Origin of the sequence: Veillonella sp. CHU594 (assembly GCF_003992265.1) — a bacterium.
In the GTDB taxonomy this organism is placed as follows: domain Bacteria; phylum Bacillota; class Negativicutes; order Veillonellales; family Veillonellaceae; genus F0422.
The window spans coordinates 1-57,671 of record NZ_RQVB01000009.1 but is presented as its reverse complement, the minus strand read 5'-3'; the positions used below and the strand labels follow the sequence as shown (position 1 = coordinate 57,671).

Genomic DNA, 57,671 nt, shown 5'->3' with positions numbered 1-57,671 from the left:
GACCGTGGTTACTTATCCCCTTACATGGTGACTGACCCAGATAAAATGGAAGCAGTTGTGAACGAACCATTAATCTTGATCACTGACCGCAAAATCTCTGTGATTGCTGACTTATTGCCAGCTCTTGAAAAAGTTGTAAAACTTGGTAAAGAACTTGTGATCATTGCTGAAGACGTAGACGGCGAAGCATTGGCTACATTAGTAGTGAACCGCCTTCGTGGTACATTAAAAGCAGTAGCTGTGAAAGCTCCTGGATTCGGCGATCGTCGTAAAGCTATGTTAGAAGATATTGCTATCTTAACTGGTGGTATCGTCATCAGCGAAGAAGTGGGCTTGAAACTAGAGAATGTAGATTTAGAACACTTGGGTACAGCTCGTCAAGTTCGCATCACAAAAGACGAAACTATCATCGTTGATGGTAATGGTAATAAAGACGTGATTGCTCGTCGTGTAGCACAAGTTCGCGCACAAGCAGAAGAAGCTACTTCTGAATTCGATAAAGAAAAATTACAAGAGCGTTTGGCTAAATTGTCTGGTGGTGTCGCTGTGATCGAAGTAGGTGCAGCAACAGAAGTGGAATTAAAAGATAAAAAACTTCGCATCGAAGACGCATTGAACGCTACTCGTGCAGCTGTAGAAGAAGGTATCGTTGCAGGTGGTGGTACTACATTAATCGATATCATCCCAGCATTAGACGGTATCGAAGCAACTGGCGATGTATTGACAGGTGTAAATCTTGTTCGCCGTGCTGTGGAAGAACCACTACGCCAAATCGCTTACAATGCAGGTTTAGAAGGTTCCGTTGTAGTAGAACGCGTAAAATCTACTGAAAGCGGCATCGGTTTCAATGCATTAACAGAAGAATATGTAGACATGGTAAAAGCTGGTATCGTGGACCCTGCTAAAGTAACACGCTCTGCTTTACAAAATGCAGCATCCATCGCAGCATTAGTATTAACTACTGAATCCATTGTAGCTGACAAAGTAGATGAAAATGCTCCAATGATGCCTCCAATGCCTCCAATGGGTGGTATGGGCGGTATGATGTAATTTCAGATTGCATCAGTGGATCGCAGTATTGACTAAGTAAATACTATGGGGACTGTGAAAGAATAGAGGACTATTCTTTCATAGTCCCTTTTTGTTATATGGGATATATAGAAATGCCCTTGAATGCCTTGGGTATCCTTCTGGGGTATAGTTTCATATATATATGGATGATATATAATTAATAACTTGATAATGTTATAGTTAATAACATGAAGAATAATGAAAATTAATGGAAAATCATTATTGACAATACATAGAAAAAGTTTTATAATTACATCATAAAGTAACGGATAATTATTATCCGTTGTAAAAGATATAGGTTTTAATTTTATTATAATATGTATAAGTTTACAAAGGAGAAAGTTATGAAAGAAGAAAAATTGACAACAGCCTTTGGTGCTCCAGTGCCGGATAACAACAACAGTGCCACAGCTGGAAAACGTGGCCCTGTATTAATGCAAGACGTGTGGTTGATGGAAAAATTAGGCCACTTTGCTCGTGAAGTGATTCCTGAACGCCGTATGCATGCGAAAGGATCCGGTGCATTCGGTACTTTCACAGTGACAAACGACATCACTAAATATACAAAAGCAAAAGTATTCTCTGAAGTAGGTAAACAAACTGATTTGTTTGTACGTTTCTCCACAGTAGCTGGTGAACGTGGTGCCGCTGATGCGGAACGTGATATCCGTGGTTTCGCTGTGAAAATGTACACAGAAGAAGGTAACTGGGATTTAGTAGGTAACAACACACCAGTATTCTTCATCCGCGATCCATTGCAATTCCCAGACTTGAACCGTGCGGTAAAACGTAATCCTGAAACTAACTTGCGTGATGCTACTGCAAACTGGGACTTCTGGACTAGCTTGCCAGAAGCAATGCACCAAATCACAATCGTAATGAGTGATCGTGGTATTCCTGATGGCTACCGTCATATGCATGGTTTCGGTTCTCATACATATAGCTTAATCAATGAGAACGACGAACGTGTATGGGTGAAATTCCACTGGGTATGCCAACAACCAATTAAAAACTTAACAGAAGATGAAGCAGCTGCTATCATTGCGAATGATCGTGAAAGTGCACAACGTGACTTATTTGATGCGATCGCTAAAGGTGATTTCCCTCGTTGGAAATTATACATTCAAGTGATGACAGAAGAACAAGCAGAAGCTCTTCCATACAATCCATTTGACCTTACAAAAGTATGGTATAAAAAAGACTTCCCATTAATCGAAGTAGGGGTGATGGAATTGAACCGTAACCCAGAAAACTACTTCCAAGATGTAGAACAAGCAGCATTTGCTCCATCCACAATTATCCCTGGTATTGGATTCAGCCCTGACCGTATGTTACAAGGTCGTTTGTTCTCCTATGCAGATGCGCAACGCTACCGCTTAGGCACAAACTATCCATCCATTCCTGTGAATGCGCCTAAATGCCCATTCAATTCTTACCATCGTGATGGACAAGGCCGTGTAGATGGCAACCATGGCGCTACTATTGGATATGCTCCAAATAGCTTTGGCCAATGGGCTAACCAACCACAATACAAAGATCCAGGATATGACGTGTCTGGTAAAGCATACCAATACGACTTCCGTGAAGATGATTCCGATTACTACACACAACCTGGTAAATTGTTCCGTCTCATGACTCCAGAACAACAACAAGTATTGTTTAGTAATACAGCTCGCAATATGGCAGGAGTTCCATTGTTTATCCAAGAACGCCATGCAAAACATTGCTATGCATGTGACCCTGCATATGGTGAAGGCGTAGCGAAAGCATTGGGTATTACAGTAGATTTCTCTACACCTGCTGACATCGGGTAACACTTGCAGCGCTATTCAGTCTATGGCGTTCCTTTGAAAATAGCATAATAGTAGGAGTGCGACACATTCCCTCACAAACGGTATTTCATAATGTTTGTTCGGGAACATGTCGCACTCCTTTTGTGTTGTCATTATTTTGGCAAAGGAAACGCCATAGACTTTTGTGCACAACTGCGTTCAAAGGGATAGGGGAACATGGGACAATAGTATTAAGCAATTCTTGTTAGGATATAAGGTAAGGGGTATGTATAGAATTGTATTTAGGAGAGTGGTAAGGTGTTATGGTATACTTATGTATATTAGTTAATTAATTAATTGTAAGAAAATTTGTTGAGGGAAGGATACACATATGGTTCATTTTTTATTGCGTGGTAAACCTACGTATGTTAACTTTGGAATATTGGTGTTGCGATTAGCTCTTGGTATCTCTATGGTCTATCATGGATATGTGAAGTTCTTAAGTGGCGCATCGGGGTTATATAAAGTAGGTGCTATGTTAGGATCATTAGGATTGCCTGGGTACTTTGAAGTGTTTGGAGCTTTTGCAGCAATTTGTGAATTTATTGGTGGTATGTTGGTTGTTTTTGGATTGTTTACACGCTTTGGAGCGTTGTTATTAGCTGGAGTTTTGTTTACAGCTACCATTCTTCATATAGATGCAGGTTTCTTTGCATGGGATTATCCATCACAAATGGGATTTGCTGCATTGGCTATATTCTTTATGGGTGGTGGACGATATAGTGTAGATGCGTCTTTATTTGGGAAGTAACTTGTTGTGCTATGTAGTCTGTGGCATTCTAAAATGAATAGAAGTAAAGGGAAGAGCACGGTATACTCCTCACAAACGGCACTACGTAATGTTTGTTCGGAGCACACCGTGCTCTTCTTGAGGCTATCTAATGTATGCAGTAAGGAACGCCACAAGTCTACTACGCTCAATTGCGTTTCTTAAGGAGGAGCACGCCATCGGCTTTTGTGCTTGTGTAAACTAAGTAGTAAGAAACGTTACAAGGCTACTATTTGCAACGGCATTCTATAGGTGAGATTATGTTTTTATAAGTCATATATATCATTTAATATATACATTCTATAGAATCTTTACAATTCTATAGAATGTATGTTACAATACGTTACGGTATTCATGGATTACCTTTGGATTGATGGCATAGTATTATGTATTTCTTTCACAGGTAATGGTATAACTCTTAAGGTCTAGGCGGAAATGTGTCGCTCCTTATTGAGATAATACATGAAGAGTGCCTATTGTTTAATATATTGCTATGTTACAGAAAGAGGCTGTCACATAGTACATTACAAATAGATTGAGGAGTTAAGATGAACGCAAAGACAACACCATTTACAAAGGAACAATTAGAAACGATTATCGCGCAATATCCAACGCCGTTCCATATTTATGATGCGAAAGGTATTATGGATAATATGCGCGCATTTTTAGATGCTTTCAGTTGGGCACCAGGGTTCAAACAATATTTTGCTGTGAAAGCAACACCAAATCCATATATTATGAAAATGATGAAAGAAATCGGTATTGGTGCAGACTGCTCCTCTATGGCAGAACTAATTTTGAGCGAAAAGGTGGGGATCACAGGAGATGACATCATGTTCTCCTCCAATGATACGCCGTACGAAGAATACAAAAAAGCGATGGATTTAGGTGCGATTATTAACCTAGATGATATTACGCACATTGCCTATTTGGAACAACATGGTGAGTTACCAGATCGTTTTTGTTTCCGCTACAACCCAGGTCCTTTAAAAGAAGGTGGTAATACAATTATCGGCCTTCCGGAAGAAGCGAAATATGGCATGACGGAAGCACAAATCATGGAAGCTATCAACTACTTAAAAGGAAAAGGTATTACTAACTTCGGTTTACATACGATGGTGGTATCCAATGAACTAGATGTTGATGGCTTAGTAGGTACGGCTGAATTGATGTTTAATCTAGCATTGCGTGTGAAAGAACAAACTGGTGTAGAAGTATCTTTTATTGACCTTGGTGGTGGTATTGGTGTTGCTTATAAACCAGAGCAGACTCCGGTAGATTATAAGGTGTTAAGTGCAGGTGTGAAAGCAGCCTATGACCGTTTGATTACAGGAACTGGTCATAGCCCTATTCAATTGGCATACGAGTGTGGTCGTATGGTGACAGGTCCTTATGGGTATTTGGTGGCTACCGCGATCCACAAAAAAGATATTTATAAACATTATATTGGCTTAGATGCATGTATGTCTAACTTGATGCGTCCAGCTTTATATGGCTCGTATCATCATATTACTGTGATGGGAAAAGAAAATGAGCCAGCTAACATGACCTATGATGTGACTGGATCTTTATGTGAAAATAATGATAAATTTGCTATCGATCGTCAATTACCAAAAATTGACATGGGCGACCGCATTGTGATTCATGATGCTGGTGCTCATGGTCATGCTATGGGCTTCAATTACAATGGTAAATTACGCTCCGCAGAGCTATTACTACATGAAGATGGCAGTGTCACACAAATTCGCCGAGCAGAAACACTAGATGATTATTTTGCTACATTAGATTTTTCTAATTTATAAGTAGAAATGTAAAGGGCTGTTCTTTACGATAGTTATTTAGGCTAATATAGACATATGCTTTAGTTACTTCTGAGACATTGTTATACATCTCAGGGAAATAGAGTATATGTCTATTTATATATAATTAGCATCTAATCGTGAGGGGCAATCTATTAGAGTTGGTATATAATTGTGTAGGATAAATTGCAAGTCTATATTTATAGAAATTGAGTGTAGTTATATGAAGAGAGTAAAATGCTTTATATCCCTAAAAAAATATGGGAATAGCATTTACAATATTGAGAAAATTCGGTATAATAAACATTGTTGAGTCTCTTGGTGGAGAATTTAAATTTCAATATGCTATAAATGAATAGATGGTATGTTAATATATCATCAAAATCATAGTAAAATAGTAGAAATTAGCTTGCGGTTCGAGTCTATACACAGTATAATATACATAGTATATTTACTAAATTAGATTTAAGCCAAAGTGGCGTTCTCATGCTATGAATATGACAGCGGATTACACTTTGGTGGAATCCGTTTTTTTACGGTATTCAACATATGCTAAGACCTAACTAGTCTTCGTTTGTATATAGTAGCTTATTTGATAAGGAGTGACATACGTGGCAGAATTACTTCGCGTAGACAATGTACGTGCCTCTATTGAAGAGAAAGAAATCTTAAAGGGCATCAATTTAACAATTAATAAAGGTGAAATCCATGTAGTAATGGGCACTAATGGTGCTGGTAAATCTACATTGGCAAATGTTATCATGGGCAACCCTGCTTATGAAGTGACTCAAGGTTCTATCGTATTTAACGGCGAAAATATCACAGAAGAAGCTGTTAACGAACGTGCGAAAAAAGGCATTTTCATGTCTTTCCAACATCCAATTTCTGTACCTGGTATTACAGTAGAAAACTTCATCCGTACCGCTAAAAATACAATTACTGGTGAAAATGTACGGGCCTTGGCTTTCAAAAAAGAATTGAAAGCGAAAATGGAAGAATTATCTTTCGATACTTCTTACGCTAACCGTTATGTGAACGAAGGTTTCTCTGGTGGTGAAAGAAAGAAAAATGAAATCCTTCAAATGTCCATTTTAAATCCTAAATTGGCTATTCTTGATGAAACTGATTCTGGTCTTGACGTAGATGCTGTTCGTATCGTATCGGAAGGTGTGAACCGTTTCCATAATGAAGACAATGCGGTGCTAATTATTACTCACCACAACCAAATTCTTCAAAAGTTACAACCAAATTACGTGCATATCTTAATCGATGGTCGTATTGTAAAAACTGGTGGCCCTGAATTAGTTCGTGAAATCGAAGAAAAAGGCTACGACGCATACAAAAATTTAGTATAGGAGGATCTCATGGAAGCGAGAAAGAAAACTCAAATTGAGGAGATGGATCGCGGCGTCTATGACATTCGTAATGAATTTGATTTCTCCTATAAATCAGAAGCTGGTTTAACAGAAGATATCATTCGTGAAATATGGGCTAACAAAAATGAGCCACAATGGATGTTAGAGTTCCGTTTAAAATCTCTTGAAATTTACAATCAATTAGATGTTCCTAATTGGGTGCCAGATATTAGCGCCTTAAATGTGGAAGATATCGTGACGTATGTAAAACCTAAAATTGATATGAAAGAAGACTGGAGCGAAGTTCCAGATGATATTAAAGAGACATTTGACCGTCTTGGTATCCAAGAAGCTGAAAAAACTTCCTTGGCTGGTGTAGGCGCTCAATATGACTCTGAAGTTGTATATCATAGTATTCAAGAAGACTTGATTCGTCAAGGCGTTGTATATACAGATATGCAAACAGCATTACATGAACATGAAGACATTGTAAAACAATACTTTATGACATTGGTGCCACCAACAGATCATAAATTTGCAGCCTTACATGGCGCAGTATGGTCTGGCGGTTCCTTCGTGTATGTACCAAAAGGAGTGACTGTAGATATTCCATTGCAGTCCTACTTCCGTTTGAATGCACCAGGTGCAGGTCAGTTTGAACATACTTTGATTATCGTAGAAGAAGGGGCGAAAGCTCACTTCATCGAAGGTTGTTCTGCTCCTAAATACAATGTAGCTAACTTACATGCTGGTTGCGTTGAGTTATTCGTGAAAGATAATGCGACTTTGCGGTATTCTACTATTGAAAACTGGTCTAAAAATATGTATAACTTGAATACAAAACGTAGTCGAGTTGGTAAAAATGCTACAATTGAGTGGGTATCTGGTTCCTTTGGATCTGCTGTATCCTGCTTGTATCCAATGAGTATCTTGGCTGGCGAAGGGGCACACTGTGAATTTACTGGTGTTACATTTGCTGGGGAAGGTCAATATTTAGATACGGGAGCAAAAGTTATCCATGCTGCACCAAATACAACAAGTAATGTAAACTCTAAGTCTATTTCTAAGAGTGGTGGTACAGCCATTTATCGTGGTGTCTTGAACATCGGTAAAAATGCAGACCATTCCAAAGCGACAGTATCTTGTGAGTCTTTGATGTTAGATCAAGAATCTCAATCTGATACGATTCCATCGATTACTATTGAAAATGATAATGTCGATTTAGGACACGAAGCAAAAATCGGTCGTATTTCCGATGAAGCGATTTTCTACTTAATGACTCGTGGTATTAGTGAAGAAGAAGCAAGAGCAATGCTTGTACGTGGTTTCGTAGAACCGATTTCTAAAGAATTACCATTAGAATACGCCGTAGAAATGAATAATTTAATTACCTTAGAACTTGAAGGTTCTATCGGTTAGGAGGTTAGGATGAGCAACACATTACATTTTAATGAATTGCCTAGACCGACTTTCCGTTGGTTAAAGGTAAATCATACAGAAGGCAATGTATGGGCTGGTACAGAACGTGCTACAGTGACAGTTGAAGGGTCCAAGCACATTGTAACAGACATTACAAATAAAGAACTATTAGAACCTTCTTATGAAGGTGTCCATGCTGGTGCGTTGCGCGATGCATCTCATCACTTTACACATGGCTATCATATTCAAGTACCAGCTGGTGCAAAGGAAGCATTGACCATAGTTCTTGATGTACAAGGTGCTGTCAGTGAAAGAACACGCTTACAAATCGAAGCGGAAAAAGACTCTACCTTAGAGTTAACACTTTGCTTGAAAGGCGAAGCTACTGATGGTCATGTGGGATTACTTTCAGAAATCGTGTCCCACACAGGAGCATCTGTGGTGTTCAAAAAAGTGCAATTGCTAACTGGTAAGGTACAACAATTTGAACATCGTTATACACGAGTAGAAGAGTCTGGTCATGTAGAGTTCATCAACATCGAGTTGGGTGGTTCTGAAAACTTCTTGAATTATCAAGAAGATTTAGTAGGAGACTACGCAGAAGTAGAACATGATTTAGGCTATTGCGGTACTGGTACGCAAGTATTTGATATTGCCATGTTAATGAAACATATCGGTAGAAAAACAATCAGTAATATTAATAACTTAGGTGCATTGAATGGTTCTTCTAAAAAATCATTCCGTGGTACCTTAGATTTCTTGCGTGGTAGCTTGGCATCTGAAGGTGCAGAAGAAGATACATGTTTACTATTAACGCCACAAGTAAAGTCCATTTCTTTACCATTGTTATTGTGTAAAGAAGATAATGTATCTGGTAATCACGCATCCAGTGCTGGTCAATTAGACCCAGCTAAATTATTCTATTTAATGAGCCGTGGTTTCAACGAAGAAGAAGCAAAACATATCATCGTAGAATCCATGTTACGACCATTGATTGATCGTATTGGCAATGAAGAAATGGAAGAAACTGCCTTAGCAGTACTACGACAAAAAATATAATTGAGAGGGATAGTATGAAACCAATAGCAGAGGCATATAAAGATTTTCCAATTTTAACAAGAACTCATCGTGGTAAACGTATTGCTTACTTGGATAGCGGTGCTACTACACAAATTCCAGTGCCAGTGATGAAAGCATTAGAAACGCATATGGCGAATCATAATGGAAATCCCCATCGTGGAGCCCATGTGCTTGCTATGGAAGCATCCGAGGCCTATGAAGGTGCTCGTGATGTGGTGCAACGATTCATTAATGCTCGTAAACGCGAAGAAATTATCTTCACTCGAAACACTACAGAAAGCTTGAACTTAATTGCTCATTCCTATGGCTTGAAGCATGTAAAAGAGGGAGATAAAATCGTCATCACTATAGCAGAGCATCATGCAAATCTTGTGACTTGGCAATATGTATGCCGAGTGACAGGGGCCACTTTGGAATATATGTACCTAGATGAAAATGGTCACATCAAAGATGGTGAAATGGATAAAATTGATGAATCTACAAAAATTGTATCCTTTGCCCATGTAAGTAATGTGTTAGGTATGGAATTTCCAGTAAAAGAGCTGGTGGAACGCGCTCATGCTGTTGGTGCCATTGCTATTCTAGACGGAGCGCAATCGGCTCCTCATCAAGCTATTGATGTGCAAGCCTTAGATTGTGATTTCTTTGTATTCTCAGGCCATAAAATGTGTGCCTCTCAAGGTATTGGTGTGGTATATGGTAAATATCACTTATTAGAAGACATGGATCCATTTTTATTTGGTGGGGACATGATTGAATACGTGAAAGAACAAACCACAACATTCAATGAAGTACCTTATAAATTTGAGGCTGGCACACCCAATGCACATGGTGCTGTCACATTAAAAGCTGCCATTGAGTATTTGGAACAGTTTGGTATGGATGCTATTCATGAATATGAACAAGAATTAGTGCGCTATGTATTACCTAAACTAGCGGCTATGCCACATATTCATTTATTAGGTAGTGCCAATCCAGAAGAAAAGCATGGAGTTATTGCTTTCACTGTGGATGATGTACATCCTCACGATGTAGCAACCATCATGGATAGCCATGGGGTATGCTTACGTTCTGGTCATCATTGTGCGCAACCACTAGGTGCTTACTATGGAGTACCGGCATCCAACCGTATTAGTATGTATATCTATACTAAAAAAGAAGATTTAGATCAATTTTTGGAAGCCCTGAAAACAGTTCGACCAACCATGGGCTTGTCAGAGTAAGGAGAACAATACCATGGAAATGGATCAAGTGTATACGGAACTGATTTTGGAGCATAACCAAGACAAGCGTAATAAGCGTTTGTTAGAGGTGTTTACTGCTAGTGAACATGGTCATAATCCAAGTTGCGGTGATGATTTAACATTGCAAGTGAATGTGGTAGACGGCATTGTAAAAGACGCTGCTTATACAGGTTCCGGCTGTGCTATCAGCCAAGCATCGGCATCTATGATGATTGATGTCATTACTGGTAAATCCTTAGAAGAAGCTTTCCAACTAGTGGACCTTTTCTTAGGAATGATCAAAAAAGAAGTGACTGATGAAGACGAATTAGAAGCCTTAGAGGATGCGATTGCTTTGCAAAATATTTCTAACATGCCTGCCCGTGTTAAATGTGCAGTGCTTGCTTGGCATACATTGCGTGAAGCATTAAAGAAATAAAAAGAAGGCTGCTACAGAATGATGTACATTCTTGAGCAGCCTTTTTTGTGTATATAAAAAAGATAGGTGATATGTATCACCTATCTTATGATTCTTATGTTGGTCGCGCTTACCATTGTCCTTCTTGGTGTTCCTTTAAAAGTTTCACCACTCGTGGGCCACAGCCTTTGCCACCGCATGCACCGGTACCAGCACTAGTGCGCTCTCTAATTTTAGGAAATGTATCGCAACCATCTAAGATTGCTTCTTTAATTGCTTTTCTTGTAATACTACGGCAAGTACAAACTTTTGTTAATTTATCTAAAATGGCCGTAGGAATTTGATTATCTTCCATACTGTCCTCCTACTATATAGAAACTTTTCTATATACAGTATACTCTTTACTGTATGACTTGTAAAGGTATTTTTCACAGCTAAGAAATGTATCCTGTACCTAAGAAGATATAGAACTAGTATACTTTTGAAAGTAGAACTGACACATGGAAACAACTAACGATTACTTATTATCTGTATTAACCTATATATTACCCCGCATTTATTTTGATAGGAGTCATTATGATTTGTGTTATTTTTGATTTAGATGGAACATTAACAGATTCTCATGAGGGAATTTTAAAATCTATACGTCATGCCTTAACGAGTATGAATCATCCTATTCCTGATGAGGACACATTACAATTATTCATTGGTCCACCGTTGGCAGATTCTTTTAAAGAACATTGTCATATGACAGATGAAGAGGTGGAGCAGGCCTACAACTTTTTCAAAGAACGGTATGATTCCGTAGGAAAATATGAAAATGCAGTGTATCCCCAAATTGAAGAAGCCTTAAAAGCGCTTCGTAAAACAGGTGCTTATGTTGGGATTGCTACAGCAAAACCAGAAGAACAAGCAAAGGATATTATTAAGCATTTTAAACTAGATCCATACTTTGAAGTCATCCGTGGGGCCAATCGAGAAATTGGTTTAGTCCATAAGCTAGATATTTTGAAAGAGGCGCTGCAAGATATGGAGACAATTACAGCACAAAAATATAAAATCTCCCGTTGGTACATGGTGGGAGATCGTAAATACGATATGGAAGCTGCCAAAGCATTAAATTGTGTGGCTATGGGTGTATCTTACGGATATGGTTCAGTGGAAGAATTAGAATCTGCTGGTGCTGATTATATCTGTGAAAGCCCATCCGATGTACTAGTAAATATCGCTGTAGATACATTGCTATAAGGCACTATTTACAGTACAATTAGGTTATATATCTAGAAGACCATAGGGTTGTCATAGAATAGACTACTGGTATATGGCAGAAAACAAATTGACACAATAAAAAGAGGCACCTTGCGGTCATGCGAGGTACCTCTTTTTTGCATTACCATATGTTAGTTCTTGCAATATCCCATAAAAGGGGGATTCTGATGATTTCATGGAGAAGCTAGAAGTATATTAGATAAAATTTCCCTACACTTGTAATCGTCCTTCAATCATAATAGGAACTTCTTTGCCATCTTTTGTAGTGCCCATGATATTCATTTTTTCATGACCAATCATAAAGTCTGTATGTGCTAAGGATGTATTCAGTCCACGAGCGTGTAGTTCTTCTTGAGATAATCCATCGCTATGGGCTAAGCAAGTTGGATATGCAGCACCTAAAGCCAAGTGACACGATGCATTTTCATCGTACAAGGTTTCAAAGAAAATCATATTGGATTGGCTAATAGGGGAGTAATGGTCTACAAGGGCTACTTCTCCAAGGTAGCAAGAGTTTTCATCCGTCTCAATGAGGTTTGTTAAATACTCACGACCTTGTTTGGCATCGTAGTCAACGACCTTACCATCTTTGAATGTCATATGAAAGTCTTCGATACGGTTTCCATCATAGATCAATGGTTTCGTAGAATACACGATACCGTTGGCGCCTTCATAGTGCGGTGCAGAAAATACTTCTTCTGTTGGAATATTGGCATCAAAGATAATCCCTTTTTTAGATGATTCTTTACCACCTAACCATAAGTGCCCTTTTGGCATTTGTAAAGTTAAGTCTGTACCGTTTGGACAGGTATAATGTAAGGATACCAATTGTAAATCATTCAGTGTTTTGGTGCGCTTAGCAAGGCGATCTAAATGGTTGGCAAAGGATTCTTCTTCTGGTACGTGTTTCATACGACATAAGGTAAAGATAGTATTCCATAAGCGGTTGATTTTTTCTTCTTCTGTGCCCTCATAACCAAGCAAATCAGCCCATGTGAGAGTAGCTACTGAGGCTACACACCAAGTAAGGGTGGAATCCATAATGGCCTCGTGGTAAAATTTAGTTAACTTGCCCATGCTACGAGAGGCGAGGGCGATTTTTTCAGAAGGCACGCCTTCATAGGCAAATGGATTCGCACTGATTAAGGATAAAATACATGCGTTGGAATCAAGGATATGGTGATACATATCTTTAATCCAAGGTGCGGGATTAGATAAGACCTCATCTTTTACATTGGATAGACGAGACTTAGCTGTGATAGTGCTACGCCAATTAATGTGCACATCTTTGGCACCCAGTGCATAGGCCTCGTCCACAACGATGTATACAAAATCTTTATTTTCTACATCTCCATTGATGACTAACAGTTGGTTTTGTTGTAAATTGACTCCTTCTTGTAGTAAAAGACGGGCATATTGTTGTAAATCTTCTTTCATAATACCTCCCAATATATACTGGTAGTGAATTTTAAAGGATACTACTCATCTATGACGAACCTTTTGTTTGAAAGGATGTGATAGAATGAAAGTAACAAATCGAAAACGAATTGGCATCATCGTATGCCTATTCCTACTGTGTGTATGTGGATACTATCTTATTATAGCAGATACACCAATGAAAGGCGATGGATCACCATCTGATACCCCAAAGATTGTGAAGCAGTTAGACAAAGGAAATCGTGGTGGTCCAGTGGAGAAGGAAACGAAAGCAGATACAATTTTGGTGTATGTCACAGGAGCGGTAGAAGAACCAGGCTTGTATGAGCTACAAAGCCCTGCGACAGTGAAGTCAGCTATTGAGGCCAGCAAAGGACTATTACCCTATGCAGATGTGAATCATCTACATTTAGAAGATACCTTAGAGGAAAGCACACATATTCATGTAGATTTCAACTTTCACGGAAGTCCTGAGGAGTTACTGCGAAAACAAAATATCTCTATTAATGATGGAACCGAAGCAGATTTACAAAAAATATCGGGCATAGGCCCTAAGATGGCGAAAAAGATTGTGGACTATCGTCAAGAACATGGTCCTTTCAAAAGTTTAGAAGAATTACGACAGGTGAAGGGGATAGGACCTGCATTGTATAAAAAAATTGTGGAGAAAGTACGATTATGAAAAGGTTACCCAAGCCAATAGATCTAGGTATCACCAGTGTGCTAGGAATGCTATTGGGAATTTGTATGAGTCTATACGAAAACGAAATACACACCTATCTTATGTATTGGTTAAGTATCATCACTATATTTGGCATCCTTGGGATAATAGGATTACGTGGATACGAACAACGTAATGAACATATGTATAAAATGATGCGATATGTGATGGGCTTAGTGGGTATTATTTCTGTATTTATTGCTATAGGATATGTACATACAGATCGAGTCATCACACACTATTTTGAAGATAGACCGTTTTATTATGGTGCCGATGGTGCCTATTATGTGCAATTAACTAGTAACCCACAGTCTACGGTGACGCTAGATGGCATTATGACCATGGTAGATGCTGATGTAGAAGGAATGGATATAGATAAGAATGGCGCTACTGAGCATGTGCCCGCTAAGGGAAGTATTCGTATTTATGTGCCAGGAGAGCCACCTATTCATATGGGAGATCGCTACGTCATTCGTGGTACTGTGAAAGGCTTTACCTATTACGAGCAAAGTGGTTCTCTATCTATGAAAACGAGACATATCAATGATGGACTACAAGGAAATTTGTACCAAGGTACCATAGAAGGCCCCTACACAGTAGAGAAGACCCTAGGCACATGGATAGCTGATACGGGGTATGCGCTGGGTGCTTATCTAGATAGAGTCCATCATTGGGTGGCACAACAATTTGAAGAGAATCTAGAACCATCCATTGCTAGCTTAGGATCCTCCTTGGTACTAGGCGGTCAATATGCTATGCTACCAGAAACAATGGTAAAGTTATTCAGTGAAACAGGTCTTATCCACATTTTGTCGGTGTCAGGGTCTCATATTGCCTTGTTATTTCTCATTATTTCTATCGTATTGCAGCGGTTGCATTTACGTAAAGGTGTAGAATTTTCCATCACTTGTGCTTTGATTTTACTGTACTGTACAATTGTGGGTTGGAGTCCGCCAGTATTACGATCTGCCATGATGGGACTATTAAGCGGATACGTGGTGATGCATGGCGGTACGTATCGGGCGTTACATGCGCTCCTATTATCTGCCTTATGTTTGCTTTTGTGGAAACCATTGTTCGCGGTAGATATTAGTTTTGTCTTATCCTTTGGGTCTACCTTGGGGATCATCGGATTGTATCCCTATGTGTATCGACTGTTTCCACCGAATCCTATCTCTAAAGGTGTGGCTTTATGTATCTCTGCACAAGTTCTCATATTTCCTATAGAGCTGTATTATTTTCATATACTCAGTTTCCTTAGTATCATCTCTAACCTTATAGTAGGGCCCTTGCTAGATATGGCGATTATAGCAGGTCTTTTCTTGGCTATCCTTAATTTAGTATTTACTTTTACATTAGGTTGGTCCCTCTTAGGTTTCATTCTGAAAGCCAGTATGTCTCTTTTATTTGCTATTCGTAATCTAGGTCTATTGTGGTCACCGCCGATGCCTTTGTGGTTAGTGGCAGTGTGGTATCTAGGCGTGGCGTATATATATTGGTTATTAGCACTGAAAGAGCCTATTTGTGTGGCATGGAATAGGATGGCAAGTATTGCACTCTTGGTAGTAGGGATGTTGCCTTTACTACTATCGTATGTAAAACCAACGGTGCAAGTGGTCCCTATTGCTATCTCCTCAGGACCAGCTTTCATGGTCTGTAAGACAGGCTTTCATAAGGAGGCGTATCTTTATATAGATGCTAAGAATGGCGATATTTCACCGCGAGCGATGAAACAATGTGTAGATGCCTTGCATCATCGTGGGTTTAGTCGTTGGAATGGTGTGTTTGTAGAAGGATATCAGAAGGGGTACACTCATGTGGATACCTTAGAACATCTTTATAGTAAAGGGCAAGCTGGTAAAGAGCTAACACTAGATTGGTTATCTGTACAACTTCATACCAAAGCAGGCTATGAAATTATAGTAAAAGGACACAGAAAGTTTCACTTTCATCCTAGAAAAGAAGGAGAAAAAGTTCAAGAAATAGTGTATAATACTAAGAGAGAAACGAATACAATATATGGCTTGACCGCTAGCAATCAATTATTGCATTATCAAGAACGAGGGGCAATGCATTTTATCGTGTGGAATACCTTGCACAGTCAATTTGATGTGGAGGAAGGAGTGTATATTGTAGGTAGTGATGAAAACAATGTAGTAACATTATAAGAGGTGCCAGATGGTTACATTGCTCTATGGAGATGAACCACAATTATTAGAAGAAAAAAAACAGAATCTCTTACATCAATATACAGATCGGACCTTGCTTACCTTGCGTGAAGAGCAAGGTCCCGGTTCTATTTTAGGACAATTACAAGAAGTATCTCTCTTTGGTGAACCACGAGTATTTCTGCTTGTCCATTTGCCTATCTTTGATAAACCGAAGAAAAAGCTGGCTCCAGAGTGGCAAGGATTGCGAGACTATTTGCAAAGCTATACTGGAGAAGATCCTATTATTGTAGTGTATCCAGAAACCATTGATGGACGGTTGCAAGGAAATAAAGCATTTTTGGGAGCTGTAGAATCCTTTAAGTTTGAAAAAGTAGAGGGAGAAGCTCTCTTTCAGTGGATACAACAACATTGCAAGGCTCATAAGCAAAAGATAGATCTCGATGGCATGGCATATCTACGTGACTTGGTAGATTTGTGGAAAGATGTGCCTTTAGCATTTTTGCGCACAGAATTTGATCGATTGTTCCTACTACTAAAAAATGGGGAATCGATGACAGCGCCATTTTTAAAAGAGCATATGACAGACTTTGGAGAGAAAAATATTTTTCGCTTTAAAGATGCTTTATTAGCGAAAGATGCACGAACATTACTAGATTTATTCCCCTCTATGCTAAAGAATAGAAGTGTAGATATGGCGATGGCTTATGTGCATAATCAAATGCATTTACAACTCATGGTCAGTGAATGTGCGTTTTATGGGATGACATTACCTGAGATTCAAAGCTTATTTAAGGAAAAAGGGATGAAAGCCAATCCCTATACAATTAAATTAGCCTTTGAAGCGCGCCGAAAAATTCAAATCCCAGCGGTAGCAACATTAATTAGCCAGCTGTATCATTTAATTTTGCAAAGCCGTCAAGGTATAGCAGATATGAGCCAATTTCAAGATATTTGTTTAGCCTATTGCGCAAATTAGGAGAAGTATGAAACGAAAGTATATTGCCACTGTGTCAGCTCTTATAGTTGTCGTTGGGGGAGCTGTAACAGGGCTTGTATGGCCTACGGGAAACACTATTTATGGATTAACTATAGATGGTCATAGTATATCTCATCAAAGTATGGATGAAGTAGACACCTATTTACAAGAGCGGAACACACAGTCACAAAGGATTCGCATAGTGGATGCTAAGGGAAAAGAAACGACCGTGAATTTAACAGATTTAGGGGTTACCATAGATAGGGTGGGAACCTTAACTGATGTAATGGATTATGGCTATGAAAGTGATGTCATGACCTATGTCATGCACCGAGTAGATGCGTTACTTCATGGAAAAGCGATGAACATTCGATATAAAGTAGATGGACCTATGGCTGAGTCCTACTTTATGAATTACGCTAAGGCCATGGGACAAGTAGGGGCCAATGCCACTGTTACTTTAGAAGGTAACACAGTGGTACATCAGCCTGCTAAGGTAGGACGTAAATTGGATGTGACAGCTACCATGAAACGTTTGCAAGAACAATTGCAAGAAGGAAAGGTAGAGACCCTAGAACTTGTTATCAATGAGTCTGCACAGCCTACGATAACAGATAAAGATTTAGTGTCTATCACTTCCATATTGGGGTCCTTTACGACTTATTTTGATGGCTCTAATACAAGCCGAGCCCATAATATTCATTTAGCCTCGCAAAAAATTCATCAAACTTTTATTCCGGCAGGGGGTATTTTCTCCTTTAATCAAGTTGTTGGAGAACGTACTCCTGAAGCGGGATACGATGATGCGCCTGTATTTATGGGAGGACGTTTGGTGCCAGGTATTGGTGGCGGCATATGCCAAGTAAGTTCTACCTTGTTTAATACAGCATTATTATCTGGTATGGATATTGTAGAACGTGATACGCATTTTGCTCCTGTTTCCTATATACCAGTAGGCTTAGATGCTACTGTAGCGTGGGGATATATTGACTTTCAGTTTAAAAACCCATATTCTCATCCCATCTATGTGATTGCCGAAGAAGGTGCTGGCTACGTGACCATTACTATATTAGGAGCTAAGGAAGATGTACCACAGTCTGTAACGATTACAAAAGGTAAAGAACAAAGAATTCCTAATAAAAAGATAGAAAAAATCGATGAGGCTGTGAAAGAGGAAACTGTAGAGGAAGCAGGTCATGAGGGAGTTTCTGTAGATACGACGAGAACCATAGTATATGGAGATGGGAGATCTTCTACGTATACCTTTAACTCTTATTATGAACCTGTAGATACGGTTATTGTCACAGGTCCTAATGTGGTAAAAAAGCATAAAGAGGATTCTAGTAAAAAGAATGGATAGTTGAATCAATAAGGGAGTAGTACGATGAAATACTATCATTTAGTACGAAGAGGAGAATCTAAAACAGATTTTTACTTTTACTTAAAAGATGGAAAATTGCATATATTTGGCTCTCCCGCTAAGGGCACATTAGATCCCGTGGTGCAACAACGCATAGAAGAGATTTGTTATGCTATTGGTTGTACCTACGAAGTGATAGATACTGGGGATTTCATGAACCAAATCATTCTCACTCGAATACCTAATGTAAACGTAGAGCAATTCCTTGGAGATGATTTAGGGAATAGTCCTCTGGAAGATGCAGAGTATCTTTTTTTACAACAGGCCAATGAAGTAGCAGATTACGATATCTATTGGGATATGGATGAAGAGAATCGATTCGATGAAATGGAACTCTATGTGAGTCGTGATGGTACTATAAAAACTTCGTCGGATTATGATGATTTATATGATGCGCCAGTGGTCATAGATCGTCCTAATACTCCGACTTCAACTGTGACTAGTAATTCTTCATATCCTATGCGTAGACGGAAGCTAACCACTGAAGATGGGATGTTATTAGGCCCTGTTTTTGATGAAGCTGACACGCATCGGACAGATGATTTCTTTGTAAGAACTGGAGAACAGGTTGTCATATCGGGACACTTTCACAGTTTAGATATACGAGAAATTCGACCTAAGGAAGATAGTAAGGCTGTACAAAAAGCGCGGGAAAAAGGTGAGGAGCCTAAAAAACGGTATATTATTACTGGTCATCTAGTGGACGAGCACAATAGCTTGGCTATTAAACGATTTACCAGCCCTTCTGAAGATGGACCAAAGCTATTAAAAATTTTAAAATCTGTTGGGAAGGTGCAAATCAAAGGGGAAGTCATCTATGATGAGCAATTTGTACGAGATTATGTGTTAAATATGGATTCTGTGCGCCCTGTGGAGGATACGGAGAATGCGAAGCGCACAGATACTCACGAGGAAGCCAGAGTAGAACTTCACTTACATACAAAAATGTCCGAGAAAAATGCGCTAGTAGTAGTGAAAGATATTGTGAATCGTGTGAAAGATTGGGGACATCCAGCGGTAGCCATTACTGATCATGGGGTGGTACAAGCATTTCCAGAGGCACAGGCCTATTCCTTAGAAAAAGGCGTGAAGATTCTCTATGGTGTAGAGGCCTATTTAATTGAAAAAGAGGGCCAATCGATACCACATCATATTATTATGTTTGCAAAAAATATGGTAGGTTTACGGAATCTGTACAAGATGATTTCTATTAGCCATTTGAATTATTTTGATGAGTACCCAAGATTGCCGAGAGCTGTGATTGAAGACCATCGTGAAGGGATTCTTATAGGAACGGCTTGTAAATCTGGAGAACTGATTCAAGCTATGGTTCACGGTGCTACCGATGAAGAATTGCAGAAAATTGCTACATTTTATGATTATTTAGAAATTCAACCTCATGATAATTACAAGAGTTTTATAAAAGAAGGCTTGTTAAAAAATGAGGAAGATTTAAAAGAGATTAATCGTCGTATCGTCGGTTTAGGGGATACCTTGCAAATGCCTGTAGTAGCTACAGGTAATGTGCATTATATGGATCCTAAAGACAAAATGTACCGTGAAATCATGCTTACCGCTAGCGGTGTGAAAGATGCAAAAGACAAAGCAGATCAGCATATGCGTACCACTGATGAAATGTTGGAAGAGTTTGCTTACTTAGGAGAAGACAATGCCTACAAAGTGGTAGTGACCAATACGAGAGCCATAGAGCAAAGTATTGATTATATTGTACCGATTCCTAATGGCACCTATTCACCAAAAATTGAAGGGGCTGATAAAGCCTTGGAAGATATGTGCTATGCGAAAGCAAAGTCTATCTATGGAGATCCCTTGCCGAAGACGGTGCAAGATCGATTGGACTATGAACTTAAGAGTATTATCGGCAATGGTTTCGGTGTATTGTACTACATTGCCCATAAACTAGTAAAAAAATCTTTAGATGATGGATACTTAGTAGGTTCTCGTGGTTCTGTAGGATCCTCCTTTGTAGCCACCATGGCGGATATTACGGAGGTAAATCCATTAGAGCCACATTATGTGTGTCCACAGTGCAAGTGGAGTGAGTTCTATTTGAAAGGGGAATATGCGGGGGGCTTTGACTTGCCACGGCGCAATTGTCCTGAATGTGGTACGCCACTTATCGCGAATGGTCACGATATTCCTTTCGCTATCTTTATGGGATTCCATGGGGATAAGGTCCCAGATATTGATTTGAACTTCTCTGGCGATTACCAAGGTCGTGCCCATAAATACACGGAAGAATTGTTTGGACGAGACAATGTATTTAGAGCTGGAACTATCGGTACTATTGCGGATAAAACAGCTATTGGCTATGCCTACAAATATGCAGATGTGAATGACTTACAAAAACGACGAGGTTTTATTGAAAAGTTATCTACAGGCTTTACAAAAGTAAAGAATACCACAGGTCAGCATCCGGGAGGCATCATGGTTTGCCCTCGAGATATGGATGTACATCATTTCACACCAGTTCAATATCCAGCTAATAAAAAAGAAAGTGGTATTATTACCACACACTTTGACTATCACTCTATTGAAGGTCGTATGACCAAACTAGATATACTGGGCCATGATGATCCTACCATCATTCGTATGTTAGAAGATATGACGGGTATACCATCTACGAGTATTCCTTTTGATGACCCCGCAACATTGAGCTTATTCTCCTCAACGAAAGCATTAGGCTTGACGCCGGCTCAATTGCAAGGAGATAAAGTGGCTACCTTGGCAGTACCTGAATCAGGTACTGGATTTGTACGAGCTATGTTGGAAGATTCAAAACCACAAACCTTTTCTGACTTAGTGCGGATCTCTGGTTTCTCTCATGGTACCAATGTATGGGTAGATAATGCGCAGACCTTGATTAAAACCGGGACATGTAAATTGAATGAAGCTATTTCTACCCGTGATGATATTATGAACTTTTTGCGCAACCATGGGGTGGCAGATAATGTAGCCTTTTCTGTTATGGAAAATGTGCGTAAAGGGAAAGGTATTGAAAAGCGTAATAAAGAGGGGATTGCCCAAACAGATTATGAAGACCAAATGCGAGCAGCCCAAGTGCCGGAGTGGTTTATTGGGTCTTGTAAAAAGATTTCCTATTTATTCCCACGGGCCCATGCCGTGGCTTATGTTATGATGGCATTCCGCATTGCTTGGTACAAGATTAATTATCCATTAGCATTCTATGCATCGTATTTTTCTATTCGGGCAAAAGCCTTTGACTTGAAAATTATGATGGGCTCCTTAGAAGAGCAACAACAGGAATTTAAACGGTTGAAAGCGTTAGCTGCGAAGTATGAAGCATCACCAAAGGAAAAAGATTTAATGTCTGCCTTAGAGGTATCCTTGGAAATGAAACAGCGAGGGTACTCATTTGCCAATGTAGAGTTATACAAATCTCAAGCAAGACGGTTTATGATTAAAGATGAAACCTCTTTATTACCGCCATTTGTAGCTGTTACTAGTTTAGGCGAAAAGGTAGCGGATGCCATCGTAGAAGAACGAGAGCAAGCAGAGTTCTTATCTATTAAAGACTTGCGGAGACGTACAAAAATGTCTCAAACCATTGCGAATCGCATGGTGGAATTAGGTTGTTTAGGCGACTTACCAGAAGATGAGCAAATGAGTTTATTTGGATGATAGGAGGTATATATGTCAGAAGTTAGAGAAGCAGTATGGATAGGCGTTGATGTGGGAACTACAGGCGTGCGTGCTATGGCATATACAGCACAAGGTAAATCTGTAGCTGTACGAGATGCTTTTTATCCATTAGAAACACCACAATATGATCGAGCAGAGCAGAATCCTCAACAAATATATGATGCTGTAGAAGAGGTCATTGCGGGAGTTGTAAAAGATTTACAATATAAACTAGTCACTATATCCGGGATTGCTTTAAGTTCAGTGATGCATAGTTTTATTCCTCAAGATGAACATTTTGATTTATTAGGGAATATGATTACTTGGGCAGATAGCAGAAGCTCTACTATCGTGCATCGTATGGAACAAGACGAAACGTGTAAACAATTCTACTTTAGAACAGGCTGTCCGCTACATGCATCCTATCCATTGGCTAAAATCATATGGGTCAAAGAAAATCAACCTGAAATCTTTGCTCGTATGGCGCATATTGGATCTATTAAAGATTACATGTTCCGATTGATGACAGGAGAATGGGTAACAGATAAATCAGTAGCATCTAGTTCTGGTTTATTTAATGCCTTTACAGAAACTTGGGATTCTGAGATTTTAGACTATGTAGGGATTCAAGAAGAACAACTACCTAAGGTAGTATCTACTACGTATAGTGGTAAGTTAATAGCAGGTGTAGCAGAGCGTTTAGGTTTACCTGTGAATACACCGGTTGTCATCGGTGCTACTGATGGAGTACTGGTGAATGTTGGTATTGGCGCTGTATCTAAAGGGCAGTTAAGTGCTACTATAGGTACATCTGGTGCTATACGCATGCTTACAGAAAAGCCGCAAATGGATCCTAAAGGTCGCACTTGGTGCTATAATTTAACAGATACCATGTGGGTGGCTGGTGGAGCTATCAACAATGGTGGTATGATTTTGCGTTGGATGCGAGATCGTATACTGCATTATCATGGCTCCCAAATGGAACAATTATCGGTGGATCCTTATGATTTAATGACCATGAAAGCAAGACATGTACCGGCTGGATCTGGTGGCTTGTTATTAATGCCATATTTTACTGGTGAACGAGCTCCCTATTGGAACTCTGATCTGCGTGGAGCTTTCGTAGGTTTATCCTTAAATCATAGTCGCTCTTACATGATTCGCGCCACAATGGAAGGGATTTGTTATAGCTTACGCTTTGTTCTTGAGGCATTACGTGAGTTTGAAGAGGTAAAAGATATCCGCATTAGTGGTTCTTTTACTAAATCTGAATTATGGGTACAAATTATGAGTGATATATTCGGTGAACATATCACATTACCAAATAATAGTGAAGGTGCCTCCTTTGGCGCCGCTGTGTTAGGGTTTATTTCTGATGGAACTTTGTCAGATATTAAGGATACCGCAGAGTTAGTACAGCCTGAATGTATCTATCACCCTAAGGAGCAACATCAAGCCGTATATGAAGAACTTTTCTCTATTTATGAAAGTTTGTATATTCATATGAAAGACGATTTGGCACGTCTTGTTCAGTTCCAAAAGGAACATCCATTTAGTCGTTTATAATTAGAAAGGAGACTAGAAATGCCATTAGTTATTCTTGCATTAGGAATTATTTTACTATTTTTCCTAATCGTAAAAGTAAAGATGAATAGCTTTTTATCATTGCTATTGGTCTGTGTATTATTAGCCTTTGGAGAAGGATTGCCACTTGACAAAATTTTCCCAACTATTCAAAAAGGCTTAGGAGCTACATTAGGTGGTTTAACAATCGTAGTAGGCTTTGGCGCTATTTTAGGTAAATTGATGGCTGATAGCGGTGGAGCGCAACGTATTGCAACTACATTGATCAATATGTTTGGTCGTAATAATGTAAGATGGGCTGTATGTTTAACTGGATTTATTGTAGGTATTGCTTTATTCTATGAAATTGGTTTCGTTTTATTGATTCCTTTGATCTTTACCATTGCTAAATCTGCGGATATTCCATTGTTAGAAGTAGGTATGCCAATGGTAGCAGCCTTATCTGTGACACATGGTTTCTTGCCTCCACATCCAGGTCCTACAGCAATTTCTGTATTATTTAATGCAGACATTGGATTAACGTTGGTGTATGGTATTTTAATCGGTATTCCTACAGTTATTTTGGCAGGTCCATTATTGTATAATACTGTGAAAGATATTAAAACAGATATCCCTGAAGGACTTCATAATGATAAACATTTCACAGAAGAGGAAATGCCATCCTTTGGAGTATCTATCTTTACCGCTTTAGTACCAGTTATCTTGATGGCAGCTACAGCTATCGGTAAAATGATGAATTTACCAAAAACATCTACCATTATGGTCATTCTTAACTTCATTGGTGATCCTTCTGTAGCGTTGACAATTTCTATTATTATTGCTTTCTATACATTTGGCTTCGCTCGTGGCAAATCTATGAAAGATATTATGGCTACTTCTGAAAAAGCGATTTTAACAGTAGCTATGATTCTATTCGTTGTAGGAGCTGGTGGAGCACTAAAACAAGTATTGATCGATAGCGGTGTGGGTACCTATATCGGTGAACTAGTGATGCAAGTGAATGTATCTCCATTAGTATTAGCTTGGTTAATTGCTGTGGTGATTCGTATTGCTGTTGGCTCTGCTACAGTGGCAGCTATGACAGCTGGCGGCATTGTGGCGCCGTTAATTCCATTAACAGGTGTAAGCCCTGAATTGATGGTAATTGCAGTAGGTGCTGGTTCTGTATTCTTTAGCCCACCAAATGACCCAGGATTCTGGTTATTTAAAGAGTTTTTCGGATTATCTGTCAAACAAACATTACGCTCTTGGTGTATGGTGGAAACAGTGATTGCCGTATGTGGATTAATTGGTGTAGAAATCATTAATTTATTCTTATAATAAAAAATCCCCAGTCCAGTGAATGGATTGGGGATTTTATATTATATATTTACCAATAGAACTGCATGATCCAATGCAAGATAGGGATACCCAATACATTGATTAATACAGTAGCTGTAATTGGAACAACTAGGAAAGCTTTTACAGATTTTCTGTAGCGACCACCGAGGGTAGCGATGGTTGCTACCGTGTTTGGTGTGATACCTAAGCCGTGGCCAAGGAGGGCGGCGCCGATGACAACGCCGTCGTAATCTTTACACAGCACAGGAAATACGATGAATCGTGTAAACAGAATAATCGCAATGACTTGTACCACAAGAATCACAAGCATTGGTCCTGTAAGCGCACGTAATGCGATTACAGGTACGCTCATGAACACAGTAGTTAAGAAGATAGTAATACTAATTTGACTAAATAAGGCAATAGCTTTAGAATTGATGAACGTTTGGCCCATGGCATCGCCACCATTACGAATAGCAATGGCCAATAACATGGATACGATGAACGTAGGAAAGTGCAAACCAAAGGTATCTAATAAATAGTGAGAACCGCCGATGCCGATGCTGACACAGATAAGAACCAACAATAAGTTGATGATAATCCCAACCGGTGTGGGTGCTGGGGAATCTGGTGGAGGAGGTGCTGTTTCATAGCGATTGAACTTTTCGATTAAATATTGTCCCATAGGACCGCCGATGAACACACCGATAATGGTAGTGAATGCAATGATACCATGTGCTACAGTTTCACCATTTAAGGCATTCCCTAAGTCATGACCTAAGGCGGACACAAAGTTGTAGCTGCTTTCAAGAGATAAAGAGCCTAATAAAATAGCATAGTGTTTGTCTAATCCAAATAGGCTAGCTAGTCCTAAGCCAATGCTGATTTGCATAATCACAAGTAAAGTACTCATGCCCCAGTAGCGAGGGATTGCTTTTAACGAAGATGTACAAATTTGCACGGGCGCTACTAGCCCCATAGTGGCGAAGAATGCCACCATAGCAGGAACGAGAACAGCCTTGTCCAGAGTAATGAGTATAAGACCAGAAATTTGTAGTAGAAATACAATCATTGCTACAGTTAAACCACCAATAGCAGGCACTGGGATAGCCCAACGATGCAAGATGTTAATGTGCTTGTGCATAAAGGTTCCCAGTAAAAAGGAAAACAGTGAGAGTATGACCGTTTCTACGGCGCCAAGATGTAATTGTAGCATGTATGACGATGCCATGAAATGCCTCCTAACTTTAGGTACAAAAGACTATGATGGTGCAGTAGTGCGCATAGGATTCACTTGCACCAAAATCATAGTGAGATAGTCTGAAATAATACTCTCCTATTATACAACTAAACATCTAATATGTAAAAGCTATCCATAAGAAATGAATATCAATATATGAACATAAAATGCTAATATAACAGATACATAGGAATATACACATACCGATATGTCTACGGAGGCATACAGAAAAAGCGCACCGTCCACGAAGGATAGTGCGCTTTTATGAAAGATCAGGAAAGTATTATTATGAGTTTAACTTTCTGGTGTTTTAAGAGGACACCATAAACCTCGGCGGTAGTCGCGTATTCCAGAAAGGACAACGCGGAGTGCACGCTGTGCGTCAGCTTTTGAGAGGGGCGGTATTCCATCTAAGCGATAGGAAATGCCAAGACTTTCATATTTATTAACCCCCATGACGTGGTAAGGTAAGCAATCTACGGCTTTCAAATGTTTGAAGGCACCTAGAAAGAAACCAAGCCGATACCAGCGATCGCGATTATCTGTGATGGTTGGGACTACCACGTGGCGTACCCAAAAATCGGTACCCTGCTCGTCTATAAACTTAGCGAACTCTAGGACCGCATCATTAGGTTTGCCGGTTAGTGTTTCGTGTATAGAGGAATCGATCTCTTTCACATCAAGAATGACTAAATCCGTTACGTCAAGAAGCATTTTGTACTCTCTAGCCTGTTCTTGTGTGTAGCAAATCCCGCTTGTATCTAGACAAGTATGAATTCCCTTTCCGTGAAAGAAAGTAAAGAGTTCGATAATAAAAGGGAGTTGCAACAATGCTTCGCCACCAGTGACAGTAATGCCTCCAGTGATATAAAAGTCTCGATTCCTTTCAAATTGTGTCCACACATCTGCCACCGTCATTTCTTGGGCATACGTAGAGGGATCCCAAGTATCTGGGTTATGGCAATAGGCACATCGCAATGGGCAACCTTGAAGGAAGAGGACAAATCGCATGCCCGGACCATCCACAGTTCCCATAGTCTCAATGGAATGAATACGACCTACCATAGTGTATTACATGGATTGATGGAATGTACGAGCAATCACTTCGTCTTGTTGAGCTTTTGTCAACTTGTTGAAATGAACAGCATAACCAGATACACGGATAGTCAATTGTGGATACAATTCAGGATGTTTTTGAGCATCTAATAATGTTTCACGATTGAATACATTTACGTTTAAATGGTGGCCGCCTTTTTTGCTGTACCCATCTAATAACTGTACTAAATTATCAACTTGTTGTTCGTTTGTCATAGTTACTCCTTTTCTTCAGGGAATGTAACATTTGGCTCACGGCAAGCTAGATTTTCACAACCATCGGCTAATGCATGTTCAATATTGCCTAGGTCTATATCTAGGTCCAAGTCGCCTAATGTAACCATAGACTCTCCGGATTTACCAAGAGAATCTGGAATAATAGAGAATGTATTAGAAATACCATCGCAACAATCACGCCATGGCATTTTAGCAACAGATGCTAGGGAAGAGATAGCCCCGTGTTCGTCACGACCATGCATAGGATTGGCACCAGGAGCAAATGGAATACCTGCTTTACGTCCGTCAGGAGTAGCACCAGTGGCATTACCGTATACCACATTCGATGTAATGGTTAATAGTGACATAGTAGGCACGGATTGACGATAGGTTGGATGTTTACGAATTTTATTCATAAACCCAGATACCACCGTAGCAGCTAAATCATCTACACGATCATCATCATTACCATATTTAGGGAATTCGCCTTCAATTTCAAAATCAATAGCAATACCATTTTCATCACGTATAGGTTTTACTTTCGCATATTTAATAGCGGATAAAGAATCAGCTACTACGGAAAGTCCAGCAATACCTGTAGCAAACCAACGTGTTACCTTACGGTCATGCAATGCCATTTCCAATTTTTCATAGGCGTATTTGTCATGCATGTAATGAATGATATTTAAAGCATTCACATATACACCTGCTAACCATTCCGTCATATCTTCAAAGCGTTCCATGACTTCGTCGAAGTCAAGGTATTCTGAAGTAATAGGGCGGAATTTTGGACCTACTTGCTTTTTCAGCTTTTCATCTACGCCACCATTGATTGCGTATAGTAAGGCTTTCGCTAAGTTACAGCGAGCGCCAAAGAATTGCATTTCTTTACCAATACGCATAGGGGATACGCAGCAAGCGATGGCGTAATCATCGCCAGAATTTGGGCGCATGATTTCGTCGTTCTCATATTGAATGGAAGATGTTGCAATAGAGAGCTTCGCACAGAACTTTTTGAAACCTTCAGGGAGGGAAGGAGACCAAAGTACTGTTAAGTTTGGTTCAGGAGCAGGACCAAGGTTTTGCAATGTATGTAGGACACGGAATGCCGTTTTAGACACTAGTGTACGTCCATCAGTGCCCATACCACCGATAGACTCAGTTGTCCATACAGGATCACCAGTAAATAAATTGTTGTATTCATGGATACGTGCAAAACGAACCATGCGCAATTTCATAATAAAGTGATCCACCATTTCTTGGATTTGTTCTTCTGTATATTTACCAGATTTCAAATCACGTTCTGCATAGATGTCCAAGAAAGTGGAGTTACGTCCGATGGACATAGCTGCACCGTTTTGTTCTTTGATAGCACCCAAATAGCCAAAGTATAGCCATTGGATAGCTTCTTTTACATCGGTAGCAGGTTTGGAGATATCAAATCCGTAGGACGCAGCCATTTCTTTTAATTCTTTCAAAGAACGGATTTGATCTCGAATTTCTTCGCGGTCACGAATGATATCTGGCATCATATCGCCCATGGTGATATTGAATTGATCTTCTTTATCCTTGATCAAATAATCTACACCATATAAGGCTACACGGCGATAATCACCGATAATTCGGCCGCGGCTATACGCGTCAGGTAGGCCCGTAATAATGTGAGCAGAGCGAGCAGCCCGCATCTCAGGTGTATATACATCAAATACACCATCATTATGTGTCTTACGATGAGTTTTAAAGAATGCTTCAAGAGTTGGATCCATTTTGTAACCATACTCTTCGATAGCACTTTTAGCAGTTCGTAAACCACCATAAGGGAACATGGCACGTTTCAAAGGATAATCAGTTTGAAGACCTACAATTTGTTCATCTTCTTGAATAATATATCCAGGGGCATGCGCCGTAATATGAGTTGCTACATCAGTGTCTGCATCGATGACAGAACCTTTTTGTCGTTCTTCCTCATATAAATCTAATACCCGTTGCCAAAGTCTAGTAGTTCGTTCTGTAGGACCTACTAGAAAAGAATCATCGCCTACATAAGGCACATAGTTTCGTTGGATAAAATCGCGTACGTCCACGGACTTATCCCATACACCTGTATTGAAGTCTTTCCATGCTTGTTGCATAATATACCTCCAAATACACATTAAAACGTAACCCATAGGGTTAACTTTATTGTAATCTATAACGATTATCATTACAATATAATTTTCAGTATGGGTTATATCATTTTTGAAAGTGGTGCATGAGTAAATGGTCAAACATTAAATAACGCTATATACAGGATGTAAGATATCTAATAAGGTATATTACAAAGTTGTATATAGCGTTACTATAGTATAGATTTATATTTTTAAAATCAAGAAATATACTCACTTTTTGGTGTGGTGATATAGAACTCTCTCTTTAATGATATGGTAAGTACGTGAGAAATATGGTTTTAATTGGCTTTCACTTAGGTCAGTACCGAAGGCACGTTCACTGACAAGGAACAGTGGCGGAGATTGGATGCGTTTTGCCACAGCTAATCCGTTGAAAGATTTCCACCAGCGTTCGAGGTCGTTGATAAACTGATCTGTAGATGTGAAATAGTGAGAAACAGGGTGTGGCAATCCTAATAGGTGCTCCAATGTGCCTTTTTCATAGGCACACAAGATATCCTCAGGCGTCAAACGCTGATGAGGTAGTGTATGAGGTGTACCCTCTACGAAGGCACGGAATAAGCAGTCGTGATATTCATACCGTAAGGGATCACCAAGACCTTGTGTCACATCCTGTGCATCAGATAACTCAGCACTCGGTACCACATCGATGGACCCTTGAGGAATGACCTCTCGTTTAAAAATGTGCTTATTCATGTAGCATGCCAAAGCATAGACATCCGTTTTCCATACATCCCCTGTTACGGCAAGGAAACCTGCCAAATCACCGTACATTGTAGCATAACCGACAGTGAACTCCGTTTTATTGCCATTGCACGTGAAAGCCCCGTTCACAGCGGATGCTATACCGGCTAAGATACGAGACGAACGATCACGGGCTTGGATGTTTTCTTTGGCAAGGGTGGATAGCTGTAAGAATGTGGTAGTATCTAAGTCGGTATCCACATGAGTTTGCTCAGTATGGTTTGTAGTAAATTGCTGCGATTCACATATAGTATCTGTAGTAGAATTGGAGATAGTAGCATCATCTGCTAGTGTATGCTTATGTACATGACTAGAGGTCTTTAGAGGAAATTTTGTGAAAGGTTGACTTTCTAGTTGTACAACGGTGGTATTCACACCTTCCTCAATAGGAAATACGCCGTAATGGCAACCGATGTTCTGTGCTAATTGGTAGGCCAAATCTTTCGTCATATCAGAGTTGTAACGGCTTGGCATATTGACTAAGTATAAATTCTCCGGCGGCAATACAGTGCTGTACAAAGCAGCATTGAAAGCAGAGTCGATACCACCTGAGGCGCCGATGACAATATTTTTGATACCCGTTTGTGCTAAAAATTGGCAAATGCCGTATTGAAGAGCTTTGAATAGGGTAGGGATGTAGGTAGGAGTTGCATCCTGTATATGATTTAAATCCTGTGTATGATATGTATCATTTTTATCACATCTATTATGTTCTAGGGACAGTTGAAGTACTGTACTATCTTCAGAAGTATCCCGTTGTTCAGAGTTAGCATTTGAAAGTGCTTGCCACAAGGTATCTTTCAATAAGGTAGGTCGTACAGTATTTTCAAAAGCAGGTACTTCTTCCACAACAGAACCGTTCACGTCATATAGCGTGGAGCAACCGTCATAGATGCAGATATTTTTGCCGTTGTTTTGAATTCCCACATGGTTCGTATAGGCAATAGGAGTATTGTATTGTTTGGCTTGTGCACTAAATAGGGCGCGGCGCTGTTCTTGCTTATGAATTGTGTAAGGCGAAGAGGAACAATTCACGATCAGATCGATGTGCTGACTTTTCGCTTTTGCAGATTCTACCATAAGACTAGTGGGACAATCTGGATAGTGCGTATCCCAGCTATCTTCACAGATAACAGGAGCAATAGTAAAAGCTCCTTGTCGAGTGAAAATCGTGAGAGGCTGATTGATATCCGATAAAGGAAGATTACGCTCTTTCGCGACTACATTGGCGCTAGTGAAATGTCGAGGTTCATTAAAGTACCGATAACATGGCAATAAGGTTTTAATTGTAAATGGATAAGGCTGGGATGGATTGGATACCAGTTGTCCTTTGGATGCTACATATAGAGCATTGTATTTGCGAAGACTGCCATCTAAGTTACGTAGACGTTCATCAATACCTACATTGCCAAAGATAATCGTAAGATTGGTGTTAGCGGTGGCTTTCACTAATTTTTCACCATAGTAGAGACAATCATTTATAGAAGGCACTTGGTCCCACAAATCACCTACCATATATCCGCTGAGACACAATTCTGGAAAGATAAGGATATCCGTGCTCACAGCCTTGGCATAGTCGATGGCATGCATCATAGATTGAAAGTTTGTAGCAGGATCACCAGGGTGTACCTGAATTTGTCCAAAAGCAATACGAATCATGGAGAACTCCTTTATTGTATAGATTGTTGTGTTAATAGTTATTGTGTATATTATAGCATTTTATGGATGATTTGTAGTGTGGAAGGAAATGGTGAAAAATTTATAACTGCTAATAATGATACTCTATACCCACAAAACTATCCATTCCATGCTATAATGAATTCATACAGATATTTTTTCTATCTTTCACAAGGAGGAACAATATGTCAGCCATTGCTATTATTGGTGGTACCGGTGTGTACGACCCAAATATGTTTGAAACTATGACGGAATCTTCGCTTATGACGCCCTATGGTGAGATTCACTATGTGTGTGGTACGTATGAAGATAAGACGGTGTATTTCTTAGCTCGTCATGGTCGAGATCATTCGATTCCACCGCATAAGATTAACTATCGTGCTAATATTTGGGGACTTAAAAAATTAGGTGTGAAATTCATCGTATCAACTACAGCAGTAGGTTCTTTGGATGAGAACTTTGGACCTGGTCATTTTGTGTTGACCGACCAATTCCTAGACTTTACGAAAAACCGGGTGAATACCTTCTACGAAGGCGGCGATCGTCCGGTGGCACATGTGGATGTGACAGAACCATATAGCCCTGAGTTGCGAGGTATTGTAGAAAGCGCCGCTAAATCCTTAGGCTTAACGGTTCACAATGGGGGCACTTACGTATGTACAGAGGGACCTCGCTTTGAATCTCCTGCTGAAATCCGCATGTATGCTATGTTAGGGGGTCAAACAGTGGGTATGACAAACGTACCGGAAGTGACCTTAGCGAATGAAGCGGAAATGGCATATATGACAATTTCCATGGTCACAAACTACGCGGCAGGTATTTCTGAATCTGCTTTGACCCATGGCGAAGTGGTAGACATGATGCAACAAATGGCAGAACAATTGCAATCCCTTGTTAAAGAAGTTATTAAAGGCATCGATGTGAATGCAGACTATCCAGCGCATCATCGTATGGCTGAATATGGTGGCTTTCAATTATAATCTATGGTGAAGAATCTAAAAGGAGAACTCCAATGCAATCTTTAATTCGAGATATTTCATTAGCCGCTGAAGGTCGTAAAAAAATCGACTGGGTAGCTAATTTCATGCCTACTTTGAACACATTAGGGGACCGTTTTGAAAAAGAGCAAACTTTCAAAGGTCAAACTATCGTTGTGTCCGTCCATTTAGAGGCGAAAACTGCGTACTTATCTACGGTGTTGCAACGTGGTGGTGCAGATGTGATCGTTACAGGTTCCAACCCATTGTCTACGCAAGATGATGTGGCAGCAGGACTGGTAGATATGGGCTTAACTGTATATGCTTGGTACAATTGTACAGACGAAGAGTATACGATGTTCCTGAACAAAGCACTGGATCATAAACCTCATATCATCATCGATGACGGTGGAGATTTAGTAAGCTTGTTACATACAACACGAACTGATGCAAAAGAACGTTTGTTGGGCGGTAGTGAAGAAACCACAACAGGTGTACACCGTTTAAAAGCCTTGGCTGAAGCGGAACAGTTGACATTCCCAATGATCGCTGTTAACGACTCTAACTGTAAATACTTATTCGACAATCGCTATGGTACTGGCCAATCTGTTTGGGATGGTATTATGCGCACTACGAACTTAACAGTAACAGGTAAAAATGTGGTGGTTGCTGGTTACGGCTGGTGCGGTAAAGGCGTGGCACTTCGTGCCAAAGGCCTAGGTGCTCACGTGTATGTAACAGAAGTAGATCCAATTAAAGCAATCGAGGCTGTATTTGATGGTTTCAAAGTATTACCAATGGTGGAAGCTGCTAAAATTGGCGATATTTTCTGTACGGTCACAGGCTGTAAAGACGTTATTACAGAAGAGCACTATGCTGTGATGAAAGATCGCGCTGTGCTTTGTAATGCAGGGCATTTCGATTGCGAAGTAAATGTGAAAGATTTAGAAGCCATGGCTGTATCTCATGAACGAGTGCGTCAGAATATCGAAGCCTACCATATGCAAGACGGTCGTCAATTGTATGTACTAGCAGAAGGTCGCCTTGTGAACTTAGCAGCAGGGGATGGACATCCAGCAGAAATTATGGACTTGTCCTTTGCTATGCAGGCATTAGCAGCGGAGTACATCTTACATCATGGGGCAGATATGGCAGATGATGTGCATGTATTACCATATGAAGTAGACGCGGAAATTGCGAAACTGAAATTGCAATCCATGGGCTATGACTTAGATACATTGACACAAGAACAGTACGATTATTTGTATACTGTGAATTAATAGTGGTGAAAATTTGTTGATACAAAGTAAATAAAAGTTCAATTGTGTTAAACTGGCGATGAAAATGCTAACTTTCGTCGCCAGTTTTAATATGGCAAAGTAGTAGATTGGATCATATTTCTAAAAGGATATAATTGTTATCAGAACCTATCTATTCCTATATTTACTATTCAAAAAAGATGTTTGTCCGCCTGATGAATACAAAAATAAGAAAAATATACGCTATGGGTTTACTAAATAAACTCATAACTAAATTCTTATATTTATATTTGACAAACTACTCATGTTACATTCATAATAGGAAAGCATAGATTTTCTATAGAGTTATCACTTGTTCTTTAAGCTGATAAAGTGAAAAAGGTAAAGATGACTTTCACAGTTAGAAAATCCAAAAGAGGAATTTTAAGAAGGAAGGGTGTAACATGAAAAAATCCATGTTCAAACGTGCACTAGCATTGGGTGCTACAGCTATTTTAGCCGCGGCAATCGCTGGTTGCGGTGGCAATAGTTCATCAACAAACAATGCAAATGAAGCAAAAGTAGCTTTACTGACAACTACGTCTGGCGCGGCAGCTGCCTATGGCGAATCTATTAAGAATGGTGCAGAGTTAGCGGTAGCACAAATTAACGCAGATGCTAACAATGTAAAAATTAATTTGTTAGTGGAAGATACAAAAGGTGACAAAAACGAAGCCATCAATGCGATGAACAAAGTGATTGCTAAAGATAAAGTCGTAGCTGTCATCGGACCTATGTTATCTGGTGAAATGATGGCGGCAGGACCGATTGCTAACAAAAATAAAGTCGTAGCATTGGGTACTTCTACAACTGCAGAAGGCATCACTGATATCGGAGATTATATTTTCCGTAATGCTGTACCAGAATCTTTGGCAGTAGATGCAGCGATTCGTCAATCTCATAAAGTATTAGGTTTCAAAACAGCAGCGATTATGTATTCCAACAACAATGACCAAATGGTTTCTGTAAACAATACAGCGAAAAAAGCATTGGAATCTGAAGGGGTTCAAATTGTAGCGACAGAAACATTTGCTGATAAAGATACAGATTTCTCTGCACAGTTGACTAAAATTCAACAAGCAAAACCTGACATTATCATCGTTGCCTCCTTGTACCAAGAAGGGGCATTGATTATGAAAAAAATGCGTGAACTTGGTATGAACCAACCAGTAGTAGGTTCTAATGGCTTCAACAGTCCAGCATTTATTAAAAATGCAGGCGCTGCTGCTGATGGTGCTATCGTTGGTACACCTTGGTTCCCTAACAAAGATGACCAAAAAGTTCGCGACTTCCGCAAAGCTTATGTAGAAAAATATGGTCATGAACCAGATCAATTTGCAGCACAAGCATATGATGCTGTATTCTTGTACGAAGCAGCTTTAAAAGCAGCAGGTTCTACAACAGATCGGGAAAAATTCCGTAATGCCTTAAAAGGTATTAAAGACTTCGTAGGGGTAACTGGTAAATTCCAATTCAACGAAAAGCGTGACCCATCTATGGAAGTTCAAGTTTTACAAATTAAAAACGGTCAGTTCGACGCATTACAAAAATAGGAGTTACACGATGTTTTTACAGCAATTAGTGAATGGCCTTACTTTAGGCAGTCTCTATGCAGTATTAGCGATCGGATTGACACTGGTTTTTGGTGTGTTGAACATCATCAACATGGCTCACGGAGGCATCTTTATGATAGGTGCCTTCGTGGGTTTATTTATGGTGACAGTCTTTGAAGCTAATATCTTCGTAGCCATCCTTGTGGCTATGCTCGTAGGGGCAATTCTTGGATATTTGTTAGAGTTTGTGGCACTTCGTCCACTTCGTAAGAAAAATGTATCCCATTTGGCGCCATTGATTTCCACAATTGGCGTATCTATTTTTATTGAAAGTATAGCCTTGCTTGTATGGGGCCCACAAACACGTTCTTTCCCACCAGATTTTATTGGTGGACTTATCGATTTTGGTATGTTCAAAATCTCTATGGTTCAAATCATTGGTCTTGGCGTATCTATTGTGTTAATGTTGATTTTAAATGTACTCATTAAAAAAACTAAAATCGGTAAAGCCATTCGTGCTGTATCCTTGAGTACGGAAACTGCATCTCTATTGGGTATTAACCCTACTTTGGTTATTTCTGTAACAGTGATGCTCGCTTCTGCGTTAGGTTCTGCAGCTGGTGTATTAGTTGGCTTATCTTTCGATGCCGTAGAGCCTATGATGGGTGTTGTCATCGGATTTAAAGGATTAGCTGTATTAATCTTGGGTGGTCTTGGAAATATTACCGGTGCCATGGTAGGTGGATTCATCTTAGGTGTATCTGAAGTATTCTCTGTTGCTTATGGAGCATCTTCTTACCGTGATGCTGTAGCCTTTGGGTTAATCATTCTCTTATTGTTCTGGAGACCACAAGGTTTATTCGGATCCAAAGATAAGGGGGGACGACCATGAGTGAAATTTTAAATCCATATTATCTACAAATTGTAATGTTCTTCATTATCAATGCCATTATGGGTATTTCCATTTTCTTCACCCTTTCTACAGGGCAGTTGACATTGGGTGCGGCTGGTTTCATGAGCGTAGGTGCCTACGTGGGCGCTTTGCTTACTCTGAAAGCTGAGCTACCGATTCCGATTGCCATCTTCATTGGTGGTATCGTAGCGGCCTTAGTAGCTATTGTGATTGGTTTACCTACGACACGTTTGAAAGGCTTATACTTGGCGATTGCAACGTTAGGCTTTGGTGAAGTAGTGCGTGTTATCTTCTTGAACTTAGAAGTGACACATGGTGCACTAGGACTTTCGGGGATTCCAGCTATTGCGCAAGAATTGACAAATTATGTGTATGAATTTGATATGGACGGTTTGTTAGATATCGATGCATTAACATGGGGTAACTTGTTGACCATCATCATTTTGCTAGTTATTTTAGCATTGATTATTCTGTTCTGCTTACGCATCCACAATAGTCGTGTAGGTCGTGCATTCCAAGCGATTAAAGCAGATGACCATGCAGCAGAATTAATGGGAATCAATGTAGTGTATTACAAAATGTTAGCCTTTGTCATCGGTGCTTTTATTGCCGGTGTTGGCGGTGGTTTGTATGCGCATATTACAAACTTTATTAACCCTACAGATTTTAGCTATCACAAAGTAGTACAAATTTTATTGTTCCCAGTCTTTGGTGGTTCCAATGTAGTATGGGGATCTGTACTAGGCTCTTTTATTTTGACATTGCTACCAGAAGTATTACGTTTCTTAGCAGACTATCGTGATATTATTTATGGTGCTTTGTTGGTGATCTTGATGGCTGTTCGCCCAGATGGTATTTTGACAGAAGAATTAATGGACAAAATCTATCGTAAATTAGGTGTAAACAAGAAACCATACATTCCAGAATCACAAGTATTAACAGAACGCTTTGAAGCTTATAAAACACAGAGCAAGTCTGGTCAAGAATAGGAGGTAACCATGCTATTACAATTAGATGATGTAAGTAAAAGCTTTGGCGGTGTGGCTGCCTTGACAGGGGTTACCTTCCAAGTGAATCAAGGGGAAGTCTTTGGTGTTATTGGACCTAATGGTGCTGGTAAAACTACGTTATTCAACTTAATTACTGGAGTATTCCCTGTAAGTACTGGTAATATTGTCTTTGATGGTATGAATGTAGTTGGCATAAAACCACATCGTACAGTGGAAATGGGGATTGCTAGGACGTTCCAAAATATTCGTCTCTTTGGTAATATGACGGCGTTGGAGACTGTATTGACAGGCATGCATTGTCGCACAGGTTCTGGAGTGTTGTCTAGTTTCTTCCATACAAAACGCCAACGCATTGAAGAAGAGCGTTGCCGTGGTATTGCCTATGAGTTTTTAAAATTGGTTGGGTTAGAGGAAGATGCTGAAGAAGTGGCTACATCCTTACCATATGGTAAGCAACGTCGTTTGGAAATTGCTCGTGCCTTGGCAACGCATCCACAATTGATTTTATTGGATGAGCCTGCGGCAGGTATGAACGATAGTGAGACAGAGGTGTTGCGCCAATTGATCGGAAAAATCCGTGATTTAGGTATTACCGTGGTAGTCATCGAGCATGATATGGCGTTGATGATGAATATTTGTGACCGCTTAGCAGTGTTGAACTTCGGCAAAAAGATTGCAGAAGGAACTCCACAAGAAATTCAAAACAATCCAGATGTAATCGAAGCGTACTTAGGAAAGGAGGAATAACATGTTAAAAATTGAAAATGTAGTAGCTGGTTATGGTCATATAACAGCCTTAAAGTCTATTAACTTAGAAGTTCCTCAAGGTTCTATTGTATCTTTGATTGGTGCCAATGGTGCCGGTAAATCGACAACCATGCGTTCTATCATGGGTTTAGTAAAACCTACAGAAGGTCGCATTACCTTTGAAGGTAAAGATATTACATCTATGAAAACTCATGATATTGTGAAATCTGGTATTTCCCTCGTTCCAGAAGGTCGCCAAATATTACAAGATATGAGTGTTTACGAAAATCTAGAAATGGGAGCCTATATTCGTAAGGATGCTGAAATCAACGATGATATTAAAAAAGTGTTCAAACGATTCCCTATTCTTGACGAACGTAGTTACCAATTAGGTGGTACTTTATCTGGTGGACAACAGCAGATGCTTGCCATTGGTCGTGCTTTAATGGCTCGTCCGAAACTGTTGTTACTAGATGAACCATCCATGGGTTTGGCGCCTTTGGTAGTGAATGAAATCTTTGAAGTTATCAAAGAGATTAGCGCCGAAGGAACGACAGTATTGTTAGTAGAGCAAAATGTACGTCAAGCTTTGAAAATCGCTGACTATGCATATGTATTAGAAACAGGTAAAATCGTTCTTTCAGGACCAGCCGAAGAAATTCGTCACGACCCTAGAGTGATGGAAGCATACTTAGGCGGTAAAGTAGAATAGAATACTCTAAAATAATTAGCAGATATACAATCCATTATGGTTGTGTATCTGCTTTTTAGTGTAAGTATTTTGAATTTGTGGTTGTTGCCGATAGAAATGGAGTATATGTATACTATCATAAGAGTGTGCAGAATCTATTCTTTACAATATAAAGAAAATTGAATGGTGATAAAAACTATTGTGTATACATGAGCTACATGTCTTGTAGGAGAATGATTTTTCTTGTAAACTAGTATTATAAATATAAAATATATAACTAATATAGGAAGGTGTTTACTATGAGTATGGCAGCAAAACAAGCGCGTGGGAAAAAAGCAAATGATGTTATCTTTGCGACAAATTCACAAGCTCAAGAGGCAGCGAAACAATATGGCAAAGAAAATGTATTAATTGGAACTGTCGGATCTATCCTAGATGAAAATGGCGATATTGTTTTCTTGAAGGTGGTAGAAGATGAGTTTCGTAATTTGCCACGTAATGAATATGTTGCATATGCACCGATTGAAGGGTTAAAAGAGTTTGTGGAAGCATGTAAACAAGAATGTTTTGGACAATCTCGGCCAGATGCCTATATTGAAGGGATAGCCACAGCGGGTGGTACAGGTGGTATTCATCACTTGGTTCACAATTATACAGAACTAGGTGATAAGGTAATTACCGCTGATTGGTACTGGGGGGCATACAAGCAAATATGCCAAGATAATGGACGAGAATTAGTTACATACCCATTATTTGATGAGAACTATAAGTTCAATTTTGAAGCTTTGCAATCTTTAGTGCTAGATATTGCTGAGAAACAAGAAAATGTGGTAGTTATTTTTAACACACCTGGCAATAATCCAACAGGGTTTTCCTTGTGCGACAGCGATTGGGATAATGTATTAGACTTAGTGAAAGGTATAGTGAATACAGGTAAAAATAAAGTTATTATTGGTGTAGATGCTGCGTATATTGATTTCTCCGGACCTAAAGAAGATGTACGTCGATTCTTTAAAAAGTTTGAGCATTTGTCAAAAGATATTTTAACAGTTGTATGCTATAGTATTTCAAAAGGATTCACCATGTATGGTCAACGTGTTGGTTGTATGTTAGGTATTACTTCTGATAAAGAAGTGGCACAGGAGTTTTTTGATGTTAACCAAATGACATCTCGTGGTACTTGGTCTAACATTAATAGACCTGCTATGCGTACGGTTGCTAATATCGTGCTTGATCCTGAAAAATTAAAACGTTATGAAGAGGAACGTAATTGCTACTCTCGTCTCGTAGAAGAGCGGGCAGGTATCTTGGAATGTGAAGGAAAAGCGATTGGCTTACCAATGTTGCCATACATGGGTGGTTTCTTTGCAACAATTCCAAGCGATAATCCAAAGGCCTTGGCAGATGAATTGAAAAAAGAAAATGTATTTTTAATTCCTGTAGCTGGTGGTGTTCGCATTGCTGTATGTTCCATTCCTAAAAGACAAATTACTGGATTGGCACAACGAATTTATGATGCTATGAAACGAGTGGGGCAATTATAAACTAAGAGAAAAAATAGAGACAATAGAATAGTTACTATAGAAGTGATAAAAAGATAGTTGAATCAATGATTCGGCTATCTTTTTTGTTTTAAAATTAGTAAGTATAAGGATTAGGGATGCACTGTTTAATTGGATATCATTTTATATAAATATCGGCAAAATATGTAAAATTACTCCCACTTTTTACCACCTTTTTTAAATAATAAAATGTTCGATATTAAAGTGAAATATACGAACATATTAATAAATATTAGCAATAATGTTCGGTAGTAATGAGTATGAGAAAATAATATGTATAAATATCTATTAAATTAGTATTTGTTTGTTGTTAAAAGTGGGGAATTGTGGTAAAATTTACCATATAGTGGTAATAAGGGCGAGAAGGTGTAGGAAAAGGAGGTGTCCTTGCTATGTTTAAAGGTGAATTTTCACATACAATTGATAGTAAAGGACGTATGATAGTTCCTGCCAAAATGCGTGAACAACTAGGTGATACCTGTGTTGTTACTAGATATTTTGATAACACCTTAGCCATTTACACACAAGAAAAGTTTGATGAAATTGCAAAAAAATTAAGTTCTCAAAGCTCTAATAAAGCCAACCAACGTGGATTAGTGCGTTTTTTTGTAGGTGGGGCTGCTGACCTTGAGTTTGATAAACAAGGTCGTGTACTAATACCTAGCAATCTTCGTGCTCATGGGGAGTTAAAAAAAGATGTAGTTGTAGTTGGTAATGGCGAACGCATCGAGATTTGGAGTAAAAGTCGTTGGGAAGCGTATAACAACGAAATTTACGGTAATATTGAGGCGATGGCAGAAGAACTTGATTTGGATGATATTGGATTTTAAGTGAGGCATTATGGACTTTCATCATGTGAGTGTATTACTCAGTGAAACGCTAGACGGATTGGCAATTAAACCAGATGGAACCTATGTGGATTGTACATTAGGTGGTGGGGGACATTCCCACGCCATTGGAGAACGGTTATCCTCAAAAGGTATGATTGTTGGTTTAGATCAAGACGTAGCGGCATTAGAGGCAGCCTCTCAGAGATTATCTGATTTATCTTGTCAGGTGAAAGTGATTCAAACAAATTTTTCTAACTTAAAACAAGCTTTACAAGAGTCAGGCATTTATGAAGTAGATGGGTTTGTATTCGATTTAGGGGTTTCTAGCCATCAATTAGATACGGCGGATCGAGGGTTTTCTTATATGCAAGATGGACCTTTGGATATGCGTATGAATCAAAGTGGATCCTTAACGGCAGAAAGAATAGTGAATACCTATTCGAGTGATGACTTGTATCGCATTATCTGGGACTATGGGGAAGAGCGTTGGGCGAAACGAATTGTTCAATTTATTGTGGAAGCTAGAGAAGAATCGCCTATAGTGACTACATTTCAGCTGGTGGATATCATCAAACGTGCCATACCTGCAAAGGCTAGACAAGATGGTCCGCATCCAGCAAAACGAACCTTTCAAGCACTTCGTATCGAAGTGAATCAGGAACTTCAAATTTTGCATGATGCTTTTGTAGATGCTACATCCATGCTAAAGCCTGATGGAAGAATAGCGGTGATTACATTCCACTCTCTAGAGGATAGAATCACCAAACAAACTTTTAAAGAATTATCTCAAGGTTGCACATGTCCACCTAATTTACCAGTCTGTGTATGTCATCATGTGCCAACAGTGAAAGCTAAGAATAAGGCTGTAGAGCCAAGTAAAGAAGAAGTAGGAGTAAATCCACGGTCCCGTAGTGCCAAGTTAAGGGTAGCCGTAAAATTATAGTTAGGAGGAATATTTATGTTAGTGCGAAAGGCCGCGTATTGGGAACAATCAGCGCCCTATGTTGAACCAGTCAGAAGAAAGAAATCCAATGCCCCTGACTTTATTATGGATCTTACGCCAGATATGCGACACTGTTTGGCTACAGTTCTTATGGGAATTGTATTCGGTATAATTTGTTTGTTATTAACTGGTGTCACAGAAAATACAAGAAAAGAAACTGTCAATCTACAAGATCAAATAGTTTTAGAAAATCGCACTAATTATGAGTATAATCTAGTATTAGCAGAGTTAAAATCTCCTACACGCATTCAAAAGATTGCACAACAAAAACTTGGCATGGTATTACCAGATAGTTTCGTTTACACTAGCAAGAATACAGTGGAAGAACGTAATGTTACGATGAAAAAGGATATTAGAGAATAATGAAGGCAGTCCTTTTGGGCTGCTTTCACTTTGATTGGAGGAATGCAGATGAAACGAGTGGAAGAAATAGTAAAAATTGTATCTCCTAAGAAGGTAGAAGGTCCTGTAACATCTGTAGTAAGTCATATTACTGCGGATTCCAGAACAGTACAAGAAGGAAGTTTATTTATATGTTTAGTAGGTGCTACTGTCGATGGTCATAGCTTTGTGGGAAAGGCTATAGAGGATGGGGCTGTGGCGATTGTTGCATCAAAACCAGTCACAGTACCAGATAATGTAACCGTTCTATATGTAGACGATACGCGTCAAGCTTTGCAAGATGCTGTTCCATTCTTCTATGATTATCCAGCTTCTAAAATGCGGATGATTGGTGTAACCGGAACAAATGGTAAAACTACAACTACACATATTATTGGACATATGCTACGATCCCAAGGTTATACAGTGGGGATTATTGGTACAGTTCATATTTTGATTGATGATCAATCCTACCCAATTCATAATACAACTCCAGATGTAGCGGATTTACAGCAAATTTTACAACAAATGGTGGATGCTGGTGTGACACATTGTATTATGGAAGTATCTTCTCATGCGCTAGCATTAGGTCGTACGGCGGGGGTAGAGTACGATACAGCTGTATTTACTAATTTAACTCAAGATCATTTGGATTTTCATAAGACATTCGATAATTATTTAGCAGCAAAATCTAAGCTATTTAAACAAGTAAGTGCATCCTATCAGATGAAAGAAGGTAAAGGCGCTGTTATAAATGTAGATGATGATTACGGTCAAGCTATTGTAGATGTGACTACAGCACCTATGATTACGTATAGTACACAAGGTAAAGGTACTATGAATGCCTCTGAGTTAGCTATTACTGCTAAATCTTCTAAGTTCAACTTGTCCTATGATGGAAAAAACTATTCAATTTCCACGAAAATTGCGGGTATGTTCAATGTGTATAATACCTTGGCTGCTGTAGGAGCGGCTTTATATGAAGGATTGACGATGGAGGAGATTGTAAGTGCTTTAACTACTTTTACGGCCGTGCCAGGACGTTTTGAGCTCATTGAAGAAGGACAAGATTTTGCAGTGGTTGTTGATTATGCACATACACCAGATGGACTAGAAAACATTTTACAAACAGCGAAGAAAATTGTTGATAACCGTATTTTAGTTGTTTTTGGCTGCGGTGGTGATCGAGATGCTACGAAACGTCCAATCATGGGGCGTATTGCAGCACAGTTTGGAGATCGAGTGTTTGTGACTTCCGATAATCCACGTACAGAAGATCCTATACAAATTGTAAAAGATGTAGAAGTAGGGGTGAAAGAAGGATTACATGATGCTGTGACTTATGAAGTGATTGTAGACCGCCGTGAAGCTATTCATAAAGCAATCGGAGAAGCGACTACTGGAGATGTAGTTATTATTGCTGGTAAAGGTCATGAAGATTATCAAATTTTAAAAGATGAAACGATTCATTTTGATGATCGTGAAGTGGCAAGAGAAGCCTTGAAGGAGAAATAATATGGCACAATTTACAGTGCAAGAAGTTCTAGAGGCAACACAAGGGTTCTATGCAGGAACAAGTACTTGTTCCTTTGCTGATGTATCAACTGATACCCGTACAATTGGAAAAAATGGATTATTTGTTGCTTTGGAAGGAATGACATTTGATGGTCATGACTTCTTAACAGTTGCCAAAGAACGTGGTGCTACAGGTGCTGTAGTAAAACGAGGAAAAACGATAGAGGGCTTAGTCTGTATTGAAGTAGAAGATACACTACAGGCGTATCAGCAGTTAGCAACCTATCATCGTAGACGCTTTCCTATCCCTATTATTGGAATCACTGGTTCCTCTGGGAAAACAACAACAAAAGAAATGATTAGTGCTGTATTGGAAAAAGCTTTTACAGTATTAAAAACAGAGAAAAATTATAATAATGAAATTGGTGTTCCAAAGATGTTATTGCAATTGACGGAAGATCATGATGTATGCGTTCTTGAAATGGGGATGCGTGGGCTTGGTCAAATTGCTGAATTAGCGGAGATTGCAGAACCTACAATAGGAGTTATCACTAATGTAGGTACTAGCCATATTGAACTATTAGGTTCTCAAGAAAACATTGGAAAAGCTAAGCAAGAATTGATAGAAGCATTACCGAGTACGGGGGCAGCTGTATTGAATCATGATGATTCTTTTGTATTACCTATGGAACAGGTAACGGATGCAAAGGTTATGACCTATGGTATGCAAGAAGGTTCTCACGTACAAGGGACTCAATTAGAATATACATCAAAAGGCATTAATTTTACTGTTCGAGATACTTCTGGTGAATGGAAAGTATTTTTGCCAATGATTGGTATTCACAATGTATATGATGCTCTATCCGCTATTGCAGTTGGCACGATTTTGGGTGTACCAAAAGCTGAAATTGTGGAAGCTTTTAAAGAATTTCCAGGAATTCCAATGCGTCAAGAAATTGTAGCATTTCCAACCTTCACAGTTCTGAATGATGCGTATAATGCGAACCCAAATAGTATGGCAGAATCCATTCGTGCCATGAGTCAATTACAAGGAGCTCGTAAAATAGCTATGCTAGGAGATATGTTAGAATTGGGAGACCATTCTAAACTGGCTCATGAAGAGATTGGTAAACTTCTTGGAGAAGAGCACTATGATATGGTATTTACTTTTGGTGATATGATGAAAACTACTGCTTCTATAGCTAAACAAGTGGGTGTTCCTTATGTGTATGTAGGGAAAAGTCATCTTGATATTGCCAATGCCTATTATGATGTAAAACGAGATGGCGATGTGATTCTAGTGAAAGGATCTCGTGGTCTTAAAATGGAACGTATTATAGAAGATTTTAAAGAACGACATGAGTAAGTAAGGAGACATGTGACATGAATATGGACTATGCATTAGCCTTTGGCTTAGCCCTAGTAAGTACATTAGTATTCGGTAAAATAGGGATTCCTCTATTGCAGCGATTGAAAGCACAACAGTCGATTCGTGAAGATGGACCTCAGGCACATTTAGCTAAAGCTGGGACACCAACAATGGGCGGATTGTTTATGATGCTAGCTTTAGTCATTACAGTTTGCATAGTACCACCCTATTCTGTAACATTGTGGATGCTATTATTTTTAACCTTAGGACATGGTGCATTAGGATTTAGTGATGATTTTATCAAAGCTGTCAAACGTCGTAACTTAGGATTAACGGCAAAACAAAAATTACTAGGCCAAGCGGTATTGGCTGTCGTATTTTGTTATATCTCAATCGCCTATGCAGCCTTACCAACTACTTTGTGGATTCCTTTAGTGGATATCACTGTAGATCTTGGTTATGCCTACTATGCGCTAGCTTTTATTATTATATTGGGAACCACTAATGCTGTTAATTTAACAGATGGTTTAGATGGATTAGCAACTGGTATTTCTGCTATTGCAGGGGCTGCCTTTGCAGTGGTAGGATTATTAGTAGGTTCTTTAAGTGTTACCTTCTTTGGTATTGTCGTAAGTGCAGTTTGCTTAGGATTCTTATATTTCAATGCGAATCCAGCTAAAGTGTTTATGGGTGATACAGGCTCTTTAGCATTAGGTGGTGCTTTTGCAGGGATGGCTATTGCTACAAAAACAGAACTTCTATTAATTGTGATAGGCTTTGTATTTGTAGTAGAAGCATTATCTGTTATTTTACAGGTAGCATCTTTTAAAACTAGAGGAGTTCGTATTTTCCGTATGAGTCCGATTCACCATCACTTTGAATTAGGTGGTTGGAGTGAGCGAAAAGTAGTATATGTATTCTGGGCTGTTTCTTTGGTAATGGCTTTCTTAGGTATACTACTGTTAAGCATGAAATAATATAGATTACGGCTCTACTAATAAGGGCCGTTATTCTTGCATATAGGGTTAGGTGGTTAGAATGGATTATTCAGGTTCTCATGTATTGGTATTAGGTGCGGGACTTAGTGGTATTGGTGTAGCCCATACATTGGCTAAATTAGGCGCTACTGTAACGCTTAATGATTATAAACAAATTGATTTTGATCCTATTGAAAGTCAGCGTTTGGCAGAGAATCATATAGAAGTGATTACTGGACAACAAGATTTTGTGTTACTTGATACGGCTACGAGAGTGGTTGTATCACCTGGTATTTCTTTGGAGACACCTATTATTCAAGAGGCGAAAAAAAGAAATATTCCTGTAGTAGGGGAAGTAGAAATTGCTTATGAAGTGTCAAAAGCTCCTATTTTAGGCGTCACAGGTACAAATGGTAAAACGACAACGACTTCTTTGTTGGCAGAAGTACTGAAAGAAGCGAAATGGGATGTGTATGTAGGCGGTAATATTGGTTACTCTCTGAGTGAACAAGCCTTGGCAGTGCCTGAAACGGGTGTATTAGTAGCAGAACTTTCATCTTACCAATTAGAGAGTATAGATAAGTTTCGCACTAAAGGGGCTATCTTGCTAAATGTGACACCAGACCATTTGTTGCGCCATAAAACCATGGAACGATACCAAGAGGCAAAAGAAAATATTTTCCGCAACCAAGAATTAGGAGACTGGACAGTATTAAACTTTGATTCTCCGATTGTGGCAGATATGGCAAAACGAGTAAAAGGACATGTGTTAGGAATTAGCCAAGAAAGACCTGTCACAGATGGAGCTTATTTTGACAATAATACATGTTATGCAGTGATGCAAGGGAAAGCAGTCCCAATTATCACTACAAAAGATATTCATATCCCAGGATCTCATAATATTGAAAATATTCTGAGTGTTATTGCCTTAACATATGCATTGGGTGTAGCTGTAGAAGATATCCATCAGGCTATTGCAAAATTTCATGGTGTAGCCCATCGTTTGGAACGCATTCGTACCTTGCATGGAGTTACCTATTATAACGATTCTAAAGCAACTAATACGGACTCCACTATTAAAGCCTTAGAATCCTTTACCTCACCTCTTGTGTTGATTGCAGGTGGTAAAGATAAAATGACAGATCTGGAAGAAATGATGGAGTTAGTGAAAACTAATGTAAAAGAGTTAATTCTTATTGGTGAAGCAGCACAACGTTTTGCAGAAGCTGCTGTCAAAGTGGGAGTGCCACACATTCATCGTTGTGAATCTATGGAAGAGGCAGTATCCCTAAGTGCTCGTATAGCGGAAGATGGGGATGTAGTATTATTATCTCCAGCTTGTGCAAGTTTTGATTGGTATGCACGATTTGAAGATAGAGGAGATCACTTCCGAAGATTGGTAGAACGATTGTAAGGGGATATACATGAATATCATGATTTCAGGTGGCGGTACTGGAGGACACATTTATCCAGCCCTCACGATTTATAAAACATTAGAAACAATGGTAGATGCTAACTTTCTCTATGTAGGAACTGAAAGAGGCCTTGAGTCCCGCATTGTTCCTAAAGAAGGAATTCCATTTACCACATTGCCAGTGCAAGGTTTACAGCGTACATTATCTTTAGATACATTGGTTACTGTAGGAAAAACGATATCGTCTTTATGGAAAGCGAATCGCTTAATATCTAAGTTTCAACCAGATATTGTGATTGGTACTGGTGGCTATGTATGTGGCCCTCTATTATTAGCAGCTGCTTTGCGTGGAATTCCTACATTAATTCAAGAACAAAATGTAGTGCCAGGCATAACGAATAAAATTTTAAGTCGCTTTGTAGATGTGGTAGCGGTAGGATATGAAGAAGCGACTCCACATTTTCCTAATGCAAAGCAAGTAGTGTATACAGGGAACCCTGTGCGCCCCAATGTGGTGACTGCAAATCGAGAAGAAGCTAGGGCGTATTTTGGCTTACAAGAAACACAAACAGCTATTTTAGTAGCTGGTGGATCCCGTGGTGCACGGAGTATTAATAAGGCTATGCTAGCTGTCCATGAACATTATAAAGATAGAGAGGATATTAAAATTATTCATGCTACAGGAACTGATGAATACAGTCGTGTTTGTGAAAGCTTAGGTATACAAGAGGGAGAAGTTTACAGCCCAACATCACATATTGTCCCTTACTTAGACAATATGGATATGGCCATGGCTGCATCAGATATGGCTATTTTCCGGTCAGGAGCAATTGGCTTGGCAGAATTGGCTGTACGTGGTATACCATCTATTTTAATTCCTTACCCTTATGCAGCTGCTGACCATCAAACTTTCAATGCAAAAGCATTTGTAGAGGCAGGTGCTTCTACGATGATAGTAGATAAAGAATTAGATGGTACAAGATTATTACAATCGGTAGATGCTATGCTAGAGGATCAAGAATGTCGCCAACGCATGGCCCAAGCTACATTACAATTAGGAAAGCCTAAGGCAGCTATAGAAATTGCTACATTGGCTCTATCCATTAAGAGATTATAGGAAGGAGTATCTCTATGTTAGATACCTATCAACGTATACATTTAATCGGAATTGCAGGCTCTGGCATGCGTGCTATTGCACATGTATTGATTGAAAAAGGGTTTATTGTATCTGGTTCCGATATTCAAGAATCTGCTATTACAGAAAAATTTAGACAGGCAGGGGCTACTATTTTTATGGGGCATGATGCTGAACATGTAGAAGGAGTAGATGTGGTCATCCGCTCTACTGCTATCAATGATGATAATCCTGAAATTCTAGGGGCTAGAGAACGAAACATTCCAATTTTACACCGTTCTGATGTAGTGAAAGCAGTGTTAGATGAAACCTATGGCATTGCTGTTGCTGGTGCGCATGGTAAGACTACAACTACGTCTATGATTGGGCAAATTTTTATGGAAGCAAACCAAGATCCAACCATCATCATTGGTGGAGAAGTTGATTATTTAAATGGTAGTAGCCATGTAGGTAAAGGTAAATATAGTATCGCTGAAGCTGATGAAAGTGATGGGTCTTTCTTGCATTTAAATCCTAAACGCATTGTGATCACGAACATTGAAAATGACCATATGGACCATTATCGAACGGTAGAAAACTTATTACGAGCTTTCACAGAGTTTTCTATGAAGTTACCAGAAGATGGTATTGCTGTGGTATGTGGTGATAATCCTTCGATTCGACGGATTATGCCAGATATTAAACGTCAATGTATTACTTATGGTTTAGGAGCAGGCAACGATTATCGCATTGACAACTTACGTATTGAACAAGGGATTACTACCTTTGAAGTAGTCCATAAAGATGCCGTGTTAGGCACGTTACGATTAGCGGTACCAGGTCAACATAATGCGTTGAATGCACTAGGAGCACTTGTAGTAGCTTTGGGAGAAGGAATCTCCTTTGAAGTAGCTGCTCAAGCATTGCGTAAATTTATTGGAGCTAAGCGTCGCTTTGAGACAAAAGGGCATGTAAAAGATGTTTGGGTTGTAGATGATTATGCACATCATCCTACAGAAATTGCAGCCACAATTAAAGCGGCAAAATCTTTGGAAGATCATCGTGTTGTGATTATGTTTCAACCGCATCGGTATAGTCGTACAAAGCTGTTGCTGCGTGAATTTGGGATCGCCTTTAAAGAAGCTGACTTAGTTTTCATTACAGATATTTATAGTGCTGGTGAAAAACCTGAGGCGGGGATTGATGGTATGTCCATTCCATTGATGATTAAAGAATTGACAGGCAAAGAGATTCATTATGTGGCAGATGTAAATGACTTGCCACAAACTGTGTTAGAGTATGTTCAACCCAATGATTTAGTCATCACTATGGGGGCAGGTAATATTAATCAATTTGGACCTAAATTATTAGCTTTATTGGAGGAAAAATAAAGTGAAGGATAAACGTATTATTGTCCTCATGGGAGGACCATCAAAAGAAGCTGATGTATCTAGAAGGACGGCTGCGGCTATTGCAGAAGCATTACAAAGCAAAGGGTATGCAGCTACAACATTAGAATGCAATCCTAGTACAGTAGTACAAGATTTACAAAATTTAAATTGTGATGTTGTATTTAATGCGATTCATGGCAAATATGGTGAAGATGGAGCCTTGCAAGGGACCCTTGAAATGGCAGGTATTCCTTATACAGGCTCCGGTGTTATGGCGCATGCTGTAGGTATGAATAAAAAGATGAGCAAGCATGTATTTTTGGGGGCTCAGATTCCCACAGCAAATTCAAAATCCTATGATAATCAATTAGAATCTGTGGATGCAATCCTAGAAGATATTCACGCTAACTTTAAAGTACCATTTGTGGTCAAAGCAGCTAGTCAAGGTTCTAGTATTGGTGTAGCGATTATTAAGGATGAAGCCACTGTTGATGCAGAAGTAAAACAAGTATTAGACATAGACCATGTCATCGTAGTAGAAGAATTTGTAGATGGTAGAGAATTTACTGTATCTGTATTAGATGGTAAAGCTTTACCAGTGATTGAAATTCGACCACATTCTGGTGAATATGATTATGCTTCTAAATACACAACTGGTGCTACTGACTATTTAGTGCCAGCACCAATTACAAAAGAACAAGCTGCTACTATGCAACGCATTGGCGAAGCTGTATATCAACAAATGCAATGCGCCGGTGTTATTCGTGTGGACATTATGATGAACAGCACAGATGACATGTTTGTACTGGAATATAATACAGTACCGGGTATGACGGCTACATCTTTAGTACCTAAAGCAGCAAAAGCTATAGGAATTGAATTTCCTGAATTGTGCGAACAAATTCTTCATTCAGCTGGATTGCATAAATTTTAGGAGTAGCTATGAGTGTAAATGGATTTCAAGAACAGAGGGGACAAAGAGTGCCTCCATATAGGGAACATCCAACTAGTGAAAGACCAATCCATCCTATAGAAGAGGAAGATAATCCTTGGGAAGTTGTCACTATAGATACACCTGAAGGGCCTAAACGTGTACGACGTAGACGAAAACAAAAACCGACACGAAAATCCAAACCAGCAATTTGGAAAATTGTAGTAGGAGCATTCATTTTAATTGGTATTTTTACATTACCATTACCTATTGGACAAATTCAGGTTAATGGAACAGAACAATTAACTTCGGAAGATGTGGTAGCTATTGGTGATTTAGGATATCCAGTCAATATTTTGCGCGTACGAACAGGTGCGTTAGAAGAACGATTGCAAAAAGATATGAGGGTAGATACTGCGCATGTGTTCTATGCCTTACCGTTGACATTGCAAGTTGATATAAAAGCTCGTAAAGCCGTAGTTGTAGTGCCATCACAATTTGGATTTGTAGCATTGGATAGACAGGGGATGGTTATTGCTAGTAGCCCTACTATTCCAGATACCACAGTTCCTATTATTTCAGGCGTTCGTTTAGGAAATGCATTATTAGGTGATACTATAGAAGCAGCGGGTATTCGAGTAGCTATTGCATATATGGAAGCATTCACTGAGGATAAGCGCAAACAAATTGGTGAAATTAATGTAGGTGATGCTGAAAAAATCATTGCCTATACAGTTGATGGGTTGCCAATTCATATTGGTGATCAAAACAATTTAGAAGAAAAAGCAAAAATAACGACAGATATGCTAGTAGATATTGCACAGCGTCATGTCAATGCTGAATATATTGATGTTAATATTAAAACCCCTTTTATTAAAACACAATAAAGGAGCATAAAGTTGAAACAAGGGCGAATAGCCATAGCTGTAGTGAGTATGATTGTAGGAGTTATGCTTGTTACGCAGTACAAAATGACACAAACCATTGCGGAAGGCAATGTAAACTTGCAAAGAAGTGGAGAATTAGCTTTAAAGATTAATTCTCTTCAAGAAGAACGAGCAGGTCTAAGAAAGCAAATTGCTACTATGAAAGAAGAAGGAAGTTTAGAGGGAATTAAAGAAGAAAATAGAGTATTATCTCTTAGGGCTTCCTTAGTCGATGTAGAAGGACCCGGAGTTGTCTTAACAATAACGGATAGTAAGACTCCCGTAAAAGATGGAGAAAACCCAAATTTATATTTAATTCATGATGAAGATATGTTGCGTATTGTAAATGAATTAAGAGCAGCTGGTGCAGAGGCAATCTCTATTAATGATCAACGGCTAATAGGAACATCAGAAATACGTTGTTCTGGTCCTACGATTACCGTGAATGGAAAGATTTTTGCTCCTCCTTTTATTATAAAAGCTATTGGTGATACCAAAACATTACACTCCTCTTTGACCATGCGCGGTGGGGTGGTGGAGTCTCTCAAATATTGGGGGATTGAAGTAAAAATTCAAGATGAAGCTCATATAACAGTCCCCGCTTATGATGGAACAATGAAACAAAATTACATCAAAGTGAAGGGAGGACAATAATGGTATATGTATGGATTCTAGGGGGCTTAGTCGTAGGGGTTGCTATCGGAATCATAAGCCCTTTTGATGTGCCTGTATCGTATGCAAAATATACTTCTGTCGCCCTATTAGCAGCATTAGACTCTGTTTTTGGCGGCACTAGAGCAGCTATTGAAAGAACTTTTCAATTATCTATTTTTATTACGGGGTTCTTTTCTAATTCCTTACTAGCTGCGGTCTTAGTATTCTTAGGAAATGCAGTGGGTATAGACTTATACTATGTAGCATTGATTTCATTTGGGTTGCGACTGTTTCAAAATACGGCAGCTATACGTAGATTATTATTAACAAAACGACTACATACATAGAAAAAAATAAAGTCATTTCTTGACTTTCATTGAAAAAATATAAAATATATTGTAAAATAAAAGCAAATTATAATGATAAGATAGACTAGTAATATAATGTCATAGTAACAATATATGAAATATATCTCTAGTAAAGAGGAGGATCATTCGATGTCAGAGTTCGCAAAAATTAAAGTAATTGGTGTTGGTGGCGGCGGTGGAAATGCCGTATCTCGCATGATCGGTAGTGACTTGGAAAATGTTGATTTCTTAGTAGCTAATACTGAAACACAAGCCTTAGATGGTACAAATGTACCTGTTCGCATTCAAATTGGTGAAAAAGCTACTAAAGGTCTTGGTGCGGGTGCTAACCCAGAAGTAGGCCGTGAAGCTGCAGAAGAAAGTCGTGAAGATATTTTAAAAGCATTGCAAGGTGCTGATATGGTATTCGTAACTGCTGGTATGGGTGGTGGCACTGGTACTGGTGCAGCTCCAGTAGTAGCAGAATGTGCACGTGAAGCTGGTGCATTGACAGTAGGTGTTGTAACAAAACCATTTGGCTTTGAAGGTAAAAAACGTAAAGAACAAGCTGAACGTGGTATTGAAGCATTAACTGGTAAAGTTGATACAATTATTACAATTCCAAATGACCGTTTATTGGGTATTATTGACCGTAAAACTTCCTTAAAAGATGCTTTCTTAACAGCTGATGAAGTATTGCGTCAAGGTATCAAAGGTATTTCTGACTTAATTACAAAGCCAGGTTTAATCAACCTTGACTTTGCTGACGTAAAAACTATCATGACAAACCAAGGTGAAGCATTGATGGGTATCGGTGTAGGTGAAGGTGAAAACCGTGCTGTAGATGCTGCTAAACAAGCAATCAATAGCCCATTATTGGAAACTTCCATTGACGGTGCAAAAGGAATCTTGTTAAATATTACTGGTAGTGAAGAGTTAAGCTTATTTGAAATCAATGAAGCAGCAGAAATTATTTCTGAAGCAGCGGACCCAGAAGCAAATATTATCTTCGGTTCTGTTATTGATGAAAACGTAGGGGACAAAGTGTTTATCACTGTTGTTGCTACAGGTTTTGGTGACCAAGGTTCTACTAATGGATTTGCTCGTAAAAGCCCATTTGGAGCTACAGGTAACTCTCCAGAAGTACCAGCTTTCATGAAACGATAAAATTCTCATATAAGGAGGATATTATGAAAAAAGTTTTAGTAGCCACAGCGGTATTAGCCGCATTTAGTGCCTCTGCATTTGCAGCTGCTGTGCCTGTAACTACTATTAATGTAGGCGAAACAAAAGTGGCCGCAGAGTATTCTTTGTCTAAAAAAACAGCACAAGATACAAAACGCAAAGATGGTTTTGGTGTGTCAGCACAACAAGGCGTATCTGATACATTAGCTGCACAATATTCTTTTAATAAAGTTCGTCGTACAGGTGCAGATATCAAAGATCATCAATTAGCAGGTGCCTATGCAGTACATCCTAATGTAAATATCTACGGTGCTGGTACATACGTAGATATGGGACCTAAACAAAGTGGTTTTGGATACCAAGCAGGTGTGATCGGACATACTCAATTAGCTGATAAAATTGAAGGTTTTGCTAAAATCGGTTTCGGAAATGATATTAAAGGAACCTATCAATTAGGCGCTTCTTATGGGTTGCGTCCAGATGTTGATTTAAATGTATATTATCAATATGATAAATACAGTATGAATCAAAACAAAACAGATGTAAAAGGCTTGCATGCAGGTGTAGGTTATTCTTTCTAATTGAAAAGAGTAATATCTGTTGAAAGATAATAGATAATATATTAGGACTGTAATACATGGTAGCTTACTTTGTATTGCAGTCCTTTTGATTTATTTATGTGATAAATGTGAACAGTTAATCAGTATATGTTAACAAATAATTTGAAAAATAGGTTGACTATATTGAACTTGATTAATTATAATAAAGGTGTAACAGAATGTAAGAATCATGTAAGCTTGTAAGATCCAGTATACCCATATCATGGGGAGGAGGCACTATGCATACACTATGTAAGGGCTTGACAAGTGTAAGGGAAATTCCTAATACCGTGATTGTACGTAATGTACAATATAAACGAACTACAAGATCACCACAGTTACAAATTAACTATACCCCAAGAAAGCAGGAGCATATAGTGACTGTTTGTAATTCTAAAGGCACTTTAGTGTCCACGATGTTAGAAGGGTTTGACTCCGAAAGGAGCCACCATGCTGAGGTTTCATTGGGGGAAATGCCGAAGGTTTGGCCAGGTGAATTAAAAGACAGAACAAGAACAAAATTCGTGTTTACACCCGAATCTATACTTGAGTTTGTTGAGGCTATTCAAGATGATAATTCCATCTATCGGGAAGAGGTACCAGTAGTACCAGAATTAATGGTTTTATCACATATGGCACATCATGTGTTAGATGAAGCAATGTTACTTCAATTAGATATTACGTTTTCTGCACCATTTTATGGTGGAGATGTTATTTCTGTAGAAAAACTTATAATCCATTCAGATAAGCATACGCAAATTGGTGAGTGCGAACTAGTTGGAACTCATGGTGGGCGTGCACACTGCAAATGGATTTATGAAGAGGAGTTAGTAAATGTTACAGACTAGAGATTTGACAAAAATGGCTTTGTTAGTGGCATTAGCCTGTGTAATGGCACAATTATCGGTTCCGAACCCCATGGGTGTGGGAATGATTTCCTTAATTACCATTGCATTATGTTTGATTGGCTTGATATTGCCACCAAAGCAGGCATTTTTGACTTTATTAGTCTATGTATTATTAGGAGCAGTTGGATTACCTGTATTTACTGGATTTACTGGTGGTATGGGAAAAATACTAGGTCCTACAGGTGGGTTTATTTTGATTTGGCCTATTGCCTATACTGCGGTTAGTTGCTTAAAGGGAACAGAAAAAAGTTTTCTTAGATATGCTGTAGTAGCTACAGTAGTAAGTATTGTGATTACTTATGTAGCGGCAGTGCCGTACTTCATGTCTGTTGCAAATATACCATTCACTACTGATGGATTACAAAAAGCCTTAGGAATTTTGTTCTATCCATTTATCATTGGTGATATTGTAAAAGCAATTCTATCTGCCTGGATTGCTACGAAAATTAAATTCTAGTTATATAAGTAGAATAGCGATCAAATCCTTTTGGATTTGGTCGCTTTTGTTGTATAAGGATGTCAACTGACCTCCCATATCAATTACTCATTATTTAAAAGTGTTTTACCTAGGCAATTCAGGTAAGAAAATATGAATACAAATGTGTAAAAGTAGAGGATTCTCCTATTTTTACAAGTTTGCTATATCTAATTGGTATACATGATATAGTGGTTTTTGTTGAAATAAACTACAATATGTTGTAAACTGAAT

Annotated in this window: 49 protein-coding genes (1 of these 49 running past the window's edge); 42 read left to right on the top strand and 7 right to left on the bottom strand. The window is 39.1% G+C overall.

What is annotated here, in order from left to right:
• The 9 genes from groL to sufU form a co-directional block, all read left to right on the top strand.
• Window positions 1–1,050 carry the 3' portion of a chaperonin GroEL gene (groL, locus tag EO111_RS06815; RefSeq protein ID WP_062403098.1) on the top strand. It extends 579 nt beyond the left edge of the window, so only the last 1,050 of its 1,629 coding nucleotides appear in the window; its start codon lies off the left edge, out of view; the stop codon is at window positions 1,048–1,050.
• Window positions 1,051–1,415: 365 nt separating this feature from the next.
• On the top strand, window positions 1,416–2,885 hold the full coding sequence (locus EO111_RS06810; RefSeq protein WP_009353608.1) for a catalase: 1,470 nt from the start codon (window positions 1,416–1,418) through the stop codon (window positions 2,883–2,885).
• 349 nt (window positions 2,886–3,234) lie between these two features.
• The gene (locus EO111_RS06805) at window positions 3,235–3,654 is read left to right on the top strand and encodes a DoxX family protein (protein ID WP_062403092.1); all 420 of its coding nucleotides are present in this window, start codon (window positions 3,235–3,237) and stop codon (window positions 3,652–3,654) included.
• Window positions 3,655–4,220: 566 nt separating this feature from the next.
• Window positions 4,221–5,474 carry a diaminopimelate decarboxylase gene (locus EO111_RS06800; protein WP_127011097.1) on the top strand — a complete coding sequence of 418 codons (1,254 nt, stop codon included), beginning with the start codon at window positions 4,221–4,223 and terminating at the stop codon, window positions 5,472–5,474.
• A gap of 608 nt (window positions 5,475–6,082) precedes the next feature.
• The gene (sufC, locus tag EO111_RS06795) at window positions 6,083–6,826 is read left to right on the top strand and encodes a Fe-S cluster assembly ATPase SufC (protein ID WP_127011096.1); all 744 of its coding nucleotides are present in this window, start codon (window positions 6,083–6,085) and stop codon (window positions 6,824–6,826) included.
• A gap of 9 nt (window positions 6,827–6,835) precedes the next feature.
• Window positions 6,836–8,245 (top strand): Fe-S cluster assembly protein SufB, encoded by a 1,410-nt coding sequence (sufB, locus tag EO111_RS06790; protein ID WP_127011095.1) that lies wholly within the window; start codon window positions 6,836–6,838, stop codon window positions 8,243–8,245.
• A gap of 9 nt (window positions 8,246–8,254) precedes the next feature.
• Window positions 8,255–9,304 (top strand): SufD family Fe-S cluster assembly protein, encoded by a 1,050-nt coding sequence (locus EO111_RS06785; RefSeq protein WP_127011094.1) that lies wholly within the window; start codon window positions 8,255–8,257, stop codon window positions 9,302–9,304.
• A gap of 14 nt (window positions 9,305–9,318) precedes the next feature.
• Complete coding sequence (locus tag EO111_RS06780) at window positions 9,319–10,548, top strand: aminotransferase class V-fold PLP-dependent enzyme (protein WP_127011093.1); 1,230 nt, start codon at window positions 9,319–9,321, stop codon at window positions 10,546–10,548.
• Between the two features lie 13 nt (window positions 10,549–10,561).
• Entirely contained in the window at window positions 10,562–10,987 is a 426-nt protein-coding gene (sufU, locus tag EO111_RS06775; RefSeq protein ID WP_009353628.1) for a Fe-S cluster assembly sulfur transfer protein SufU, read from the top strand.
• Between the two features lie 109 nt (window positions 10,988–11,096).
• Here sufU and EO111_RS06770 read toward each other — a convergent pair whose 3' ends face one another.
• Entirely contained in the window at window positions 11,097–11,321 is a 225-nt protein-coding gene (locus EO111_RS06770) for a (2Fe-2S)-binding protein (RefSeq protein WP_009353629.1), read from the bottom strand.
• Window positions 11,322–11,542: 221 nt separating this feature from the next.
• On the opposite strand from EO111_RS06770, the gene EO111_RS06765 reads away from it, so the two are divergent.
• The gene (locus EO111_RS06765; protein WP_127011092.1) at window positions 11,543–12,214 is read left to right on the top strand and encodes an HAD hydrolase-like protein; all 672 of its coding nucleotides are present in this window, start codon (window positions 11,543–11,545) and stop codon (window positions 12,212–12,214) included.
• Window positions 12,215–12,445: 231 nt separating this feature from the next.
• On the opposite strand, the gene EO111_RS06760 is transcribed toward EO111_RS06765, so the two are convergent.
• Window positions 12,446–13,672: an aminopeptidase gene (locus EO111_RS06760; RefSeq protein WP_127011091.1), complete on the bottom strand. Its 1,227-nt coding sequence runs from the start codon at window positions 13,670–13,672 to the stop codon at window positions 12,446–12,448.
• Window positions 13,673–13,757: 85 nt separating this feature from the next.
• Between EO111_RS06760 and EO111_RS06755 the strand changes: the two genes are divergently transcribed.
• The 7 genes from EO111_RS06755 (at window position 13,758) to EO111_RS06725 (ending at window position 25,527) form a co-directional block, all read left to right on the top strand.
• Complete coding sequence (locus EO111_RS06755; protein ID WP_127011090.1) at window positions 13,758–14,354, top strand: helix-hairpin-helix domain-containing protein; 597 nt, start codon at window positions 13,758–13,760, stop codon at window positions 14,352–14,354.
• Window positions 14,355–14,419: 65 nt separating this feature from the next.
• A complete protein-coding gene (locus EO111_RS06750) occupies window positions 14,420–16,561 on the top strand; it encodes a ComEC/Rec2 family competence protein (protein ID WP_164727617.1) in 2,142 nt (713 codons plus the stop codon).
• A 10-nt stretch (window positions 16,562–16,571) separates the two neighbouring features.
• Window positions 16,572–17,540: a DNA polymerase III subunit delta gene (gene holA / locus EO111_RS06745; protein WP_062403066.1), complete on the top strand. Its 969-nt coding sequence runs from the start codon at window positions 16,572–16,574 to the stop codon at window positions 17,538–17,540.
• A gap of 7 nt (window positions 17,541–17,547) precedes the next feature.
• The gene (locus EO111_RS06740; RefSeq protein ID WP_127011088.1) at window positions 17,548–18,900 is read left to right on the top strand and encodes a VanW family protein; all 1,353 of its coding nucleotides are present in this window, start codon (window positions 17,548–17,550) and stop codon (window positions 18,898–18,900) included.
• 24 nt (window positions 18,901–18,924) lie between these two features.
• Window positions 18,925–22,623 (top strand): PolC-type DNA polymerase III, encoded by a 3,699-nt coding sequence (locus tag EO111_RS06735; RefSeq protein ID WP_127011087.1) that lies wholly within the window; start codon window positions 18,925–18,927, stop codon window positions 22,621–22,623.
• A gap of 12 nt (window positions 22,624–22,635) precedes the next feature.
• Window positions 22,636–24,189 (top strand): gluconokinase, encoded by a 1,554-nt coding sequence (locus EO111_RS06730; RefSeq protein WP_127011086.1) that lies wholly within the window; start codon window positions 22,636–22,638, stop codon window positions 24,187–24,189.
• Window positions 24,190–24,207: 18 nt separating this feature from the next.
• Window positions 24,208–25,527 carry a gluconate:H+ symporter gene (locus EO111_RS06725; protein WP_127011085.1) on the top strand — a complete coding sequence of 440 codons (1,320 nt, stop codon included), beginning with the start codon at window positions 24,208–24,210 and terminating at the stop codon, window positions 25,525–25,527.
• A 49-nt stretch (window positions 25,528–25,576) separates the two neighbouring features.
• Here the strand turns inward: EO111_RS06725 and EO111_RS06720 are convergent, their stop codons facing one another.
• The 5 genes from EO111_RS06720 to EO111_RS06700 all read right to left on the bottom strand — a co-directional run bounded on the left by EO111_RS06720 (window position 25,577) and on the right by EO111_RS06700 (window position 32,649).
• The gene (locus tag EO111_RS06720; protein WP_127011084.1) at window positions 25,577–26,758 is read right to left on the bottom strand and encodes a sodium/glutamate symporter; all 1,182 of its coding nucleotides are present in this window, start codon (window positions 26,756–26,758) and stop codon (window positions 25,577–25,579) included.
• Window positions 26,759–27,061: 303 nt separating this feature from the next.
• Entirely contained in the window at window positions 27,062–27,832 is a 771-nt protein-coding gene (gene pflA / locus EO111_RS06715; protein WP_009353600.1) for a pyruvate formate-lyase-activating protein, read from the bottom strand.
• Between the two features lie 6 nt (window positions 27,833–27,838).
• Entirely contained in the window at window positions 27,839–28,078 is a 240-nt protein-coding gene (grcA3, locus tag EO111_RS08425; protein WP_009353611.1) for an autonomous glycyl radical cofactor GrcA3, read from the bottom strand.
• Between the two features lie 2 nt (window positions 28,079–28,080).
• A complete protein-coding gene (gene pflB, locus EO111_RS06705) occupies window positions 28,081–30,210 on the bottom strand; it encodes a formate C-acetyltransferase (protein WP_164723925.1) in 2,130 nt (709 codons plus the stop codon).
• A gap of 246 nt (window positions 30,211–30,456) precedes the next feature.
• On the bottom strand, window positions 30,457–32,649 hold the full coding sequence (locus EO111_RS06700) for a nitrilase-related carbon-nitrogen hydrolase (protein WP_127011083.1): 2,193 nt from the start codon (window positions 32,647–32,649) through the stop codon (window positions 30,457–30,459).
• Window positions 32,650–32,852: 203 nt separating this feature from the next.
• Here EO111_RS06700 and mtnP point away from each other — a divergent pair, with 203 nt between their 5' ends.
• The 25 genes from mtnP to EO111_RS06575 all read left to right on the top strand — a co-directional run bounded on the left by mtnP (window position 32,853) and on the right by EO111_RS06575 (window position 57,419).
• Window positions 32,853–33,647, top strand: coding sequence for an S-methyl-5'-thioadenosine phosphorylase (mtnP, locus tag EO111_RS06695; protein WP_127011082.1), 795 nt, complete (start codon window positions 32,853–32,855; stop codon window positions 33,645–33,647).
• A gap of 32 nt (window positions 33,648–33,679) precedes the next feature.
• Window positions 33,680–34,924: an adenosylhomocysteinase gene (locus EO111_RS06690; protein ID WP_127011081.1), complete on the top strand. Its 1,245-nt coding sequence runs from the start codon at window positions 33,680–33,682 to the stop codon at window positions 34,922–34,924.
• 422 nt (window positions 34,925–35,346) lie between these two features.
• Entirely contained in the window at window positions 35,347–36,495 is a 1,149-nt protein-coding gene (locus tag EO111_RS06685) for an ABC transporter substrate-binding protein (RefSeq protein WP_127011080.1), read from the top strand.
• Window positions 36,496–36,505: 10 nt separating this feature from the next.
• The gene (locus EO111_RS06680) at window positions 36,506–37,387 is read left to right on the top strand and encodes a branched-chain amino acid ABC transporter permease (RefSeq protein ID WP_009353024.1); all 882 of its coding nucleotides are present in this window, start codon (window positions 36,506–36,508) and stop codon (window positions 37,385–37,387) included.
• Entirely contained in the window at window positions 37,384–38,397 is a 1,014-nt protein-coding gene (locus EO111_RS06675; protein ID WP_062403032.1) for a branched-chain amino acid ABC transporter permease, read from the top strand. The genes EO111_RS06680 and EO111_RS06675 overlap by 4 nt, the downstream gene beginning before the upstream one ends.
• Before the next feature lie 9 nt (window positions 38,398–38,406).
• Window positions 38,407–39,165, top strand: a complete 759-nt coding sequence (locus EO111_RS06670; RefSeq protein WP_009353016.1) for an ABC transporter ATP-binding protein — start codon at window positions 38,407–38,409, stop codon at window positions 39,163–39,165.
• Window position 39,166: 1 nt separating this feature from the next.
• Window positions 39,167–39,877: an ABC transporter ATP-binding protein gene (locus EO111_RS06665; protein ID WP_009353026.1), complete on the top strand. Its 711-nt coding sequence runs from the start codon at window positions 39,167–39,169 to the stop codon at window positions 39,875–39,877.
• A gap of 278 nt (window positions 39,878–40,155) precedes the next feature.
• Window positions 40,156–41,400, top strand: coding sequence for an aminotransferase class I/II-fold pyridoxal phosphate-dependent enzyme (locus EO111_RS06660; protein WP_127011079.1), 1,245 nt, complete (start codon window positions 40,156–40,158; stop codon window positions 41,398–41,400).
• Window positions 41,401–41,810: 410 nt separating this feature from the next.
• A complete protein-coding gene (gene mraZ, locus EO111_RS06655) occupies window positions 41,811–42,248 on the top strand; it encodes a division/cell wall cluster transcriptional repressor MraZ (RefSeq protein WP_127011078.1) in 438 nt (145 codons plus the stop codon).
• 10 nt (window positions 42,249–42,258) lie between these two features.
• Window positions 42,259–43,191, top strand: a complete 933-nt coding sequence (gene rsmH / locus EO111_RS06650) for a 16S rRNA (cytosine(1402)-N(4))-methyltransferase RsmH (protein WP_127011077.1) — start codon at window positions 42,259–42,261, stop codon at window positions 43,189–43,191.
• A gap of 15 nt (window positions 43,192–43,206) precedes the next feature.
• A complete protein-coding gene (locus tag EO111_RS06645; RefSeq protein WP_127011076.1) occupies window positions 43,207–43,614 on the top strand; it encodes a hypothetical protein in 408 nt (135 codons plus the stop codon).
• Window positions 43,615–43,662: 48 nt separating this feature from the next.
• Window positions 43,663–45,147 carry a UDP-N-acetylmuramoyl-L-alanyl-D-glutamate--2,6-diaminopimelate ligase gene (locus tag EO111_RS06640; RefSeq protein ID WP_127011075.1) on the top strand — a complete coding sequence of 495 codons (1,485 nt, stop codon included), beginning with the start codon at window positions 43,663–43,665 and terminating at the stop codon, window positions 45,145–45,147.
• A 1-nt stretch (window position 45,148) separates the two neighbouring features.
• Window positions 45,149–46,513 carry a UDP-N-acetylmuramoyl-tripeptide--D-alanyl-D-alanine ligase gene (gene murF / locus EO111_RS06635; RefSeq protein ID WP_009354194.1) on the top strand — a complete coding sequence of 455 codons (1,365 nt, stop codon included), beginning with the start codon at window positions 45,149–45,151 and terminating at the stop codon, window positions 46,511–46,513.
• A gap of 17 nt (window positions 46,514–46,530) precedes the next feature.
• Window positions 46,531–47,493 (top strand): phospho-N-acetylmuramoyl-pentapeptide-transferase, encoded by a 963-nt coding sequence (gene mraY / locus EO111_RS06630; RefSeq protein ID WP_127011074.1) that lies wholly within the window; start codon window positions 46,531–46,533, stop codon window positions 47,491–47,493.
• Window positions 47,494–47,554: 61 nt separating this feature from the next.
• A complete protein-coding gene (murD, locus tag EO111_RS06625) occupies window positions 47,555–48,907 on the top strand; it encodes a UDP-N-acetylmuramoyl-L-alanine--D-glutamate ligase (protein WP_127011073.1) in 1,353 nt (450 codons plus the stop codon).
• 10 nt (window positions 48,908–48,917) lie between these two features.
• On the top strand, window positions 48,918–50,024 hold the full coding sequence (gene murG / locus EO111_RS06620; RefSeq protein ID WP_127011072.1) for an undecaprenyldiphospho-muramoylpentapeptide beta-N-acetylglucosaminyltransferase: 1,107 nt from the start codon (window positions 48,918–48,920) through the stop codon (window positions 50,022–50,024).
• Window positions 50,025–50,038: 14 nt separating this feature from the next.
• Window positions 50,039–51,412, top strand: a complete 1,374-nt coding sequence (gene murC / locus EO111_RS06615) for a UDP-N-acetylmuramate--L-alanine ligase (RefSeq protein WP_127011071.1) — start codon at window positions 50,039–50,041, stop codon at window positions 51,410–51,412.
• A gap of 1 nt (window position 51,413) precedes the next feature.
• On the top strand, window positions 51,414–52,346 hold the full coding sequence (locus tag EO111_RS06610; protein ID WP_127011070.1) for a D-alanine--D-alanine ligase: 933 nt from the start codon (window positions 51,414–51,416) through the stop codon (window positions 52,344–52,346).
• 8 nt (window positions 52,347–52,354) lie between these two features.
• Entirely contained in the window at window positions 52,355–53,230 is an 876-nt protein-coding gene (locus EO111_RS06605; protein WP_127011069.1) for a cell division protein FtsQ/DivIB, read from the top strand.
• A gap of 12 nt (window positions 53,231–53,242) precedes the next feature.
• On the top strand, window positions 53,243–53,923 hold the full coding sequence (locus EO111_RS06600; protein ID WP_126940231.1) for a DUF881 domain-containing protein: 681 nt from the start codon (window positions 53,243–53,245) through the stop codon (window positions 53,921–53,923).
• A complete protein-coding gene (locus tag EO111_RS06595; RefSeq protein WP_127011068.1) occupies window positions 53,923–54,270 on the top strand; it encodes a small basic family protein in 348 nt (115 codons plus the stop codon). Before EO111_RS06600 ends, EO111_RS06595 begins: the two co-directional genes overlap by 1 nt.
• A gap of 150 nt (window positions 54,271–54,420) precedes the next feature.
• Window positions 54,421–55,437 carry a cell division protein FtsZ gene (ftsZ, locus tag EO111_RS06590; RefSeq protein ID WP_062402999.1) on the top strand — a complete coding sequence of 339 codons (1,017 nt, stop codon included), beginning with the start codon at window positions 54,421–54,423 and terminating at the stop codon, window positions 55,435–55,437.
• Window positions 55,438–55,460: 23 nt separating this feature from the next.
• A complete protein-coding gene (locus EO111_RS06585; protein ID WP_127011067.1) occupies window positions 55,461–56,036 on the top strand; it encodes an outer membrane beta-barrel protein in 576 nt (191 codons plus the stop codon).
• A gap of 257 nt (window positions 56,037–56,293) precedes the next feature.
• Window positions 56,294–56,902, top strand: coding sequence for a hypothetical protein (locus EO111_RS06580; RefSeq protein ID WP_164727616.1), 609 nt, complete (start codon window positions 56,294–56,296; stop codon window positions 56,900–56,902).
• Window positions 56,889–57,419 (top strand): biotin transporter BioY, encoded by a 531-nt coding sequence (locus EO111_RS06575; protein ID WP_127011065.1) that lies wholly within the window; start codon window positions 56,889–56,891, stop codon window positions 57,417–57,419. The genes EO111_RS06580 and EO111_RS06575 overlap by 14 nt, the downstream gene beginning before the upstream one ends.
• Window positions 57,420–57,671 lie beyond the last annotated feature (252 nt).

Excerpts from the sequence above, each read along its gene's own strand:
- EO111_RS06810 (WP_009353608.1), top strand. The coding sequence starts at position 1,416 with ATGAAAGAAGAAAAATTGACAACAGCCTTTGGTGCTCCAGTGCCGGAT.
- EO111_RS06805 (WP_062403092.1), top strand. The coding sequence starts at position 3,235 with ATGGTTCATTTTTTATTGCGTGGTAAACCTACGTATGTTAACTTTGGA.
- EO111_RS06800 (WP_127011097.1), top strand. The coding sequence starts at position 4,221 with ATGAACGCAAAGACAACACCATTTACAAAGGAACAATTAGAAACGATT.
- sufB (WP_127011095.1), top strand. The coding sequence starts at position 6,836 with ATGGAAGCGAGAAAGAAAACTCAAATTGAGGAGATGGATCGCGGCGTC.
- EO111_RS06785 (WP_127011094.1), top strand. The coding sequence starts at position 8,255 with ATGAGCAACACATTACATTTTAATGAATTGCCTAGACCGACTTTCCGT.
- EO111_RS06780 (WP_127011093.1), top strand. The coding sequence starts at position 9,319 with ATGAAACCAATAGCAGAGGCATATAAAGATTTTCCAATTTTAACAAGA.
- sufU (WP_009353628.1), top strand. The coding sequence starts at position 10,562 with ATGGAAATGGATCAAGTGTATACGGAACTGATTTTGGAGCATAACCAA.
- EO111_RS06770 (WP_009353629.1), bottom strand. The coding sequence starts at position 11,321 with ATGGAAGATAATCAAATTCCTACGGCCATTTTAGATAAATTAACAAAA.
- EO111_RS06765 (WP_127011092.1), top strand. The coding sequence starts at position 11,543 with ATGATTTGTGTTATTTTTGATTTAGATGGAACATTAACAGATTCTCAT.
- EO111_RS06760 (WP_127011091.1), bottom strand. The coding sequence starts at position 13,672 with ATGAAAGAAGATTTACAACAATATGCCCGTCTTTTACTACAAGAAGGA.
- EO111_RS06755 (WP_127011090.1), top strand. The coding sequence starts at position 13,758 with ATGAAAGTAACAAATCGAAAACGAATTGGCATCATCGTATGCCTATTC.
- EO111_RS06750 (WP_164727617.1), top strand. The coding sequence starts at position 14,420 with ATGAGTCTATACGAAAACGAAATACACACCTATCTTATGTATTGGTTA.
- holA (WP_062403066.1), top strand. The coding sequence starts at position 16,572 with ATGGTTACATTGCTCTATGGAGATGAACCACAATTATTAGAAGAAAAA.
- EO111_RS06740 (WP_127011088.1), top strand. The coding sequence starts at position 17,548 with ATGAAACGAAAGTATATTGCCACTGTGTCAGCTCTTATAGTTGTCGTT.
- EO111_RS06735 (WP_127011087.1), top strand. The coding sequence starts at position 18,925 with ATGAAATACTATCATTTAGTACGAAGAGGAGAATCTAAAACAGATTTT.
- EO111_RS06730 (WP_127011086.1), top strand. The coding sequence starts at position 22,636 with ATGTCAGAAGTTAGAGAAGCAGTATGGATAGGCGTTGATGTGGGAACT.
- EO111_RS06725 (WP_127011085.1), top strand. The coding sequence starts at position 24,208 with ATGCCATTAGTTATTCTTGCATTAGGAATTATTTTACTATTTTTCCTA.
- EO111_RS06720 (WP_127011084.1), bottom strand. The coding sequence starts at position 26,758 with ATGGCATCGTCATACATGCTACAATTACATCTTGGCGCCGTAGAAACG.
- pflA (WP_009353600.1), bottom strand. The coding sequence starts at position 27,832 with ATGGTAGGTCGTATTCATTCCATTGAGACTATGGGAACTGTGGATGGT.
- grcA3 (WP_009353611.1), bottom strand. The coding sequence starts at position 28,078 with ATGACAAACGAACAACAAGTTGATAATTTAGTACAGTTATTAGATGGG.
- pflB (WP_164723925.1), bottom strand. The coding sequence starts at position 30,210 with ATGCAACAAGCATGGAAAGACTTCAATACAGGTGTATGGGATAAGTCC.
- EO111_RS06700 (WP_127011083.1), bottom strand. The coding sequence starts at position 32,649 with ATGATTCGTATTGCTTTTGGACAAATTCAGGTACACCCTGGTGATCCT.
- mtnP (WP_127011082.1), top strand. The coding sequence starts at position 32,853 with ATGTCAGCCATTGCTATTATTGGTGGTACCGGTGTGTACGACCCAAAT.
- EO111_RS06690 (WP_127011081.1), top strand. The coding sequence starts at position 33,680 with ATGCAATCTTTAATTCGAGATATTTCATTAGCCGCTGAAGGTCGTAAA.
- EO111_RS06685 (WP_127011080.1), top strand. The coding sequence starts at position 35,347 with ATGAAAAAATCCATGTTCAAACGTGCACTAGCATTGGGTGCTACAGCT.
- EO111_RS06680 (WP_009353024.1), top strand. The coding sequence starts at position 36,506 with ATGTTTTTACAGCAATTAGTGAATGGCCTTACTTTAGGCAGTCTCTAT.
- EO111_RS06675 (WP_062403032.1), top strand. The coding sequence starts at position 37,384 with ATGAGTGAAATTTTAAATCCATATTATCTACAAATTGTAATGTTCTTC.
- EO111_RS06670 (WP_009353016.1), top strand. The coding sequence starts at position 38,407 with ATGCTATTACAATTAGATGATGTAAGTAAAAGCTTTGGCGGTGTGGCT.
- EO111_RS06665 (WP_009353026.1), top strand. The coding sequence starts at position 39,167 with ATGTTAAAAATTGAAAATGTAGTAGCTGGTTATGGTCATATAACAGCC.
- EO111_RS06660 (WP_127011079.1), top strand. The coding sequence starts at position 40,156 with ATGAGTATGGCAGCAAAACAAGCGCGTGGGAAAAAAGCAAATGATGTT.
- mraZ (WP_127011078.1), top strand. The coding sequence starts at position 41,811 with ATGTTTAAAGGTGAATTTTCACATACAATTGATAGTAAAGGACGTATG.
- rsmH (WP_127011077.1), top strand. The coding sequence starts at position 42,259 with ATGGACTTTCATCATGTGAGTGTATTACTCAGTGAAACGCTAGACGGA.
- EO111_RS06645 (WP_127011076.1), top strand. The coding sequence starts at position 43,207 with ATGTTAGTGCGAAAGGCCGCGTATTGGGAACAATCAGCGCCCTATGTT.
- EO111_RS06640 (WP_127011075.1), top strand. The coding sequence starts at position 43,663 with ATGAAACGAGTGGAAGAAATAGTAAAAATTGTATCTCCTAAGAAGGTA.
- murF (WP_009354194.1), top strand. The coding sequence starts at position 45,149 with ATGGCACAATTTACAGTGCAAGAAGTTCTAGAGGCAACACAAGGGTTC.
- mraY (WP_127011074.1), top strand. The coding sequence starts at position 46,531 with ATGAATATGGACTATGCATTAGCCTTTGGCTTAGCCCTAGTAAGTACA.
- murD (WP_127011073.1), top strand. The coding sequence starts at position 47,555 with ATGGATTATTCAGGTTCTCATGTATTGGTATTAGGTGCGGGACTTAGT.
- murG (WP_127011072.1), top strand. The coding sequence starts at position 48,918 with ATGAATATCATGATTTCAGGTGGCGGTACTGGAGGACACATTTATCCA.
- murC (WP_127011071.1), top strand. The coding sequence starts at position 50,039 with ATGTTAGATACCTATCAACGTATACATTTAATCGGAATTGCAGGCTCT.
- EO111_RS06605 (WP_127011069.1), top strand. The coding sequence starts at position 52,355 with ATGAGTGTAAATGGATTTCAAGAACAGAGGGGACAAAGAGTGCCTCCA.
- EO111_RS06595 (WP_127011068.1), top strand. The coding sequence starts at position 53,923 with ATGGTATATGTATGGATTCTAGGGGGCTTAGTCGTAGGGGTTGCTATC.
- ftsZ (WP_062402999.1), top strand. The coding sequence starts at position 54,421 with ATGTCAGAGTTCGCAAAAATTAAAGTAATTGGTGTTGGTGGCGGCGGT.
- EO111_RS06585 (WP_127011067.1), top strand. The coding sequence starts at position 55,461 with ATGAAAAAAGTTTTAGTAGCCACAGCGGTATTAGCCGCATTTAGTGCC.
- EO111_RS06580 (WP_164727616.1), top strand. The coding sequence starts at position 56,294 with ATGCATACACTATGTAAGGGCTTGACAAGTGTAAGGGAAATTCCTAAT.
- EO111_RS06575 (WP_127011065.1), top strand. The coding sequence starts at position 56,889 with ATGTTACAGACTAGAGATTTGACAAAAATGGCTTTGTTAGTGGCATTA.